40 protein-coding genes (1 of these 40 cut by a window edge) are annotated in these 43775 nt (G+C 66.8%); 30 read left to right on the top strand and 10 right to left on the bottom strand.

Going from position 1 to position 43775, the window contains the following annotated elements; genetic code table 11:
- The 4 genes from FFS25_RS08710 to FFS25_RS08695 form a co-directional block, all read right to left on the bottom strand.
- Positions 1 to 1014: AMP-binding protein (locus tag FFS25_RS08710; RefSeq protein WP_137802605.1), on the bottom strand; the 1014-nt coding region annotated here is incomplete at its 3' end.
- Entirely contained in the window at positions 1011 to 1622 is a 612-nt protein-coding gene (locus FFS25_RS08705; RefSeq protein ID WP_137802604.1) for a TetR/AcrR family transcriptional regulator, read from the bottom strand. The genes FFS25_RS08705 and FFS25_RS08710, both read right to left, overlap by 4 nt.
- Positions 1623 to 1875: 253 nt before the next feature.
- Positions 1876 to 3054 (bottom strand): FAD-dependent oxidoreductase, encoded by a 1179-nt coding sequence (locus tag FFS25_RS08700; RefSeq protein WP_137802603.1) that lies wholly within the window; start codon positions 3052 to 3054, stop codon positions 1876 to 1878.
- The gene (locus FFS25_RS08695; RefSeq protein WP_137802602.1) at positions 3051 to 3695 is read right to left on the bottom strand and encodes a TetR/AcrR family transcriptional regulator; all 645 of its coding nucleotides are present in this window, start codon (positions 3693 to 3695) and stop codon (positions 3051 to 3053) included. Before FFS25_RS08695 ends, FFS25_RS08700 begins: the two co-directional genes overlap by 4 nt.
- 163 nt (positions 3696 to 3858) lie before the next feature.
- On the opposite strand from FFS25_RS08695, the gene FFS25_RS08690 reads away from it, so the two are divergent.
- The 29 genes from FFS25_RS08690 to FFS25_RS08550 all read left to right on the top strand — a co-directional run bounded on the left by FFS25_RS08690 (position 3859) and on the right by FFS25_RS08550 (position 36891).
- The gene (locus FFS25_RS08690; protein WP_137802601.1) at positions 3859 to 5430 is read left to right on the top strand and encodes an MFS transporter; all 1572 of its coding nucleotides are present in this window, start codon (positions 3859 to 3861) and stop codon (positions 5428 to 5430) included.
- Between the two features lie 59 nt (positions 5431 to 5489).
- A complete protein-coding gene (locus tag FFS25_RS08685) occupies positions 5490 to 5708 on the top strand; it encodes a heavy-metal-associated domain-containing protein (RefSeq protein ID WP_137802600.1) in 219 nt (72 codons plus the stop codon).
- Between the two features lies 1 nt (position 5709).
- On the top strand, positions 5710 to 6672 hold the full coding sequence (locus tag FFS25_RS08680) for a DUF8832 domain-containing protein (protein WP_137802599.1): 963 nt from the start codon (positions 5710 to 5712) through the stop codon (positions 6670 to 6672).
- Positions 6662 to 8986: a heavy metal translocating P-type ATPase gene (locus FFS25_RS08675; protein ID WP_137802598.1), complete on the top strand. Its 2325-nt coding sequence runs from the start codon at positions 6662 to 6664 to the stop codon at positions 8984 to 8986. The genes FFS25_RS08680 and FFS25_RS08675 overlap by 11 nt, the downstream gene beginning before the upstream one ends.
- Before the next feature lie 42 nt (positions 8987 to 9028).
- On the top strand, positions 9029 to 9301 hold the full coding sequence (locus FFS25_RS08670; protein ID WP_137802597.1) for a YHS domain-containing protein: 273 nt from the start codon (positions 9029 to 9031) through the stop codon (positions 9299 to 9301).
- A 113-nt stretch (positions 9302 to 9414) separates the two neighbouring features.
- Positions 9415 to 9999 (top strand): YdhK family protein, encoded by a 585-nt coding sequence (locus FFS25_RS08665; RefSeq protein ID WP_137802596.1) that lies wholly within the window; start codon positions 9415 to 9417, stop codon positions 9997 to 9999.
- A 35-nt stretch (positions 10000 to 10034) separates the two neighbouring features.
- Positions 10035 to 12182, top strand: coding sequence for a heavy metal translocating P-type ATPase (locus tag FFS25_RS08660; RefSeq protein WP_137802595.1), 2148 nt, complete (start codon positions 10035 to 10037; stop codon positions 12180 to 12182).
- A gap of 37 nt (positions 12183 to 12219) precedes the next feature.
- The gene (locus FFS25_RS08655; protein ID WP_137802594.1) at positions 12220 to 12537 is read left to right on the top strand and encodes a metal-sensitive transcriptional regulator; all 318 of its coding nucleotides are present in this window, start codon (positions 12220 to 12222) and stop codon (positions 12535 to 12537) included.
- 349 nt (positions 12538 to 12886) lie between these two features.
- A complete protein-coding gene (locus FFS25_RS08650) occupies positions 12887 to 13708 on the top strand; it encodes a helix-turn-helix transcriptional regulator (RefSeq protein WP_249933833.1) in 822 nt (273 codons plus the stop codon).
- A gap of 349 nt (positions 13709 to 14057) precedes the next feature.
- On the top strand, positions 14058 to 14990 hold the full coding sequence (locus FFS25_RS08645; protein ID WP_137802612.1) for a bifunctional DNA primase/polymerase: 933 nt from the start codon (positions 14058 to 14060) through the stop codon (positions 14988 to 14990).
- A 2-nt stretch (positions 14991 to 14992) separates the two neighbouring features.
- On the top strand, positions 14993 to 15847 hold the full coding sequence (locus tag FFS25_RS08640; protein ID WP_137802592.1) for a DUF2637 domain-containing protein: 855 nt from the start codon (positions 14993 to 14995) through the stop codon (positions 15845 to 15847).
- Positions 15844 to 16350: a hypothetical protein gene (locus FFS25_RS08635; protein ID WP_137802591.1), complete on the top strand. Its 507-nt coding sequence runs from the start codon at positions 15844 to 15846 to the stop codon at positions 16348 to 16350. Before FFS25_RS08640 ends, FFS25_RS08635 begins: the two co-directional genes overlap by 4 nt.
- 88 nt (positions 16351 to 16438) lie before the next feature.
- A complete protein-coding gene (locus FFS25_RS08630) occupies positions 16439 to 17299 on the top strand; it encodes a hypothetical protein (RefSeq protein WP_212742737.1) in 861 nt (286 codons plus the stop codon).
- The gene (locus tag FFS25_RS08625; RefSeq protein ID WP_137802589.1) at positions 17299 to 18306 is read left to right on the top strand and encodes a ParB N-terminal domain-containing protein; all 1008 of its coding nucleotides are present in this window, start codon (positions 17299 to 17301) and stop codon (positions 18304 to 18306) included. Before FFS25_RS08630 ends, FFS25_RS08625 begins: the two co-directional genes overlap by 1 nt.
- Before the next feature lie 39 nt (positions 18307 to 18345).
- Entirely contained in the window at positions 18346 to 19080 is a 735-nt protein-coding gene (locus FFS25_RS08620) for a hypothetical protein (RefSeq protein WP_137802588.1), read from the top strand.
- Between the two features lie 16 nt (positions 19081 to 19096).
- Entirely contained in the window at positions 19097 to 20758 is a 1662-nt protein-coding gene (locus tag FFS25_RS08615; protein WP_137802587.1) for a M23 family metallopeptidase, read from the top strand.
- Between the two features lie 183 nt (positions 20759 to 20941).
- Positions 20942 to 21208 carry a DUF6112 family protein gene (locus FFS25_RS08610; protein ID WP_137802586.1) on the top strand — a complete coding sequence of 89 codons (267 nt, stop codon included), beginning with the start codon at positions 20942 to 20944 and terminating at the stop codon, positions 21206 to 21208.
- A gap of 132 nt (positions 21209 to 21340) precedes the next feature.
- Positions 21341 to 21610, top strand: a complete 270-nt coding sequence (locus FFS25_RS08605; protein ID WP_137802585.1) for a DUF6112 family protein — start codon at positions 21341 to 21343, stop codon at positions 21608 to 21610.
- 1 nt (position 21611) lies between these two features.
- On the top strand, positions 21612 to 23096 hold the full coding sequence (locus FFS25_RS08600) for a conjugal transfer protein TrbL (protein ID WP_137802584.1): 1485 nt from the start codon (positions 21612 to 21614) through the stop codon (positions 23094 to 23096).
- 6 nt (positions 23097 to 23102) lie between these two features.
- Entirely contained in the window at positions 23103 to 24572 is a 1470-nt protein-coding gene (locus FFS25_RS08595; RefSeq protein ID WP_137802583.1) for an SCO6880 family protein, read from the top strand.
- Positions 24573 to 24653: 81 nt separating this feature from the next.
- Complete coding sequence (locus FFS25_RS08590) at positions 24654 to 25505, top strand: hypothetical protein (protein WP_137802582.1); 852 nt, start codon at positions 24654 to 24656, stop codon at positions 25503 to 25505.
- Positions 25502 to 27019: a putative type IV secretion/conjugal transfer ATPase gene (locus tag FFS25_RS08585; protein WP_137802581.1), complete on the top strand. Its 1518-nt coding sequence runs from the start codon at positions 25502 to 25504 to the stop codon at positions 27017 to 27019. The genes FFS25_RS08590 and FFS25_RS08585 overlap by 4 nt, the downstream gene beginning before the upstream one ends.
- Positions 27016 to 27474 (top strand): hypothetical protein, encoded by a 459-nt coding sequence (locus FFS25_RS08580; protein ID WP_137802580.1) that lies wholly within the window; start codon positions 27016 to 27018, stop codon positions 27472 to 27474. Before FFS25_RS08585 ends, FFS25_RS08580 begins: the two co-directional genes overlap by 4 nt.
- A gap of 126 nt (positions 27475 to 27600) precedes the next feature.
- A complete protein-coding gene (locus FFS25_RS08575; protein ID WP_137802579.1) occupies positions 27601 to 28134 on the top strand; it encodes a hypothetical protein in 534 nt (177 codons plus the stop codon).
- Positions 28131 to 29915 (top strand): type IV secretory system conjugative DNA transfer family protein, encoded by a 1785-nt coding sequence (locus FFS25_RS08570; RefSeq protein WP_137802578.1) that lies wholly within the window; start codon positions 28131 to 28133, stop codon positions 29913 to 29915. Before FFS25_RS08575 ends, FFS25_RS08570 begins: the two co-directional genes overlap by 4 nt.
- Before the next feature lie 240 nt (positions 29916 to 30155).
- Positions 30156 to 30710 carry a hypothetical protein gene (locus tag FFS25_RS08565; protein WP_137802577.1) on the top strand — a complete coding sequence of 185 codons (555 nt, stop codon included), beginning with the start codon at positions 30156 to 30158 and terminating at the stop codon, positions 30708 to 30710.
- A 47-nt stretch (positions 30711 to 30757) separates the two neighbouring features.
- Complete coding sequence (locus tag FFS25_RS08560) at positions 30758 to 35740, top strand: helicase-like domain-containing protein (RefSeq protein WP_137802576.1); 4983 nt, start codon at positions 30758 to 30760, stop codon at positions 35738 to 35740.
- 83 nt (positions 35741 to 35823) lie between these two features.
- Positions 35824 to 36288: a single-stranded DNA-binding protein gene (locus FFS25_RS08555; RefSeq protein WP_137802575.1), complete on the top strand. Its 465-nt coding sequence runs from the start codon at positions 35824 to 35826 to the stop codon at positions 36286 to 36288.
- Positions 36289 to 36297: 9 nt separating this feature from the next.
- Positions 36298 to 36891 (top strand): hypothetical protein, encoded by a 594-nt coding sequence (locus FFS25_RS08550; protein WP_171004150.1) that lies wholly within the window; start codon positions 36298 to 36300, stop codon positions 36889 to 36891.
- A gap of 65 nt (positions 36892 to 36956) precedes the next feature.
- On the opposite strand, the gene FFS25_RS08545 is transcribed toward FFS25_RS08550, so the two are convergent.
- Positions 36957 to 37694 carry a DUF6349 family protein gene (locus FFS25_RS08545; protein WP_137802574.1) on the bottom strand — a complete coding sequence of 246 codons (738 nt, stop codon included), beginning with the start codon at positions 37692 to 37694 and terminating at the stop codon, positions 36957 to 36959.
- A gap of 238 nt (positions 37695 to 37932) precedes the next feature.
- Between FFS25_RS08545 and FFS25_RS08540 the strand changes: the two genes are divergently transcribed.
- Positions 37933 to 38334, top strand: a complete 402-nt coding sequence (locus tag FFS25_RS08540) for a sulfate permease (protein WP_249933832.1) — start codon at positions 37933 to 37935, stop codon at positions 38332 to 38334.
- Between the two features lie 101 nt (positions 38335 to 38435).
- On the opposite strand, the gene FFS25_RS08535 is transcribed toward FFS25_RS08540, so the two are convergent.
- From FFS25_RS08535 to nrdE, 5 genes are all read right to left on the bottom strand, one after another.
- The gene (locus FFS25_RS08535; RefSeq protein ID WP_283957209.1) at positions 38436 to 38765 is read right to left on the bottom strand and encodes a histone-like nucleoid-structuring protein Lsr2; all 330 of its coding nucleotides are present in this window, start codon (positions 38763 to 38765) and stop codon (positions 38436 to 38438) included.
- Between the two features lie 190 nt (positions 38766 to 38955).
- Positions 38956 to 39162 (bottom strand): helix-turn-helix domain-containing protein, encoded by a 207-nt coding sequence (locus tag FFS25_RS08530; RefSeq protein WP_169797999.1) that lies wholly within the window; start codon positions 39160 to 39162, stop codon positions 38956 to 38958.
- An 82-nt stretch (positions 39163 to 39244) separates the two neighbouring features.
- Positions 39245 to 40513 carry a tyrosine-type recombinase/integrase gene (locus tag FFS25_RS08525; RefSeq protein WP_137802572.1) on the bottom strand — a complete coding sequence of 423 codons (1269 nt, stop codon included), beginning with the start codon at positions 40511 to 40513 and terminating at the stop codon, positions 39245 to 39247.
- Between the two features lie 365 nt (positions 40514 to 40878).
- On the bottom strand, positions 40879 to 41856 hold the full coding sequence (nrdF, locus tag FFS25_RS08520; RefSeq protein WP_040560293.1) for a class 1b ribonucleoside-diphosphate reductase subunit beta: 978 nt from the start codon (positions 41854 to 41856) through the stop codon (positions 40879 to 40881).
- A 783-nt stretch (positions 41857 to 42639) separates the two neighbouring features.
- Positions 42640 to 43775, bottom strand: partial view of a class 1b ribonucleoside-diphosphate reductase subunit alpha gene (nrdE, locus tag FFS25_RS08510; protein WP_137802610.1) — the 3' portion only. The gene runs 970 nt beyond the window's last position; 1136 of the gene's 2106 nt are visible here — the last part of the coding sequence; its start codon lies off the right edge, out of view; the stop codon is at positions 42640 to 42642.

Below are 43775 nucleotides of genomic sequence, written 5' to 3'. Positions count from 1 at the left end.
AGATCGGGCACGTGCCTCCTGTCGAGTTCGAAGTAGTCCACGCGCAGCTGCCTGCTCGGGCGTTGGCATCAATTTCCAGATAGAAATCCCTCTACAAAACTCGGGGCTTGACAAGGTGATGCCGGTCTCGGTCAGGCCGTAGGCGTTGAGCACGCGGGCGTGCGGGTAGAGGGCCCGCGCGTCCTTGAGATCGCGGTTGGACACGGCCGCACCGCCGAGAATGAGCAGCCGGATCGATTGGTCGGCGACGTCGGCATCCGTGGAGTGTCCGACGACTTCGCGCCAGTAGCTGGGCGTGAGGTCCATGACCGTCACACCGGCCTGGCTGATCTTGTCGTGGAACTCTGAGGGCGCCCAAAGGGTCTCGGGCAGGACCAGTGTCGCGCCGGCGGCCAGGCTCACCCCGATCTGCTCGATCGAGGTGTCGAAAGTCGACGCCGCGAACTGCAACACGCGATCGGTGGCCGTGATCTCGTAGCGGGCCACGAGCTGGTCAAGCAGAGAAGCCAGGGCATCGTGGGAGGCGGCAATGCCCTTGGGGTGGCCGGTGGAGCCAGAGGTGAAGATCACATAGGCGATCTCCGACGCGTCGACGGTCGGTGACCCGGCTGAGGGCGCGTTTGTCACGGGGATGTGGGGCGTGATCGTGACAGTCTGCGTGTGAGTGGAGGCGGAGGGTTGCAGGGTGAGGGTGGCGACTGCGCCGGTGGCGTGACGGATCTCGTTGTGGCGTCGGGGTGGGTCGCGGTGATCGACGGGCAGGTAGACGAGGCCGGCTCGCCAGATCGCCAGCATGGCCACGATCTGCTCAGGCCCGCGTGGCAGGGCCACCATGACCGGCCTGTTGGTCGGCAGTGCGTATGCCGCGAGATCGTGTGCCAGCTCGGCAGACTGTGCAGCGAGCTGGGCATAGGTGAGTTCGGTATCGCCGCTGATCAGGGCGATGCCCCCAGGGCGAGTCTGCGCCATATGGTCAACACGGTCGCAGAGGTACGGGTGAGGGTTCGTCGTCATGACGCGTTCTCCTTCCGAGAGGTCGCGGGATCGCGAAGTAGCGCGAGGACAGTGCCGGTGATCAACGTCAGCACCTGCCCGTGGTGCAGTCGGTTGCGAGTCATCTCGGTTGCGGCACCGTGGAAGACGCGGTGGATGGCGGTGACCAGCCACCAGGCTGGGAGGTCGGTGCGGAACATGCCGGCTGTCTGACCGCGCTCGATCAGAGCGGTGATGCGCACTTCGAGGGTGTCGTGGAGTTCACGCAGACGTGCCGGGGTGAGCTCGTCGGAGGCAGCCAGCACGATGGAGCGCGACTGATCCATCAGATGCCAACTGAGACCGATCACGCATTCCAGGGCGCGGACCGGATCGGGATCATCAGCAACGGCGTCGAGGGGCTCTTGACCGTCAGCGATAACGCGGCCGACGGCAGCGTCGACGAGCGCTGTGCGTGATGGAAAGTGGCCGTAGATAGTGACTCTGCTGAGACCGGCTTCGCGGGCGATGCTGGTGATCGTCGCATCGGGTCTGATCCGCAGCTGCGAGATGGCCGCGTCGATGATGCGCTCAGCGTTTCTCGCCGCGTCCGAGCGGCGGTGTTCAGGTCTGGGTGTGGTGCGGGGCATCGTCTCCAACTTCGGTAGTCAAACACGTCTGTTTGACTTACGGTATCAGAAACACAAGCACCAGTGTATGAGTTCCGTTGCAACGGAGATCGTCAGTCAGGTTCTATGACGCCGCGAGAAGCCGCATTTCGCGGGCGCCGGCGGCGTGAGGCGAGGTACCTGTACTACCCCGCCCCTGCCCCGATCGATCCGGGAAAGGGCGGGGCTGAGGTTCGCCGACCTCACATGTCAACCCACTGCCCGAGGAGTGCGGTCAGTGTGGAAACGCCGCGGGTTGGTGTAGGCCCGGAAGGTGCTGACGCAGCGGGCCGTCGGCGTCGAGGCCCGTCAGGGCCACCGGAGTGTCGCCGAGGTCGTGCGCGATCAGGAATGGGTCGGTCGAGAGGGCGCGGGTGCTGGTACCCAAGGCCGGGTGTCCTGCTCCGGTCAGGGTTCGGCCGTGGATGCGCACCGAGAAGGTGGACGTGGGCAGATAGGGGCCGGGATCGTCGCCGAAGCCGAGATCGTGAAGCAACGCCTGGGCGGCATGCGCGCCTTGGGCGGTCGCGTCATCCCAGTGGTCGATGCGGTAGGAGCTGTGTCCGGGATAGTGGTGGATCGCCACTCCTCCGGCGGCGTAGATCCGTTGGTCTGGAGCGTGCAGGGAGCGGAGGCGGGCGTCGACCGGCATGCCCTCGGGCCCGGTCCATGGGGCCGGTGCGTTGGCGAGGGTGCCGTGGGCGATGATCGCGAGATCACCGTCGACCTGCGTACCGTCGTCGAGCGTGAGGCTGATGTGGTCAGCGTGAGTGCGGATCATGCGTACGTCACGCCCGAGGTATGCCGCATGCTGAGGCTGATGCAGTTCAAGGAGCTGTCTGGCGGCGGGCTCACCGATGGAACTGGCGCCCGGCATCCGTGAGCGGGCGATAAGGACGGAGTCGTGGCCGGCGTCGGTGAGCAGGGAGGCGGTCTCAGAGGCGATCAGTCCGCCGCCGAGGATGAGCACCCTCGCCGAGGTCGTCTGGGCGAGGCGATCGCGTACATGTGCTCCGTCGGCCATCGAGTGCAGTGTGGTCAGGCGGCCAGAGCGCAGGGCCTCGTCGCGGCCGATGATCTCCTCGCTCAGCAGACGAGGACGGCTGCCGGTGGCGATGATGAACGCGTCGAAGCTCCGGCGGTGTCCGGAGTCGAGCTGGAGTTGGCGCGTGCGGGGATCGAGGGCGCGCACCGTATCGGCCGTGAGGCGCGCACCGGTTTCCGGGAGAACGGCCTGGTGGGGCTCGAGCAGGCCGGCCACTACGCCTTTGTTGACCAGGGTCCGGTTGGTGGGTTGTTCATGCGTGCGGGTGAACAGTTCGAGATCGAGGTCGGCGTCTGCGGTGTGCAGGGCTCTCGCCGCGGCGTTGCCGGCTGCGCCGCCCCCAATGACTGCGACTCGTGCGCCCCTCATGCATCCCCCTCGTCATTTGCCGTGTGGGTGAAGGCTGGCAGCAGGATGGCGTCGATGAACCAGGGGGCGTCATCGGCGTCGAGGCGACCGGTTCGGACCTCCTCGGCGGCTCCGTTCATCACCACGTGGGTGGTGGTCAGTAGCCAGGACACGGGCAGATCGGCGCGGAACGCGCCTTCGCGCTGTCCGCGCAGGAGCAGGTCGCGCATGCGGGCCTCGGCGTCCTCGTGCATCTCGCGGATGCGCACGGCCGGCAGCTCCTTCTGCGCGGCGGCTAGCAGAGCCCGGGACTGATCGACCAGGACCCAGCTGGAGGCGACCAGACGCTGGAACGCCTCTGTCGGGTCGCCGTCGAGCGGAACCCCGGAGAGGACCTCCTCGCCGCGCTCGAGGCTGTCGACGAGGGCGGCTTCGATGAGTTCTGCCCGGTTCTGGAAGTGGCCGTAGAGGGTCATGCGGCCCACTCCAGCCTCGGCGGCGATATCGGCGACCGAGGCGTCAGGGTTCTTGCGGATCGCGGTGACGGTGGCCGCGAGGATCTTTGTCCGGTTGCGCTGGGCGTCGGCGCGCTGATTGGCCGCGCGGGTCGTCGTCGGGGCACGTCGGGTGCCTCGTGTTGCCTGTGTCTTCTGGGTCGGCATCGTCCACCTCACAACTCGTATGGGAATGTATGAGATAGTGTAGCTGTTACAACCCGTACACCGATGATTGAGTTACGGTGCCGTCGTCCCGACCGGGCGACTCAGACAGAGGAAGGAGCGGCACGGCCATGAGACCGACACACGCACGTACAGGGGGTGCGTCATGACTGACACGAGCACCCCGGCCCCCAAGGCGGGGGCGAAGCAGTGGTGGGGGCTCGCCGTCCTGGTGATTCCCTCGACGCTGCTGTTCATGATGCTCACGATTTTGTTCCTGGCCGCGCCGAACATGGCCGCGGACCTGAACCCGTCGAGCACGCAGCTGCTGTGGATTCTCGACATCTACGGCTTCGTGATGGCCGGGTTCCTCGTCGCGATGGGTGTGCTCGGCGACCGGGTGGGCAAGCGTCTGCTCATGGTCATCGGTGCGATCCTCTTCGCCGCCGTCTCCATCGCAGCATCGTTGACGACGATCCCGGAGCTGATGATCGTCTGGCGTGCCGTGCTCGGCCTGGCCGCGGCGATGATGGTGCCGGCGACCCTGGGGCTGATCTTCGTGCTCTTCGCTGACCCGAAGCAGCGCGGCGTGGCCATCGGCGTGTGGGCCGGTGGCATCTCGGCCGGCGTGGCGCTGGGACCGCTGCTGTCCGGCCTGTTGCTGGAGGGCTTCGGCTGGCAGGCGACGTTCCTTGTCGCCGTGCCGATCATGGCGCTCGTCGCGATCGGCGCCCCGATCCTGGTGCCCGAGCACAAGGACTCGACCGCGAGGATCGACCTGCTCAGTGCCCTGCTGCTGGTCGGCGGGCTGCTGGCGATCATCTACGGCATCAAGCGCTTCGCCGCCCAAGAGCCCATCGGACCCTCCATCGGGTTGCTCGTTGCGGGCGTGCTCATCGGCCTGTGGTTCGTCGTGCGGCAGCTGCGCGCCAAGACCCCGTTGCTGGATGTGCGGCTGTTCGCCAACCGCACCGTCTCCGGCGCATTGGCGGTGTTCCTGCTCTCGGCGGCGGCGCTGGGCGGGGTGTACTCGCTGTTCACGCAGTACCTTCAGCAGGTCCAGGGGCTCTCCCCTCTGCAGGCAGGCCTGTCGATCCTGCCGGCGGCCGCGGTGCTGATCGTCGTCTCGACGCTCTCCCCGGTGTTCGCCCGGAAGTTCCGGCCCGGCAACGTGATCGCGATCGGCCTGCTCACCCAGGTGATCGGCTACATCCTGTTCACCCAGCTCGACGCCGGCACCGGCCTGGCGCTGGTGATCGCGTCCTTCGTGATCACCTACCCCGGCGTCGCCCCCTCGATGGCGCTGACGACCGACCTCGTCGTGAGCTCCGTGCCGCCGGAGAAGGCCGGCGGCGCCTCCGGGCTCGCGACGACCGCGAACGACCTGGGCATCTCGCTCGGTGTCGCGGTGATCGGCAGCGTCGGCGTGGCCGCCTACCGCGGCAACATCGACGGAACCCTGCCCGAGGGCCTGCCGCCGGAGGCCGCCGCGGCCGCCTCGGACAGCATCGACGGCGCCCTCGTCTCCGCCGGCGAGCTCCCCGGAGCATTGGGCGGGCAACTCGTCGAAGCCGCGCAAGCGGCATTCACTGGCGGCCTGAACACCGCAGCGATCGTCTCCGCTGTCATCGCCGCCGTGGCCGCGATCATCGCCGCGACCCGGCTGCGCCACGTCCGCCCGACGGGAGAGGCCGCTCAGGAGGCAACCGCACCCGCTACGGACGAAGCCACCCATTGACCCATACCCCGATGGGGTATACGCTAAATAACTCGTACACCAGTGAAGGAGTTTCGATCATGAGCACGACGACCACGACCGAGTACCAGGTGACCGGGATGAGCTGCGGGCACTGCGAGACCGCGATCCGGTCCGAGGTCTCCGAGATCGCCGGAGTGACCGGCATCGACGTCAGCGCCCAGACCGGGCGTCTGGCCGTGACCAGCGAGCAGCCTCTCGACGATGCCGCGGTGATCGCCGCGGTCGACGAGGCCGGCTACGCCGCCGTCAGGAGCTGAGATGAAGGCTCCTGCACGGCTGGGCCTGTACGGGATGGGGCTGGTGGCCGTGTTCGCCGCATCTGGATTCACGGCGAACGCGGTCATCCCCGATCAGACCGTGCAGGCCTGGACACAAGAAACCGCAGAGAACACGCACCACGAGGAAGGAGACGCCATGAGCGACGACGGACACGCAGGCCACGACGCCGGTACCGCGTCGCTGGGCCTGGGCATCGCGCAGGACGGCTACGAACTCGATGCCGTCACCGCTCCCACCGAGATCGGCACCGACGGCGAGCTCTCGCTCACCGTCACCGGCCCCGATGGGGAGCCGGTCACGGACTTCGAGCTTGAGCACGAGAAAGAGCTGCACCTGATCGTCGTTCGCGCCGACGGGCAGCACTTCGCACACGTCCACCCCGAGATGAATGAGGACGGCACGTGGTCGATCCCGTGGCAGTGGGAGGAGGCCGGCTCGTATCGGGTCTTCGCCGACTTCGTGCCGGCCGAGACCGGAGAGGGCATCACCCTCTCGACCACGGTGCAGGTGCCCGGCGACTACCAGGCCGTCGCGGCAGAGCCCGTCGCTGAGACGACGGTCGACGGTTTCGATGTCGCGGTGGAAGGCGACCTCGTCGCCGGCTCGGGGTCCGAGCTGACGATGACCGTGACCCGTGACGGGGAACCGGTCACCGCGTTGGAGCCGTACCTGGGCGCGTTCGGCCATCTCGTCGCCCTGCGCGACGGGGACCTGGCCTACCTGCACGTCCACCCGCACGGCGACGCACCCGAAGCGGGCGAGACGTCGGGTCCGGAGATCGTGTTCGAGGCGACCGCACCGACCGAGAGCCGGTACCTGCTGTTCCTCGACTTCCAGGTCGACGGGCAGGTCCACACGGCCCCGCTGGTCATCGACACCACCGGCACCGGTTCGAGCACCGGTGACGGGCATGATGAGGAAGGAGCGGACCATGAGCACTGACCAGGCCCCCGGCATGAATGCTGCCGGGATCGATCTGCAGATCGGCGGCATGACCTGCGCCTCCTGTGCGAACCGGATCGAGAAGAAGCTCAACAAACTCGACGGCGTCACCGCGTCGGTGAACTACGCGACCGAGAAGGCCAGCGTCACCACCCCCGAAGGCTACGACCCGCAGCTGCTCATCGCGGAGGTCGAGAAGACCGGCTACACCGCCGAGCTACCGACCCCCAAGGGTGAGAAGCCCGCTGAAGGGGATGAGGGTGAGTCACGGGAGGACGCCGAGCTGCGCACGCTGCGCCAGCGGCTCATCGGCTCCGCGGTCCTCGCGGTCCCGGTCATCGCGATGGCGATGATCCCCGCCTTGCAGTTCGACTACTGGGGCTTCGCCTCCCTCGTCCTGGCCGCCCCCGTGGTGGTGTGGGCCGGGTGGCCCTTCCACAAGGCGGCGTGGATGAACCTCAAGCACGGCGCGGCGACGATGGACACGCTCATCTCCGTGGGCACCTCCGCGGCGATGATCTGGTCGATCATCGCGCTGTTCTTCGGCACCGCCGGCGACCGCGGGGTCGTCCACCCGTTCGAGTTCACGATCTCGCGCTCCGACGGGCTCGGGCACGTGTACCTGGAGGTCGCGGCCGGGGTGATCACCTTCATCCTGCTCGGCCGGTACTTTGAGAAGCGCTCCAAGCGCCGCGCCGGTGCCGCCCTGCGTGCCCTGCTGGAGCTCGGCGCGAAGGAGGTCTCCGTCCTGCGGGACGGGCAGGAGCAGCGCATCTCCATCGACGACCTGTCCGTGGGCGATGAGTTCGTTGTCCGGCCTGGCGAGAAGATCGCCACCGACGGCACCATCACCTCCGGCAACTCGGCGATCGACGCCTCGATGCTCACGGGTGAGTCCGTGCCCGTCGAGGTCTCCGAGGGCGATAGCGTCACCGGTGCGACCGTGAACGCTGGGGGTCGGCTCGTGGTCAAGGCCACGCGTGTGGGCTCGGATACCCAGCTGGCGCAGATGGCCAAGCTCGTCGAGGATGCGCAGTCGGGCAAGGCCGAGATCCAGCGCCTGGCCGACCGCGTCTCGGGGGTGTTCGTGCCCATCGCGATTGCGGTCGCGGTCGCCGCGCTCGGCGCCTGGATCGGGGCCGGGTTCCCGCTCAGCGCTGGGTTCACTGCCGCGGTCGCAGTGCTGATCATCGCCTGCCCGTGCGCCCTCGGTCTCGCCACTCCCACGGCCCTGCTTGTGGGCACGGGTCGCGGTGCGCAGATGGGCGTGCTCATCAAGGGCCCCGAAGTGCTGGAGTCCACGAAGAAGGTCGACACGATCGTGCTGGACAAGACCGGCACCGTCACCAGCGGCAAGATGACGCTGACCGACGTCATCACCGCAGACGGCACCTCCCGCGAGGAGCTGCTGCGTCTGGCCGGTGGACTGGAGGACTACTCCGAGCACCCGATCGCCCAGGCCATCGCCACCGGAGCGACCTCGGAGGTCGGCGAGCTGCACGCGCCGGAGTCGTTCGAGAACATCGAGGGCAAGGGTGTCCAGGGCGTCATCGACGGCCACGCGATCGTCGCCGGACGTGAGTCCCTGCTGGCGGACTGGTCGATCCACCTCGACGACGCTCTCCGCGCCGCGAAGCAGGAGGCCGAATCGCAGGGCAAGACCGCCATCGCCATCGGCTGGGATGGGCAGGCGCGTGGCGTGTTGGTCGTCTCCGATCAGATCAAGCCCACCAGTGCCGAGGCGATCAGCCAGTTCAAGGAACTGGGGCTCACCCCGGTGCTGCTGACCGGTGACAACCAGGCGGTGGCCGAGCAGGTCGCGGCCGAGGTCGGCATCGACCGGGTCATCGCTGAGGTCATGCCCAAGGACAAGGTCGACGTCGTCACCCGTCTCCAGGGTGAGGGCAAGGTCGTGGCGATGGTCGGTGACGGCGTCAACGACGCCCCCGCCCTCGCCCAGGCCGACCTCGGCCTGGCGATGGGCACGGGCACCGACGTCGCCATCGAGGCCGCCGACATCACCCTGGTCCGTGGGGACCTGCGGGCCGCGGCGGACGCGATCCGGCTCTCCCGGAAGACCTTGGGCACGATCAAGACGAACCTGTTCTGGGCCTTCGCCTACAACACCGCCGCGATCCCGCTGGCCGCCTTCGGGCTGCTCAACCCCATGCTCGCCGGCGCCGCCATGGCCCTGTCGTCCGTATTCGTCGTCTCGAACAGTCTGCGGCTGCGGACCTTCAAGGCCCGCGCGGACGACGCCTCCGATCCGGCTCCCGCCGGTCCGGCCCCGGCCCGCGAGCCGGTGGCTGCCTGAACCATCCATCCGTCATCACCCACCAGAAAGGAACTATTCACGATGACTGCACACGAGAACCTCAACCTCACCGACACCTCCGCCTCCGGGGGCAGCTGCTGCGGGGGCCACGCGCCCAGCGCGGAAGCGGTCGCGCAGACCCCGGCCTCGGAGATGACCGAGTGCCCGGTGATGGCCGGCACCCCGGTCGTCAAGGCCGATGCCGAGGCCGTGGGCCTCTACCGAGACCACAACGGTGAGCGGTACTGGTTCTGCTGCGCGGCCTGCGGACCGCTGTTCGATGCCGACCCCGACCGGTACGCGAACGCCGCGTAGCACCGGGCCCGTGGGGCATGGTTCCGCGCGTGCCGACCAGAATGGCGGCACGCGCGGAACCGCCGGCTTTCCCTGGGACCGACTGCGGTCCGCTCTCGTGAAAGGAGCCTGAGATGAACAGGCGTATGACCACGCTCGTCGCCGCCGGAATTGTCGGCGGCAGCCTCGCCTTGGCCGGTTGCGCCACTGGTGCCGAGGACGACACAGCCCCATCGGCGACGCAGACCGAAGACGCCCATGGCGGCCACGGCAGCCACGAAGACATGGAACATCCCGCCGACGGCGGACCCGTGCCCGCGGGCATGACCGAGGCGACCGACCCTGAGTACCCCGTCGGCACCGAGGTGACACTCACCGCCGATCACATGCACGGCATGGACGGTGCGACCGCGACAATCGTCGGTGCCTACGACACTTACACCTACTCGGTCGACTACACCCCCACTGATGGCGGAGAGCCGGTCACCGATCACAAGTGGGTCGTGCAGGAGGAGCTCGAGAATCCCGGCGATGAGCGCCTGCCCGACGGTGCCGAGGTGACTCTGCTGGCCGATCACATGGAAGGCATGGAGGGCGTCACCGCGACGATCGCGGGCTCGACCGACGAGACCGTCTACGTCGTCGACTACGAAGCCGACGGCATGACCATGACGAACCACAAGTGGGTCGTCGAAAGCGAGATGCAGCCCGCCTCCTGACGGAGCGAAACCGGGCGAGGAGGAACGGATCGCGCATGAACGACCAGCACACCCATCACGACACGACCGACGCGCACGCACCCACGGGTCACGAGGAGCACGGTGGGCACGACCATGCCGCACACGACGCGCATGCGAACCATGCGGGCCATGACGCCCACGCCGACCATGGGGGGCACGGTGGGCATGCGGGGCATGGTGACCACGTGGGCCAGTTCCGGCGGCTGTTCTGGATCATGCTCGTCCTCGCGGTCCCCGTTGTCGCGTTCAACGACATGTTCGCCCACCTCATCGGCTATCCGCTGCCCGATGCCGGGTGGGTGCGGTGGGTGTCGCCGATCCTGGGCACGATCATGTTCTTCTGGGGCGGGTGGCCGTTCCTGACCGGCGGTGTCGGCGAGATCCGCTCCCGCAAGCCGGGCATGATGCTGCTGATCGCCCTGGCGATCACCGTGGCGTTCCTCGCCTCGTGGGGCGCGAGCCTCGGTCTGCTCAGTCACGAGCTGAACTTCTGGTGGGAGCTGGCGCTGCTGGTAGTCATCATGCTGCTGGGCCACTGGATCGAGATGCGTTCCCTGGCCCAGACCACCTCCGCTTTGGACTCCCTGGCCGCGCTCCTGCCCGACGAGGCGGAGAAGGTCGACGGCGATGAGATCGTGAAGGTCTCACCCGCAGACCTCGCGGTCGGCGACGTCGTGGTCGTGCGGCCCGGCGCGTCCGTGCCTGCGGACGGGAAGATCGTGGACGGCTCGGCCTCGATGGATGAGTCGATGGTCACCGGCGAGTCCAAGACCGTTCGCCGCGAGACCGGCGATCACGTGGTCGCTGGCACCATCGCCACCGACTCAGGGCTGCGCGTCGAGGTCACCGCGACCGGCGAGGACACCGCACTGGCCGGCATCCAGAAGCTCGTCACCGACGCCCAGGCCTCCTCCTCCCGCGCCCAGCGCATCGCCGACACCGCCGCGGCCTGGCTGTTCTGGTTCGCCCTCGGCGCGGCCGTGATCACCGCGATCGTCTGGTCCCTCGTCGGTCTTCCCGACGACGCGGTCGTGCGGACCATCACCGTGCTCGTCATCGCCTGTCCTCACGCCCTGGGCCTCGCGATCCCGCTGGTGGTCTCCATCGCCACCGAGCGCGCCGCCCGCGGCGGCGTGCTCATCAAGGACCGCCTCGCACTGGAATCCATGCGCACCGTCGACGCCGTGCTGTTCGACAAGACCGGCACCCTGACCAAGGGCGAGCCCACCGTCACCGGCATCGAGCCCGCCGGCACTCCGAACGAAGACGAGGTCCTCGCCCTGGCTGCCGCGGCAGAGGCCGATAGCGAGCACCCGCTGGCCCGAGCGATCACTCGGGCCGCCCACGACCGCGGCTTGGATCTACCGCGAGCACGTGACTTCTCCTCCTCCCCGGCCGTAGGGGTCAAGGCGAGCGTTGAAGGCACGGTCATCGAAGTCGGCGGACCCCATCTCCTCGACCAGCACAACGTCAGTGAACTGCCCATCACCGAGCAGTGGCGGGAGGAAGGGGCGATCATTCTGCACGTCCTCGCCGACACCGAAGTCATCGGCGCGCTACGACTGGCAGATGAGATCCGCACTGAGTCTCGCGACGCCGTGGATGCGCTCCACGCCGCCGGTGCCCAGGTGGTTATGATCACCGGCGATGCGCACGCCGTCGCCGACACGGTCGCCAAAGAGCTCGGCATCGACCGCGTCTTCGCAGGGGTGCGCCCCGAGGACAAGGCAGCCAAGGTCGCGGAGCTCCAGGACGAGGGGCGGAAGGTCGCGATGGTCGGCGACGGCGTCAACGATGCCCCGGCCCTAGCGCAGGCCGACGTCGGGATCGCGATCGGCGCCGGCACAGACGTCGCGATCGGCTCGGCCGGGGTCATCCTGGCTTCCTCCGATCCGCGTTCGGTGCTGTCGGTGATCGAGCTGTCGCGGGCGACGTTCCGGAAGATGAAGCAGAACCTGTGGTGGGCCGCCGGCTACAACTTGCTCTCCGTGCCGCTCGCGGCGGGCATCCTCGCACCGGTCGGCTTCGTGCTGCCGATGAGCATCGGCGCGATTCTCATGTCCGCCTCGACCGTCGTCGTCGCGCTCAACGCGCAGCTGCTGCGCCGCCTCGACCTGGATCCGGAACAGACCACTGCTCGCATACTTGACCGCTCCACCTGATTTGATCCGTCTCTATCACCACGGAAGGACAGCAACGATGACCACGCTCATCCCGCCGACTCGCCCCCCGGGAGCCGGCCACGGCTACATCAGCGACAAAGACCGCTATTTGGCTCGCCTTAAGCGCATTGAGGGCCAGGCCCGCGGTATCCACCGTATGATCCATGAGGACACCTACTGCATCGACATCCTCACCCAGATCAGCGCCGTAAACGCAGCCCTTGAGAACGTGGCATTGGGCCTGCTTGACGATCACTTGAAGCACTGCGTCGTCGGTGCGATCAACGACGGACAGGAAGCCGACGCCAAGCTCAAAGAGGCTTCCGCCGCTATCGCGAGACTGGTGAAATCCTAAGGAGATGCCATGCGTATCGCAACACGTGCCATTCACACTCTTATCCGTCACGGAAAGATGGAAATGACCCTGCAGCGCTGTTGCTCAGTAGTCCGCTGGACGTTCAAGATCAGCACACACTGACCGGTCATCACCGGTTCACGCTCATCCGAGCTGTACCCCTACGATGCAAGGCGCCCACCAAATCTGTCTGGAGGACGACAGTGCCCCGTACCTCGCCTCCGGTAGCTTCGATCCCGGAGGCGATGGCGGGCAATGGGCTGAGGGTCAGAACACGGGATGGTTCCGGCCAATCGTCGCACGCACGCGGACCATTCGACAGCCGGTTGGGCCGTTCGCCTATGACTGCGTGAAAATCATCGTTGTGCGGACCGGTTCGGCTGTGCTCTATTGTCGTCATTTCGGCGAGAGATTCATCGGTGCTGGAGACGCGGTGATTATCGGGCCTGGAGTACTCGTTGGTAGCGAGCCGGAAGAATCTCACACTGTCACCACGCTCTACCTCGACACCGACTACGTCATCGATCATCTCTACTGGCAATACGTTGGGGTGCTCCACGACCGCATCAGTGCGCAATGGCTAGCCGAATCGCTCTACGACGACCCCGCTCAGATTCTCCACCTTGGCGAGGAGCTTATCGATAAGCTGGCACCGTGGCTTGATGAGCTCGTATGCCTCAGCGTCAGAGGTGCGCCACGCCCACGCTTCCACCGGATGCAGTCTCTGTGGTTGGCTATCGCCGATGAGGTCACACCATTCGTGCGTATGGCCTCCACCCAATCATCGAACGCACACAACTCCGCGACGAAACTGTCGACGCCACGCTATCGGAAATTCGCTCCCGTGCGACGGGAAGCACTCGCTGTTCAGATCCTGCTCAATAGCGAGCTGTCACATCCGTGGACCCTCGGGGAGCTAGCGCGAAAAGTTCACCTTTCTGAACGACAAGTATCGCGCCTCTATTTGAAGGCATTCGGAAAAACACCACTCGCGCATCTGCGATTGCTTCGCGTCCAAGAGATGGCGCGCCTGCTGAGTGAAACAGACATCTCGATTACCCAGGCTGCTCATACGGTGGGCTGGCGTTCGCGTAACCATGCTGCCGAAATATTCCGTAAAGAAACAGGGATTACTCCTGATCGGTACCGGAAAATGAACTGTCCTACCTGAGATCCCGGGATCGAGACATGAAACCCCGCTGGACAGACGTGTCTGAGCACTGACGCTCTCACCAACGTCTATGCCCTGGTATGCCGGTCTACACGTCAGGTGCGAGACGCGCCTTGGCGGCCACCCTACTCACTGATCGTGAGTGCTGACCGTCTCGACACGCCGGGGACTCTCCCGCGCACCTGCCGGAGGTAGAGCCTGCTTCTCACCCCGCAGCAGGTTCTCGGTAAGGAGACCTGGTGATGAGACGCGAACGGCAGAGCCGACACGAACCACGACCTGACCACGCAGAACACGGCGACCACAGAACCGCACCTGCGTCAGGAAGCGCCCGAGGGGCGTGGTCGTGATGGTCGAGCACGGTGCCGTCTCCTCGGTCCTCCTACGCCTCGATGACTCCTGGCACTTGGGAGCGGCCGCGCGCGAATTCGCCCGGGCGGGGGTGCCCATCTTCCCCTGCGCGGCGAACGGCAAACGCCCTCTGACTCACGGCGGGTTCCACGACGCCACGACCGATCCGGCCCAGATCCGGGCATGGTGGGATCAGATCCCCAATGCCAACATCGGCATGCCCACCGGCCAGGCCAGCGGTGTGGTCGCCGTCGATGTCGACTTGCACGAGCGGGTCAACGGTTACGACGCGATCAACCGCGCCCACCACGCCGGGAAACTCGGGCACTGGGAAGTCGTCACCCGCACCCCCTCCGGTGGCGCCCACCTGATCTACCCCGCCACGCCCGCGAACCAGCAGCGGTCCTGGCAGGCGGCACGGGCCGGTGTGGATTTCCGCGGCGACGGCGGCTACATCGTCGTCCCGCCCTCGCACCGTCGCATCGACGGGCAGCAGCACCACTACCGGCTGGACCAGGTCAACAATGGCCCGGCGACCGCACTGGATGCCCAGGGTCTGCGCGACTTCCTCGATCCCCGCCCTGCAGTGCCTGCACCGGAGTCACGTGGGACTCGGCGGACGCCGAGTATCGCTGCGCTCGCTGACCGGGTGGCCAGACTGCGCGAAGGCGAACGGAACCTGGGCCTGTTCAAGGCCGCCTGCCGTCTGGCGGAGAACGGGACGCCTCCCGGTGAAGCTCTCGACGTCCTCGGCGCCGCGGCAAGTCAGGCGGGGCTGGGCCAACCGGAAATCTCCCGGACGGTGCAGTCGGCCTACCACAACGTCCACGGCGGCGGAGCACGGCAACGCACCACTGTCGGTGACCAGCAGCGCTCGTTCTCCCCGGCGAGCACGGGTCCCTCGCGTCCGCCGGTGTATCGGGTGATGTGATCATGGGCGGCTCGGAACGGTGGGGCTGGTCGGTGATCACGGCCGCGTGCGGGACGATCGGCATCGCTCTGGGGGCGTTCTGGCTCTCGTTCACCGCTCTGGCGGATCTGGCGCGACGCTCAGGGATCGCGAGCTCGCAGGCGTGGGTGTGGCCGTTGCTCGTCGATGGGCTCATCGTCGTCGCGACGATCGCTGTCGTGGCTCTCGATGGGCGTGCTGGGGCCTGGTACCCGTGGGGCCTGCTCATCGCTGGGGCTCTGGTGTCGGTGGCTGCGAATGCGATGCACGCTGTGGTGGCCGCGGAGGCGGCTGTGCCGGGTCTGCTGGCGTCGGTGATCGCCTCGGTACCGCCGCTGGTGCTGCTGGCCTCCACGCACTTGACCGTGGTCCTCATCCGCTCCGCCCACCACCGTCGCTCACCCGCAGTAGACGGGCTGAAGAAGACCGAGCACAGCGGAGCCCTCGAGCCGGAGCTCGCAGCGGAGCCGAGCCGGGCGGGAGGAGAGGCAGCCGTCGGTGAGCTGCCGCTGACGTCCTCGACCGTGGCGGACCTGCCTCAGCTGGCCTCGTCGTCACCGAGCGCACCGGAGCCGCCCGCCGGGCCTTCGTCTGCACCGACCCAGGCCTCACCCGAGGACGGTCCCACGCAGCTTCCTGCCCCGCCCCGTGCGGGTGAGCCGGCGGGGCCGGGGCGGAAGGCGGAGGCGGCTCGATTGTGGGCGGCCGGGTGGTCGAACAAGGCCATCGCCGCGCACCTGCATGTTCATCCCTCGACCATCGGTCGCTGGCGCACCCGCCAGAGCACCACCGCCTCGCCCGATTCCGGGGAGGCCGAAGAGAAGGAGAGCACATCATGAGTTCCGAGACCGCCCAGGCCGCGCAGAACTGGGACACCAGTTTCACTCCGCCAGATCCCGAACCGTGGGATGCGCTGAACACCGCGCCTGCCCCGGACCAGGCCGGAGAACAGAGCCCGTGGTGGGAGGCACCTGAGCCCGAGGTCGAGCCCGACCATGACACCGCCCGGGTCGCCGGGCGAGAGGACACCGGGGCTCCGGATGCGATCGAGCACGAGAAGACCGCGCAGCGTCGCGCGAGCCTGCGCCAGCGCCTGCAGGTTCCGCAGGGCCGCGGCGTCGACTGGGTCAGGCCCACCGATCTGGTCGCTCGGTCCTCCGCTGCGGTGGCCGGACGCGGGATCGCTCTGCAGGAGCACCTTGCCCGCAAGGTCGACCGTGGCCTGCTCACCGCAGGGAAGAGCGTCGGCGCGTTTGCCGCGAAGAAGCTGCCACCGCTGAAGGCCTTCGGTCGCGGCCATGCCCGCGAACCGGCCACAAGGTCGGCCATCGCACGGAACTAGGCGGTGACCTTCCATGACCCGATACCACGACCCGATTCGACGCCGACGAGTGCGAAGTGCACCTGACGTACAGGAGGAAATACTGATGATGACGACCTTGTCCGAACCCGAAGACTTCACGACCGGCGAGGGGCTGCGTGCCCTGCTCGTGAGGCTGCATGAGGCGGGGCCCGCCGCCTGGCGCTCCGACCCCGTAGCCGCGGAGCTGATGGAGCACGCTGCAGCGAAGTACGCTCCGTTGGCACGCAAGCACGGCCTCGACCCCTGGGAGGCGGCATCGGCTGCGTTCGATGTCATGCGCACCCGCTCGGCGCGCACCGCGAAGGACCCGTGGGGTGTGATCACCCATGCGGTGCGGATCACCTGCATCGCCGAAGAACGCGCCCAAGGACTGCTGTGCTCGGTCCACCAGGCTCGCCGCCCGCACGTCTCCGCCTTCCACGATCCAGAGAGGATCTCCGACCGCGAGAACCCGTTGACGGACTACCACGAGGCCTTCCACATCACCGACCCCGACCCAACCGAGGACCCCGCCGATCACGACGAGGACGACCAGCGGCGTGAGTACGACACCTTCACCACCGCGACCAGCTTGATCGAAGACGCGATCGCCTTCGTGACCGCGATGAAATGGCCGCCGGCACTGGCTCGGGCTGCGGTCGAGCACGTCTGCCAGGAACTGGCTCGCGCCGGGACCCGCCGTACCGCCTACGAGGCGCTGCGCCGGGACAAGCACGCCCAGGCACTGCTGGATATCGAATCCGACTCCTGGTCGATTCTGCTCAAGGCACTGCTGGGGCACCCGCACCCGGCCTATGCCGCGACCAGCACTGGCCGCGGGATCCTGCACAGGCTGCTCATCGGCGAGACCCTGCGGGCGCTGCTGCGCGATGAGGACCTCGTGCTCACGCTCTCCCTGGCCGCCCCGCCCCGTGGAGGGTATCGCTGATGGGACAGGCCCAGGGACACATCCAGCTCCAGCGGGCCGTTGCCTCGATCATGATCGGGCACCGGCACCGCACCGACCTCGGCGACATCGACGCCCTGGCCGCATCCATCGCCAAGCTCGGACTGCTGCAGCCGCCGACGATCACCACCGACGGGACCCTGGTCTGTGGTGCTCGTCGGTTGGCGGCCGTGAAGCAGCTGGGATGGCGGACGGTGGATGTGTGGGTGCGCTCGAGCATCTCGGACCGGCTCGGGCACCTGCTGGCCGAACAGGATGAGAACACCCAGCACAAGGACCTCACCCCCGTCGAGGCCGCCGCACTGTACCGGGAGCTCAAGGCGCTGATGGCCGAAGACGCCCAGCGACGCAAGCAGGCCACCCAGTTCGGTGTGAACCAAAACCCCAGGTCAGACGGTCCTGCAAATTTTGCAGGACCGTCAACGACTCCCGGTATTGCCCGCGAGCAGGCCGCGGCGATGATCCCCGGCGGGGCTTCCCACACCACGCTGGACAAGATCACCTACCTGCATCAGCTCGCCACCGACCCCGAGACCCCATCGGCGATGCGAGAGCAGATCGCGGCGGAGCTGGAGGCGATCAACGATGGCGCCCCCGTGCATCCGGCCTATGAGCGCATCCGTGCCCTGCAGCAGAGCGAGGCGATGCCGGATCGCGGCACGGATCTGCAGAGTCTGGCCGAAGAAGCGATCGCGCGCGCTCACCGGAGCAAGGACGTCCCGGATCAGCCCGCCGGAGACAAGCCCGAGGCCAGCGATGCGGAGCCGGTGGCGAAGATCATCCGCTGGCCCCTGCGCGCGTTCATCGCCACCTGGTCCGAGCTGGAGAACTGGTGGGTCCACTACAACGCCGAGGCGCTCGCCGCTGAGCTAACCGAGGAACAGATCGAGAGCTTCCTCGCCACCGCGGACGGGACCAGCCAGTTCGCTCAGGAGCTGCGTGCTGCCCGCGACGGGGACTCCCGGCGAGGGCATCTGCGTGCCCTCTGACCCACTCCTGCCGTCGATGGGCGGAGTGCACCTGAGGGTATGACGAGAACTGAAGGCTCCCCGCGGCTGCGCCGCCGCCACTTCGCCCTGGCCATCGCCACGATCATCCTGCTCATCCTCACCGGGGTCGGGGTCTACGGCATCATCATCGGCCCCGCCAACCCGGAGCACACCGCACCGCAGGTCGATCCTCCGGGCACCGAGACCCCAACACCGTCCCCGGCCCCGACAGAGGTCGAGATCCCTGGCATCGTCCCCTCGACCGACCCGGAAACCTTCGCCCGCAGTGCTGCCGAAGCTCTATTCGCCTGGGACACCACCAGCGGGCTGATGCCCCTGGACTACACCGCCACCTTGCTGGAGGTCGCCGACCCCAGCGGCGTCGAGCAAGCCGGACTGGCCTCGGATATCGCCGGCTACCTCCCGACACGGGAGGCCTGGATCGAGCTGCGCAAGTACTCGACCCGGCAGCATCTGAGCATTGACCGGGCCTTCGTACCCGAGCAGTGGGACGAGGCCCTGGCTCAGGCCCAGCCGGGGCAACTGCCCGAGGGCGCGACCGCGATCACCATCGAAGGCACCCGGCATCGCGAAGGCACCTGGAACGACGCCCCGGTGACCTTCGAGCATCCGGTGGCCTTCACCCTCTTCCTCACCTGCCCGAAGGCCACCAGCGCCCCGGAGAGCACGGCCAGCGCGACGCCCTCCGAGGAGGGGCAGGAGGAGTCGTGTTTCCTCATGCGGCTCTCTGCGCTGGATACACCCCTGCGCTGAGACGAAAGGCCGTGCGATGAAGAAAGCCGTGGCCGCTCTGGCCGTCCTGGTACTGCTGGGCCCGATGTTCACCCTGGTCGGCGTCGGCCTGGTCATGAACCCCGCCGCCTCCGCCCAATGCGTAGCCCCCGGGGAGAACGGTGATATTGGCGATGTTGGTGATGTCCCCGATGAGCTCACCGCTGAGACCGCCAACGGCGAGACGATCACGCTGGGCAAGAAGCAGCTCGAGCATGCGGCCACGATCATCCAGACCGGCTCCGAGACCGAGGGCATTACCCGCGACGGGGTCCAGATCGCCCTGATGGCCGCATTGACGGAGTCCGTGCTCAAGCAGCTGTCGAACACCAGCGCCTACCCCGAATCCGGTGATATGCCCAACGACGGCGACGGCGGCGACAACGATTCGCTGGGTCTGTTCCAGATGCGCCCGCAATCCGGGTGGGGTTCGGTCGAAGAGCTGATGAATCCCGCCTACCAGGCTGAAGCGTTCTACGGCGGGCCGGACGGTCCCAACGGTGGTTCCCCGCGGGGTCTGCTGGATATCGACGGGTGGGAGGAGATGAGCAAGGGTGAAGCCGCCCAAGCCGTCGAAGTCAGTGCCTACCCCGACCGCTACGCCAACTACGAGCCGGTCGCCGAGGCCATCCTCACCGAGCTGTCGACCTCGGAGGGCGGCGACGGTGCCGGGGACGGGGAAGAAGATGATCAGCCGGCCGCGGAGACCTCCCGCGTGGTCTTCCCCCTCCCGGAGGACACCTGGGTCGCGACCTCCCCGTTCGGGCCGCGCACCCACCCGATCACCGGCGAAGAGACCTTACATACTGGCAGTGATTTCGCCGCCCCCGACGGCACCGAGATCCTCGCCGCCGCCGATGGCACCGTCACCGAGGCCCAGTACACCGACTCCGGAGGCGGGGTCGTCGTCGTCATCGACCACCAGGTCGACGGGCAGCGACTGGCCACGGCCTATATCCACATGTGGGAAGACGGCATCCACGTCCAGACCGGCGATGAGGTCACGGCCGGTCAGCACATCGCCGACGTCGGAAACTCCGGCCAATCCACCGGGGCCCACCTGCACTTCGAAGTCCGCGAAGGCGGACCAGACGGCGACTACACCGATCCCGCGGCCTGGCTCAACGACCACGACGCGGCAGACCTCCCCGAGGCCGAAGGCGGTAACCCCGACCCCGGCGAGGACGGCTGCGAGACCGACGACGGTGGCGGAACGGGTGAAGACCCGAGCGACTTCGACGGCGAGGATCCGAGCCAGATGGTCGATGATCCCACCAGCGACGGGCAGATCACCGCGCGCATGCTCCACGTCCACGATCAGGCGCTGAAGGCCTACCTCGACACCTCCTGGGCGTGTTATTCCCCCAGACCGGGACAGAAGTCCGAGCACCCCTTAGGCCGTGCCTGCGATGTCACGTTCGGCAACCCGATCGGGCAGATGCCGACCCCGGACCAGCTCGAGGCCGGCTGGGACCTCACGCACTGGATGCAAGACCACGCCGAAGATCTCGGCGTGGAGTACCTGATCTGGCAGGGCAAGATCTGGTCAGTCGGCAGCGACAAGGACGGGTGGCGCGACTACGACGGCGGAGGCATGCACAGTCCCGAGGACATCACAGGCGGACACTACGACCACCTCCACATCACCGTGAAGGAATAAGGTCCGAAGTTGCATCAGATGCATTCGTTTCTCGATCGCATCGTGGACGCCTCGACCCGCCAGGTTCGTCTCGTTCGAAGGCCAGTCTCTCACGCTCGGATCCCAACGGCGTGATGCCCCATGTCCGAGGCTGACCCGAGCCAGCTGCAGGCGCCCCGGTCTGGTGCCCGTGCACCTGGGGGCATGGACGTTTTTCCTGATTTCGAGGGCATGAGCGGCATCGGTGATCTCATGGAGGTCGCTGGTGCCTTGCTCATGGCCGCGCTGATCATCGCCGTGCTCATGGTCCTCGTCTCCGCGATCATCTGGGCGATCGCTGCGAGCACCGGCAACTACAGCCTCGCCGCCAAGGGCCGTGTCGGCGTGCTCGTCTCCCTCGGCGGCGCGATCCTTGCCGGAGCGGCGACAGGATGGCTGAACTGGCTGGTCAACCTCGGCGAGCAACTCTGAACCCAGCACCACCCCACGAACGGCCCGAGCGCCCATCCGGATACCGGATGGGCGCTTCTTCATGCCATGACCACGCCCGTGCACCTTCCCGCAGACAAGCACCCAACGACTCTGCATGAAGGAGCGTGTGTCGTGATCGACATCGACCCCAATGACTCCGGTCTCCCGGGCATCGAGCAGCTGCGCGAGATCGTCGGCGCCGTGATGACCGTGGCTCTGATCCTGTCCGTGCTCGCCTTGATTATCTCCGCGATTGTCTGGGCTTACGGCTCCAACTCGAGCAACCCGAACCTCGCCGGGAGAGGAAAAATCGGCGTCCTCATCAGCTGCGCGGCGGCTGTGTTGTCCGGGGCCGCGGTGACCTTGGTGAACTTCTTCTGGGACGTCGGACAGGGTATCTGAGATGGGCTTCTGCGATGTTCCCGTCCTCTCCTCGGTCTGCGATACCGCAGGGGAAGCCGCGGCAAGCCTCGTCTCGGCACCATTCGAGTGGCTGGCCGCGGGCATGGGCGCGGCCGCGGAATGGATGTTCGAGTCCGTCTGGAAGATCTTCGACACCACCACCCTGGTCGATGTCACCAGCGGCGAATACGTTGAGGTCTTCAACTTGATCTTCGGTATCGCGATCTTCGTGATGCTGATCTTCTTCTGCCTGCAACTGATCACCGGGATGATCCGCCGAGAACCCGGGGCGCTCTCCCGCGCAGCTTTCGGGCTGGCCAAGAGCGTGCTCGGGTCCTTCGTCGTCCTCACCTTGACCGCCTTGTTGCTCGAGATCGTCGATCAACTGTGCGTCGGCATCATCCAAGCCGCTGGCGAGACCACCGAGTCCATGGGCGCGAAGATCACCGGGCTGGTCGCCGCGCTGGCCACGCTGAACATCACCGCGCCGGGAGTCGGCGCGATCATCTCGATTTTTCTCGGGGGCCTGGCGATCTCCGCGGCCGCGATCGTGTGGCTGAGCTTGCTCATCCGCAAAGCGTTGCTGCTGGTCGCCGTGGTCCTGGCCCCGTTCGCGTTCGCTGGGGCCTCCTGGGATGCCAGTCGCGGCTGGATCGGCAAGTGGGCGATGTTCGTCCTCGCGTTGATCTTCAGCAAGCTCGTCCTGGTCATCATCCTGCTCGTGGCCGTCACCCAGGTCTCGGCACCGATCGAGGCTGATCTGGCCTCAGTCGCTGATCCTCTGGCCGGGATCGTGCTCATGGCTTTGGCCGGGTTTGCGCCATATCTCACGTATCGGTTCCTCTCGTTCATCGGCTTTGACCTCTACAACTCGATGGGCTCCGAACAGGAAGCGAAATCGGCACTGAACCGACCAGTGCCGACACCGGGCAAGCAGCAGGGCAACAGTCCAAGCAAGGTCCTCGACGGAAAGTCCGACAAAGGCGGCGACGGCGGAGGCGGAGGCAGGAAGCCCGGCAACAGCTCGAGCCAGGCTGCCGCACCCGGCCCCGGCGGCAACCCCGGGGGCTCCGGTGCCTCCAGCGCGAGTGCCGGGTCGGCAGGTGCTGGTTCGGCTGGAAGCGCCGGAGCTGGCGGCGCAGGAGCGGGCGCGGGTGCTGGGGCCGGTGCTGCTGCGGCCGGGCCGGCCGCTGCGGTCGTGGCTGGTGCCGCGGTCGCGAAGAAGGCCGCCACTGCCGGACCCGAAGCCGGTCAGGCCCTGGCCGGTCAGGCAGAGACGGCGACGGAGGGTGCCGAGAAGCCCTCCCAGGACACCAAGTCCTCAACGTCAGCCCCGGCCGATACCCCGGCTCCGAACGCCGCCCCGGCGTCGTCGCCGTTGCCGAAGTCGCCGCCGGATACGTCCTCACCGAAACCATCCGCACCTCGGCAGGGCTCGCATCGGCAGGGTCCGAAGCCCTCTGGCCCGACTGGTGGGAAGGAGTAAGCCCTCATGTCCACGGAAACCTCCACCGAAACCACTGGGACCGAGCTGGTGCCAGCGAAGTTCAGCCGGCTGACCCGCCGGGGTGTCTTGCTCGGACTCTCGGCCTCCCAGCTGGTGACCCTCGGCATCGCCGGGGCAAGTCTGGTCGCTTCCTTCTATGGCGGTGGCGGGGTCCTGTTCCTGCTCACCGCTCCGATCTGGGTCCTGGGTGCGGCGCTGACATGGATTCCCGTTGCCGGCCGCCCGGCTGTGGAATGGGTGCCGATCGCCGGCTGGTGGGTGTGGCGGGTCAGCATGGGCCAGCTGATCTACCGCCGACGGATCGTCATGCCCCGCCCGACAGGCACCCTGGCCCTGCCCGGTGATGCCGCCCGGCTGCGCGAGTACTCCGATCCTGAGACCGGGGCGGGCATGATCCACGATCCGACGGCGGCGACGCTGACGGTGATGATCGAGCTGTCTCATCCGGCGTTCGTGTTGCTGGATCCGGTCGAGCAGAACCGTCGCGTCGAATCCTGGGGTCGCGTGCTGGCCACGATCTGCCGCTCAGGCCGGATCAGTCAGCTCCAAGTCTTGGAGCGCACCCTGCCCGACTCCGGGCAGGGTCTGGCCGAATGGTGGGCCGCGCACGGCAGCGATGACGGGTCGTGGGCGGCGACGACCTACGCCGAGCTCATCGACCGGGCAGGCCCGGCCGGGGAGCGGCATGCGACCACGCTGAGTCTGAGCCTGGACATGAAGCACGCCGCCCGGCAGATCCGCACCGCCGGCGGTGGGCTACGCGGGGCGGCGAACATTCTCCGCCAGGACATGTCTACCCTCGCTTCAGCGTTACGGGCGGCGGACCTGTCCTTCGCCGACTGGTTGAGCACCGGACAGATCGCGGTGATCCTGCGCTCGGCCTACGACCCGGCGATCGCTGCGACCTTGGAACGCCATGGTGAGATCGGTCAGGACCTGGCCACCGCTGGCCCGGTCGCGGTGACGGAACGCTGGGGGCACCTGCGCACCGACTCTGCCTTCCACGCGGTGCTGTGGATCAGCGAGTGGCCCCGGGCGATGGTCCACCCCGGTTTTCTCTCACCGGTGTTGCTCTCGACGGGTATCCAGCGGGCGTTCTCGTTGATCTGCACCCCGTTGCGCACCGATCAGGCCGCCCGCGATATCCGCAAGAAGAAGGTCGAGTACATCTCCGACCGGGCCCAGCGGGCCCGGATCGGGCAGATCGAAGATGCCGGGCACAGCGCCGAATTCCAGGACGTGCTCCAGCAAGAAGCCGATCTGACCGCCGGTCACGGGGTCGTGCGCTACACGGGTCTGATCTCTGTCTCGGCCGAAACCCTCGATGACCTCGACCGAGACCTGGCTGCCCTCGAACAAGCAGCGATCCAGGCCTCGTGTGAGACCCGACGCCTGGTCGGGCAACAGGCTCGCGCTTTTACCGCTGCGGCCCTGCCGCTGTGCCGTCGGGTCTGAGCCCGCGCCCGCGCACTTCCTTGCCATCCCCGCCCCAGCCCCGCGGCCGGGGCGTCCACCCTCGACTCAGGAGAGCTGATCATGCCGACCTATTCTGATCCCACCCGGGATGCCGCTGAGACTGCCGAGGCCACCCGCGGCCTGGCCCACGCCATCCACGCCATCCACCGTCCCGAGACCATGCCCGGCATCGTCGGTGACCTGCTGGCCACCACCCGACGCCTGCGCGAAACTCTCGAGGCTCTGGCCCAGACGCACGTGTACTACATCGACCGGGCCAGCACCGACGCCGGGGACTTCAAGACCGGTGAGGCCCATGCCTTCGCCACCGCCGATGCGATCGATGAGGCCGTCACCCTCCTCGATGACGTCGAAGCATGCATGGATCGGGCCAGTACCCACGCCCATCTCATCGCCTGGCAGCCAGCCCCGGAACCGGAGCCGCAGTGGCTCAGTGTCGTCTTCCTCCAAGGCCAGGACGCCGATGAGGTTATCGAGCTCATCGACGCCGAGGGTGAGGACGCCGCGATCGGCCACCTGCAGGGCTTCGACGCCGGTGCCGAAACCACTGACGCCGCTCTGACCAACGGCTACGTCTACACCACCCCGCCGACACGAGCCTTGGACCGCACGGCGACCGGCGAGGGCTACACGATGGTCTACAACCGCGACCTCGGCCACGTTGGCCTCTACCGGACCTTCACCCCCGAGCCCGAGGATGCCCTCGACGCACCCCCTGCTTCCGCTCCCACTGCTGCGGATCATGTGCCGGGCTTCCCGCGCCCAGTGATCAAGCCGGCCCCGCGCCAGGCACCTGCCGGGCGGAGCCCTGCTGCGCCGTCCGGGTCGACATCGTCGTCGCGGCGGGACAGCTCCTGGTTCGAACACCCCGGCGTCGCCGCGGTCAAGCACGCACGAGGGCTGGGCCGATGAGCCGGGAGGATGATGAGCGGCTGCACACCTCCGTGCTCGTCGCCCCTGCCGCCGAACGGCGCCGCTCCCGTAAGGCCCGCCGGGCGGCAGCCACCGCGATCCAGGCCAAGCAGAACCGCCAGCACATGGCCGAAGCGAAAGCCCGTGCTGAGGCCGAACGCGCCGAACGCCGGGCCCGGGCGTACCTGCCGGCCTCCGGGGCACCGGGACCGGCAGCGCTGCGCACCCCGGGCCGGTTCCGACTACCGCGGCACCAAGACACCACCGCCAGCCTGGCCGCGGCTTATCCCTTCTTGGCCGAGGGGGGTCTGGGTAGTCAAGGGGTGTTCATCGGTCAGGACCTCTACTCCGGTGCCTCGTTCGTCTATGACCCGTGGGTGCTCTACGCCCGCGGCGTGATCACCGCCCCCAACGTCGTCGTTGCCGGCATCGTCGGCTCGGGCAAGTCAGCCCTGGCAAAAAGCCTCTACACTAGAAGTCTGCCGTTCGGGCGGCGGGTGTACGTCCCCGGTGACCCCAAGGGAGAACATACCCTGGTCGCGCAGGCGGTCGGTGGACGCGCTATCGCTCTGGGCCATGGCCTGCCGAGTCGGCTGAATCCTCTGGATGAGGGCTACCGGCCCAGCGGCATGACCGATTCCGAGTGGTCCTCCACCGTCGCCTCCCGCCGCCGAGACCTGATCGGGGCGCTGACCGAGACGGTGCTCACCCGGCCGCTGACCCCGCTGGAGCACACCGCGATCGACACCGCCCTGGCAGCGACCGTGCGGGAGAACACGACGCCGATCCTGCCCATGGTCGTCGACCACATCCTCAACCCCGCCGATGACACCGACGGACGTCTGGCCGAAGACGGCCGCATCGCAGGCCACGCACTGCGCCGGTTGGTCGTCGGAGACCTCGCAGGGCTCTTCGACGGGCCCTCGACGGAGGTCTTCGACCCGACGCTGCCGATGATCAGCCTGGACCTGTCGCGGGTGACGGAGAACAACACGCTGATGAGCGTGCTCATGACATGTTCCTCAGCGTGGATGGAAGCCGCCCTGCTCGATCCCCGGGGCGGGCAACGCTGGTGCGTCTACGACGAAGCGTGGCGGATGATGAGCCATCCACCCCTGTTGCGGCGGATGGACTCGCACTGGCGGCTGGCCCGCCACTACGGGATCGCCAACCTCATGCTCTTCCACCGGATCTCCGACCTGGAAGCCGTCGGCGATCAGGGCTCGGCGATGCGCTCGATCGCGAACTCCCTGCTGGCCAACGCCGAGACTCGGGTGATCTACCGACAGGAGGCCGACCAGCTCGGCTCCACCGCGAAGGCCCTGGGCCTGTCCGGCACCGAACAGGCCCTGCTGCCGACCCTCGGGGTCGGGCAGGGGTTATGGAAGATCGCCTCGAGATCCTTCGTCACGCAACACCAGCTCCACCCCGCCGAGATGGAATTGTGGGACACCAGTGCCCGCGCGGCCGGGATCAATCCCGGCCCGGACTCTCTCGATGAGGACCAACAGTGAGCTCCGAAACTGACCCGGAGCGCGAGCGCCTGAGCGGCTTCATGGACCGACTCAGTGCCGGGCTCGAAAGCATCCATGGGGACTATGGCCGGTTCGTTCATCTGGTCGATGAAGATCCTGAGACGTTCGGTGGCGGGCATTTCGTGTTCTACCGGCCCGACAACGAGGCCCGCTTCGCCATCGAAGAGCAGTACACCGATACAGACTGGTCGGATCCTGACCGGCTCCCGACCTCATGGTCATGGAGGGCCGAGGAACTCGGCAGCCGTCCCGATGGGAGCGGGGTGTGGGAGGTCCGCGATCAGGGCCGCGTCCAGGCCGCCGAGGTCGACACACTCATCAGCAAGGCACGGGCCTGGGCGAGCTCGGTGCGCGCCCAGACGCTGCGCGCTCAGTCGTTTGCAGCGACCGGCCGAGCTGGCCCCGATCCGCACCCGCCAGGTCATCGCCTGTGACCGTTGAGGCCCGCCAGGACTGTCCCTGGCGGGCCTCACGTCGGTCTGCACGTGGTGGGGTGTGAGGTCGCGGGTGCACCTGCCGGCATGAGCAAAAATTCCAGCCCGACCAGCCCGCCGGTATCCATGCCCTCCGTCGTCCTCGATGTCCATGACGACGGGACGATCACCGTCACCGTCGACGAGACGATCCTGCCGCCCCCACCTGACTTCGGGGTATGGCGGCGTGGTGCGTTCGTCCAGATCATCGACGCGGCCTCCCAGGACCGGGCGTTGCCGGTGCGGGTCGAGGTCCACGAGAACGACGGGTCCACCTTCACCGATATCGTCCCGGCGATCATCCGCCGCACTCCGGCTCCGGACCCCCTGGACCCTGACGCGGACCTCGCACCGGACACCACTACCGACGAGAAGGAAAAGTCACCGGTGGCGGCCACGCATGCCGGGGTGGCAGACCGGGTGGAGATCACGGCGGCCAGGGCCGGGTTCAAGGCCGGTGAGAGCGTCGCGGTGGCGGTGATCACCGGGCAGACCGAGTCCAGTGAACACGGAGAGGTCCGCGCCGAGCTCGACCGCGATCTCATTGACGGGTTGGACATCAGCGAGGTGATCCTGCTCGGGCGAGCCTCGGGCACCCTCGCGGTACGGGCACTCTCGTGAGTTCCCCGGCCGGACGCCAGACCGGGTCCCTGGGTGATGAGCTGACAACATTCGCGATCATCGGGCTCATCGGCCTCTTCGCCGTGGCTCTGATCCTCCGCCTGGCAGGCACCATCACCGCCGTGGTGACCGGCACCGCCCAGCCGCAGGCAGGTCCGGCCTCCGGCGCGCTTGTCCTCGTCCACCCCCTGGACCCTGGCGCACCGCTGGAGGCCGAGGGATTGAACGCGGTCGTGTATTGGCTGATCGCGGCGTTGCTGCTGTCCCTGGTCGCCGCGGGCATCACCTGGGTGTGGACGCTGATCCGGCGGCGCAGCCTCCGGGTGGAGAAGGACCCCCGGCGTCTGGCCGGGGTCGCCACCCGCCAGGATCTCGCCCACGCCACCTCGCCCAAAGCCCTGCTGGGCCGTGCTGGGAACCTGCGCCCCTCGGTCGAAGATCCGAAACCAGAGGATGTCGGCTACCTGCTGGGCACCTCGCACGGCAAGCAGGTCTGGGCCTCGGTCGAAGACTCCCTCCTACTCATCGGCCCACCCCGCTCCGGTAAGGGCCTCCATGTAGTCATCAACGCCATCCTCGACGCCCCCGGCGCGGTCGTGACCACCAGCACCCGCCCGGACAACCTCACCGCGACCCTGCGGGCTCGCAAGCGCATCGGCCCGGTCGCGGTGTTCGACCCTCAGCACCTGGCGGAGGGTTTGCCGGCCGGGCTGCGCTGGTCACCGATTCGCGGCTGCGCCGACCCGCTGACAGCGATGATCCGCGCCAACGGTCTGGCCGCGGCGACCGGGCTGAGCTCCGGCGGCGTCGAAGGTGGTGGCTTCTGGGAGGGCAAGACCCGCTCGGCCCTGCAGGCCCTCCTGCACGCGGCTGCCATCGACTCCCGCCCGCCGGAGGAGCTCTTCCGCTGGACGCTGGACCCGAGTGCTGCCAGCGATGCAGTAGCGATCCTCACCAACTCTCCCCAGGCAGCCGGTGGGTGGGCGGACTCCCTGCAGTCGATGATCGATGCTGACCCGCGCACCCGCGACTCCATCTGGCAGGGCGTGAGCCTGTCGCTGAGTGCCCTGGCCGACCCGCGCGTGCTCGATGCCGTCTCACCACGGCCTGGGGAGGATTTCGACCCGGAGTCGTTCCTGCGCGAGGCGGGCACTTTGTACCTGCTGGCCACCGGCTCCGGGGCCGGTGCCAGTGCTGCGCTGGTGGCCGCACTGGTGGAGGACTTGATCGAGACCGCCCGGCGTATGGCGGCCCGCGCACCGGGAGCACGCCTGGACCCACCGATGCTGCTGGCCCTGGACGAGATCGCGAACCTTGCGCCCTTGCCCTCTCTGCCCACGCTCATGGCTGAAGGTGGTGGTACCGGTATCACGACGATGCCGGTCCTGCAGTCCCTGGCTCAGGCCCGCGACCGTTGGAACGAGCACCAGGCCAACGCCATCTGGGATGCCGCGATCGTCAAGATCATCCTCGGCGGAGCCTCCAACAGCAAGGACCTCCAAGACCTCAGCAGTCTCATCGGCGAGCGTGACGAGTTCACCGACAGCGTCTCCCTCGGTGACCACGGGTCGCGATCGAACCAGCGCTCGATCCGCAGGGTCTCGGTGCTACCGCCAGAGCGCATTCGTCTGTTGCCGTTCGGGACTGCGGTGACGCTACTGCGCTCGGCCCCGCCGATCATCACGGACCTGCGCCGCTGGCCCGACCGGACGGACGGGAAGCAGCTGGCAAGTGATCGGGGCGAGATCGAGTCCCTGTTGCAGACCACCGATGACACCTGACCTATCCACCCCACCCCAGTTCCACCACCGCACCAGGTGGTGGCTGGGGTGCGGTGTGCTGAGAGGAGGCCCCTATGGCACGGCGTAGCCGCAAGCCCGATCCCGGACAGCTGGAATTCGACCTGTGGGGTACCGCCGAGACTGAGGCACAGACCCAGATCGACAACGACCGCACGCCACTCGACGCCGAAGCCGATGAGGCCGCGGTCGAGCCGGCGATGCCGGAGGGAGAAGACGCAGATGAACCACTACGGTCGGAAAGCCCAGGATCGCTGGGCCCAGCACGCCCCGCAGAGGCTGGCTCAGATCGAGGACCAGCAGACGTTCTTCACGGACTTGGGCGAGCAGATCGCGACTCAGGTCAGCCTGCTGGCCAGTCAGCTGGAGAGCAGTCGCTTCGGGCCCCTGGCGATGGCGGGCTCTTCGCGAGAGAATCGGAGGTACTTGCAGGAGGTGTCGCGTCGGATGACGGCGCGCAGGATCGCCGAGGAGGTCGTGATGGACGAACTGGTCTGGATGCACGACCCGAGCCTGTCGATCGACGAGGCCCGCGAGGAGTGGGAGCAGACCCGGCCGGCGGATTCGAATCTGATCAGCTGGGCCGAGAGGATCCAGGACGCCCCGGACCTGGCACCGACGACGGTGGAGCTGGAGCAGAAGGCCAAGGACTGGGCTCTACCGGTCTGGTTCCTCGAGGGCCTGATGACGGCGGAGATCCCGGGTCAGTACGCGAAGGAGCACCAGAGCGTGCTGAAGGAAGCCGCGAGCGTGCGGTTCCTGCGCGAAGTCCACTAACTCCCGCCCCCGAGACCCTCCGGTTCGATCCGCGGACCCATACCGGGGTGCCCAGCGGCGCACGGGCACGATTTCGCGCGAACGTTGATGCTCTGACCCTGGCTCGCGCGCTCGACGAGCAGCAGCGCACAGCCACCGCTGAGGAACAGGCGGTGCTGGCCGGGTGGTCCAGCTGGGGTGCCCTGCCTGAGACCTTCGATCCCCGCAACGAGCAGTGGGCGGAGCAACGCGAGGAACTGCGCGCCCTCCTCTCACCCCAGGAATGGCATGACGCGGCCCGGACGACGATCAACGCCCACTACACCGACCCGCACGTCGCCGAGGAAATCTGGACCGCGCTGGGCTCACTGGGTTTCACCGGCGGTCGGGTTCTGGAACCCGGCTCCGGGTCTGGCACATTCATCGGTCTGGCCCCACCGGCCGCGCAGATGACCGGGGTCGAACTAGACCCGGTCACCGCGGCCATCAGCAGCCGCCTCTACCCGCACGCTGAGATCCGGGCGGAGTCCTTCGCCGACACCCGCCTGGCCCGCGGTGGCTTCGACGCCACCGTCGGCAACGTCCCCTTCGGCAAAGTCACCCTCCACGATCCGATCGACAACCCCACCCGGCAGTCGATCCACAACCACTTCATCCTCAAATCCCTGCGTCTGACCCGTCCCGGTGGCCTGGTCGCGGTGCTCTCCTCCCACTACACCCTCGATGCTCAGAACCCCGGAGCTCGGCGAGAGATGAACCAGCTAGCCGACCTCGTGGGCGCAGTGCGCCTGCCGACGGGCACCCACCGGCGCACAGCCGGCACCGACGCCATCACCGACCTGCTGATCCTCCGCCGCCGAGAAGAGGACCAGCCAGCGGCTGATGACCTGTGGGAGACCGTCACCCCGATCACCCTCGACGGCCATCAGTTGAAGATCAACCGGTACTTCGATGAACACCCTGAGCACGTGCTGGGCACCCTGGGCACCAGCCATGGCATGTACGGCGCCGAGACGCTGAGCGTGACCGGGGACCTCGACCACGTCGCCGCGGACCTGCACACCGCCCTCGAGCAGATCACCTTCACCGCCCGCCGAGCTGGCCTGACGATGACCGAGCGCACCACCCCGGTCGGCGACGCCCCGCCGGTCGCGACAACCGGCACGGCACCGGAACGGTGGGATGGGACCATCGTCGCCACCGACGACGGCGGCTTCGGCACTGTCAACGGAGCCGCCATCGAGCCGCTGAAAGTTCCCAAGAACGCCACCGGTGAGATGCGTGCCCTGCTCGGGCTGCGCGAGAGCGCGACCCGACTACTGGAGCTGGAAGCCGCGAGTGCTGATGACACCGAGGAGATCACCTCCACTCGGGAGAACCTGCACCGGGACTACCGGAAATACCTCGGCACGTATGGGCCGCTGAACCGCTACACCGTGCGCAGAACCGGGCGCACCAATGACAGCGGGGAGGAGACCTACGCCCGGGTCATGCCCACCCCGCTGCGCCTGCTACGCACCGACCCATTCGGGGCGCTGGTCACCGCTTTGGAAGAGTTCGACGATTCCACTCAGACCGCGACTCCGGCGACGATCCTCACCCGCCGCGTCGTCGCCCCGCGTGCCGAAGTCCAGGGTGCCGACACCCCGGCCGACGCGGTCGCGCTGAGCCTGGACCGCACCGGTGGCATCGACCTGACCCTGATCGCGGACATGCTCGGCATGGCCGAGGACGAGACCCGCACCGCATTGGACGGTCTGGTCTTCACCGATCCGGCCACCGACACCCTCGTCCACGCCCCGGAATACCTCAGCGGTGACGTGCGCCAGAAGCTGGCCCAGGCCAAGGACCGCGTCAGCGAGGCTCCTGAGTTCCAGACCAACGTCGACGCGCTCACGGCTGTGCAACCGGAGGACCTGGGGGTGGAGGACATCACGGCCCGGTTCGGGGCAGTGTGGATCAGCCCGGCCATCCACCAGCAGTTTCTCAACGAGGTCCTGCGCACCGAGCAGGTGAAGGTGGAGAACCCCTTGCCGGGAATGTGGGAAGTCCGCGGCGGACGCGGCGGCCTACAGTCCACCAGCGAATGGGGCACTGAACGCCGGCCGGCCCCGGACCTGGCCAAATCGCTGATGGAGCAGAAAGCGATCATCGTCAAAGACGAGATCGAGGGCCCCGACGGCAAACCCCAACAGGTCATCAACGCCACCGAAACCACCGCCGCCCAGGAGAAGGCCGAGCAGCTGCAAGCCCGATTCTCCGAATGGGTATGGGAAGACCCCGAACGCGCCCAGACCCTGGTCGATGAGTACAACAGCCGGTTCAACAACATCGTCCTACGCGATTACTCCGCCGCCGGGGAGTACCTGAGCCTGCCGGGAGTGGCCGAGACCTTCACCCCGCGCCCGCACCAGCGGGCAGCGGTCGCCCGGATGATCGCCGAACCCTCCACCGGGCTCTTCCACGAAGTCGGCGCCGGGAAAACGGCCGAGGCGATCATGGGCGCGATGGAGATGCGCCGGATGGGCCTGATCAACAAGCCCCTGATCGTCATCCCGAACCACATGCTCGCCCAGTTCAGCTCCGAATGGCTCCAGATCTACCCCCAAGCGAGGATCCTGGCGGCCTCGAGCAAGGATGTCACCGCCGATAAGCGCCGCGCGTTCGTGGCCCGTGCTGCGGCCAATGACTGGGATGGGATCTTGCTGACCCAGTCGGCGTTTTCGAAGATCGCCCTGCGCCAGAGCACTCAGCAGGACTACATCCGGGGCCAGGTGTTCGCCCTGCGGCGCGTCTTGGAGAATGCGGAGGCCGATGATGCGATGAGCGTCAAACGCCTCCAGCGCAAACTGGTCAACCTGGAGAACAAGCTCAAGGAACGCCTGGACACCAGCCGCGATGTCGGCGTGTGCTTCGAAGACACCGGCATCGACTACCTCGTCATCGACGAACTGCACATGTACAAGAACCTGGCCACAGAATCGAATATCTCCGATGCCGCGATCGAGGGCTCCGTGCGCGCCAGCGACCTGGACATGAAGCTGAACTACCTGCGGTCACAGGGCAACGAGCGGGTGGTGACCGGAATGACGGCCACCCCGATCTCAAACAGCATCAGCGAAGCCTTCGTCATGCAGAAGTACCTGCGCCCGGACCTGCTCGACCGCGCCGGTGTGGATGCCTTCGATGCGTGGGCGGCGACCTTCGGGGAGACGAGCACAGACATGGAGATGTCCCCAACGGGCAGCTTCCGGCTCAAGACCCGCTTCTCCCGGTTCACCAACGTCCCGGAGATGCTGCGGATGTGGTCCACGTTCGCCGATGTGAAAACCGCCGACGACCTGCAACTGCCGGTCCCGGAGATCATCGAGCGCGAGGACGGCTCCCGCGCCCCGAGCACAGAGGTCGTGCAGCCGACCGTGGAGCTGGAGGACTTCGTGGCCAGCCTCGGGGATCGGGCCGAGAAGGTCGCCGCGCGTCTGGTCTCCCCGCGTGAGGACAACATGCTCACGATCTCCACCGACGGCCGGAAGGCAGCCCTGGATATCCGCCTGGTCCTCGACGATGCACCGTCGGGGCCGACGAAAGTCGACGTGGCCGCCGATACGATCGCTCGTGTCTGGGAGCAGACCCGCGAGAACGAATACCTCGATCCCGTCACCGGGGAACCCGCTGCGGCGCGTGGGGCGCTGCAGCTGGTCTTCGCTGACATCGGCACCCCGAATCCGGATCGGTGGAACGCCTACGACGAGCTGGCCGCGCAGCTGGTGCTGCGTGGGATGCCCGGAGAGTCGATCCGGTTCATCCACGAGGCGAAAACGGATGTCGACAAGGCCCGGCTCTTCGCCGCCGCCCGCGCCGGGCATGTCGCCGTGCTCGTCGGCTCGACCCAGAAGATGGGAGTGGGCACGAACATTCAGGCTCGCGCCGTGGCGCTCTATCACATGGACTGCCCGTGGCGGCCTTCGGATATCGCCCAGCGGGAAGGGCGGATTCTGCGTCAGGGCAACCAGAACGAGGAAGTCGGCATCGTTCGCCTGGTCACCGAGAAGTCCTTCGATGCGTACATGTGGCAGGCCGTGGAACGTAAAGCGCGGTTCATCTCCCAGATCATGCATGGCTCCCTCGACGCCCGTGAGATCGAAGAGATCGACTCCGCCGAGCTCTCCGCAGCCGAGGCCAAGGCCATCAGTTCCGGCAACCCACTGCTGCTGGAACACTCCACCATCCAAGCCGAGGTCGCCAAACTCCACCGCCTCGAACGCGCCCACTCCCGCAACGAGTCCATGCTCGAACACACTCGTGCCCGCGCCCGCGAGGACATCACCGCCCACCAGGACGAGATCACCGGGCTGGAGAACGCCACCGGGCAGGTCCGGGACACCTCTGGTGAAAACTTCCGCATGACGGTAGCCGGACAGAACCTGGATTCTCGCACCGATGCCGGGCAGGCGGTGGCCCAATGGGCCCACCGTGAGGGCCTGACGTGGGCGCCGAAGCACGTCAGCCGCGACTACGGCACGCTCGGGCAGATCAGTGGCTTCGACATCACGGTCTCGACCGTGCCTTCCCTGGGTGCGGATGCCTCGGTTGAACTCGCCCTGGCCGGTGTCCCGCGCAGCGGCACGATCCTCGGACGGGAGACCTTCCTGGCCGGTGGGGCCGGGGTGATCCAGCGGATCGAGAACCGTGTCTCGGGCATCCCGACGCTGCTCGAACGGGCTCGCAACGACCTGGATGAGGCCGAACAGGCCCTCGCCGACGCCCAGGAGCGAATCGGTCGCCCTTTCCGCCACGCCGCGGCCCTGACCGAGGCCGAGCAGAAGCTCGGCCAGGTGGAGAAGAAACTGGCCGCCTCCCGGAAGAAGGACAACCCGGACCGCACACCACCGACCGACCAACCTGCCGGAGGGCAGCGGGAGCTGACGGTCGAAACCGTGCGAGCTCACCGCCCAGCCCTGGGTGTGCGTGCTGATGCGTCCCGGACCCCGCCGCCTGCTCCAGAACCTCGACGTGCGAGCACTCCTGCCGGGTTCGACCGCCGCCTGTGACTTCTCGGGTGCTGGGTGTGCACCTGTCTGCCAGCAGCGAGCAGAAGTCCTGGTCGCCACGCACACCGGAAGGAGGTCGCGTCATGGCCATGAAGACCGGCTCATCGGTCTCGGGGTTCATCGCCACGGACCCACAGTTGACCTATGGGCAGCAAGGAGTCGCCCGGTTCTACGCCCGGATGGGCATCGAACACTACAGGCGCGAAGACGACGGCACGTTCACCCGGCTCGAGCCGAGCTTTCATAATCTCGTTGTCTACCGCAAGACCGCCGAACACGCCGCCGAAGCCTTCGAGAAGGGGGATCGCTTCGTCGCCGACGGGTACGTGCGTGAGTACACCTACGACCGTGATGGCCACCAGCACGGTGGCGAGGAATTCGTCGCCCGCAAGATCGGCCACGACGCCGCCCGCTCGACGTACACCGTCGACCGGGCCTCGCAGAACGAGGGCCTGACGCAGGAGCAGGTCGCCGCCCAGCGTGCCCAGGCGTTCGAGGCACCCGAGCGGCCGGCACAGCAGCCCGAGACCGTCGCGATGGGTCAGTAGGAGGATCCCATGGATGAAGACGACATCACTCCCGGCCCAGAAGCTGTACCCGAGCCAGATGAGCCCGAACCCGACTCGCCAACCCCACCCACCAGTGGGCCCGCGGCGCTGGACGAGCCGCCGGGTCCGGTCAACTGGAACCTTCTCGGTGCGGAGGAGGCCGAAGAAGCCTGGCTGGAGCTCAACCGGTGGGTGGACTGGTTGCGTCACGAGTTCGGGCTGCCGGCGGCTGTGATTCCTCCGTACTGGCACCGCCATCCGGAGTTGGTCTGGGAGCTCAGCGCCCTGCACATCCACTGGCTGTGCGCCTATGACCCCCAGCAGAACGGGTCCGCACCCATCGGGTGGCTTCGGGACTTCGCCGAATCCCGGCAGCGACTGCGCGATTGGGTCGCTGCGTCGGGGACCAGGCTGGATCGGGACCGCCCGACCCGGCAGACCGTCTGGCCAGGTGAGGAGCAGGCAGAACCGATCGAGGACGCCGCTATCACTGACCGTGATGCCGACTTCGTGAACTTCGTCGTCTCCGACGTCGCTCGCCGAGAACAAGCCGAGGAGGAATATTACGCCCGGCTGGACCCCGAGACCGGCGAACTGACCTGACCCACCCGCCGCACAGTCTGAGGGCCGGAACCGATAGTGGTTCCGGCCCTCCTTGCATGCTCGCCTCACCGGGACAGCTCAGGACCGACCTGCCTGGACTGCCCGGGCGGCGAGGCCGGTACGAACGGCGGCAGCTCACGCCGAGGTGCCCGCGAGGACATCTCCGGGGCGGCGGGGCGCTCGAGTGCGGTGTGGGAGAGGTCGTAGCCGTCCCACGGCGAGTAGTGGTGCACGTGCCGGGTACCGGAGGAACTTCGCTCGGTGATGATCGGTGCGCCGGGGACCTGCATGTGCTGCGGATAGCGCTCGGTGATCCACTTCATCGCCAGCTTCGACAGCGTCGCTCCACCGTCGCGGACGCGGATCGCTGCCGGGAGGACCGGCAACTCACGCCATCCGGGCACCGCGTGATCGTGCCACGCTTCCACGGCCGTGTTGTCGTCCTCGGCAATCACGTGCCAGTCGCAGGGCTCGCAGATCATCTGCGTGAGCATGCCGCCGGGGCCCTCGTGCCCGTCCTCAGGGTCGAGTTCGGCGCCGAAGATCTCCCCGCGGTGCTCACCGAACTCGGTTCCTCCACCGTTCCATCCCTCGCGATGCCACATGTGACTGCGTTTCCAGGAACCGAGGGACCCGTTGAGGAACTTCCAATGCTCGAAGGCCTCATCGAACCGGGCTGGGGTGAAGTAGTCCCGGGTGAACCCCAGCGGCGCGCCTTCCCATTCGTCCAGGCGTGCGCGGGCATCCTCACGGGCCATCGCGTCGAAGTCGAAGGCGAGTTGCCCGTCGGTGTGTTCTGGCATGATGATGACCTCCCTCGCGGGGCAGGTACACCATTCGTCGCGCAACGGAGCACACTCGGCGAGGGCCGCACGGACTTGTCGCTCTTCCACCGTCGTGATCGAGTCGGTAGACTGTGACGTAGGCGATACAAGTTAGCTACGCTGTCGCATCCTCTGGGTGCGGTGGTTGACAGGTCAGGGAACACCGCCCCTGGCACGTCCCTCCCGAAGATGCGTCGCCTCTTTGGAGGACTGTGCCATGCTCCGCACCATACTCGTCACCAGCATCCGTACCCGCGGGATCCTGCGGGCCTGGCTCCCCAGCAACATCCTGCTCGACTTCATCCGCACGCGCGCCGGCCTAAAGTGGGGCGTGCCCGCCATGCTCATCTCCAGCGTCTACTTCGCGATCGCCTACTGGTGCACCGTCGCGATCGACAACGGCGGGCCCGGGTGGTTGCACCTGGTCTTCCTCGTGTGCGTCTGGTCGGCGTTCAAGTTCCTGATTATGGGTCCGGTGAGCCTCGTCCTGCTGGCCAATGCACGCGGCGTCGAACGCGTGCAACGTCAACGTGCAGCACAAGCCACTACTGAGGTCTCAGACGGAGACGAGTCAAACCCCGCCGCGACGAGTCCACAGAAGGATCCCGCGGCGTCGTGACCTGCTCGGCCAATTGAGCTGCGCCATCTGGTTGGGACGGCATCGCGATAGGCGTGCCGACGCTGGATCGTGCTCGTACCCTCTCGGCGAGGTCGTCCGGCTCAGTGTGCGGCGTTGTAGGCGTCGATGGCGGCGTTGGGGACCCTTCCGCGGGCAGGAACGTCGTGCCCGTTCTCTTGAGCCCACCGGCGAATTTCGCTGAGCTTGTAACCGCTGCGCTGTCGCGTGTCCGCGCTACGTGCACGCGAGGACGCTTGACCCTTCACAGATCGCGCCACGCGCAAGTAAGGGGGCAGTGCGTCGTGTAGCTCCTGAGCGTGACTGCTGGAGAGGTCAATCTCATAGATCCGCTTGTCGAGCCCGAATGTGACTGTCGTCCCCTCGCCGGGTTCGAGCACCGTGCCGTCGAGATCGTCCACGAGTAGTTCGATGGTCTTCCTACTCAGGGGAGGAGTCTATGCTCCCGGCGATCCCGGCCATCGCGGCGCCTCCTCATTGAGACTGGCTCTCTGGTCTGAACTGGATGGGATGGAACTCGTGTGGTTCCGAATCCGAGACTTTGCGACCCGCCGCACGAGTGAGGGGGCGGGCCCAGACGCCCCGCCCCCTCACTTGCCTTTCTCATCTCACCGACGGGATCTCGACGAGTAGGCGGTCATGCAGCTCGTCCAGGTCAACACGGATCAGGCGTCCGACCCGATAACCATGGATGGTTCCGTCTGCGATTCTGCGCCGCAGCGTCTTGACCGAGACGCCAAACTGGTCTGCCGCTTCCGTCAACGACACCAAGTCGGGTCTCGACGATTCTGATCGACTGCGAATGTCCATCACTTGTCCTTTCAGCTAGCGAGTTCCCCTCCCTTCACAGGTGTCCATCGGTGTCCGGGGAGGACTCTGCTGACTCGCTCTTCTAGGCGGCAAGCTGAGCATCGACGCGGTCACTCATCCGATTGGCCAGCTCCCGGTCACGAGTCATCGTGGAATGCTGGTAGCGGAGCACGACCCGCATGTCAGCATGGCCGCCTCGGCGCATCAACTCAGCCAGCGTCGCACCCTCTTGTGCAAAGAGGGTCAGGCCGGTGTGCCGAAGGTCATGGAACCGGAATCCCGGCGGCACGCTCTTGGCCGTATCGCGGGCGTCACCCCAGAGATGCCCCCACTTGGTGTGTGACAGCGGCACGCTGCCGCGGACGTTGGTAGGAACGACTGGAGCCTTCGCTTCGGGCGCGACGTTGTCTCGCAGATGTTCCTTGAGACGCTCCACCATGTTCCGCGGAACGCTCAAGGCTCGCTTGCCAGCCTCGCTCTTCGGATCCGACATAGCGCCCGTGTTCGCGTTGAACTGCCGGCGCACATGCAGAGTGGCGGTTCCGTCGTCATGCCACTGGATGTCCCGGCGCTGCAGTCCGAGGCACTCGCCACGGCGCAGCTGGCACCAAGCGGCAAGCAGGACCATGATCGAGTACAGATCCGGCGTCGCCTCGTAGAGGGCTTCGACCTGTTCCGGACTTGCAACGTCATCCTCTGGATCATGATCGTGATCATGCCGTACCGATTCCTGCTTGGGGATCGAAATGGGAGGTGCCGCCGGAATAATCCCGTCTCGAGCTGCCTGTCGCAGGATCATCATGAGCACGATCAGCACCGGACGGGTGATGCCGTTGAACTTCGACTTCGGATTCAGCGGCGCCGGAATCTGATCCAGACGATGGGTCATGACCCGAATGCGAGCCAGGTCAATGTGTCGGATCTCCGTGTCGCCGAACTCGGGAATCAGGTATCCGGTGACCTTGCTCTTGTAGGAACGCACCGTGGCGATCGCCCGCTTCTTTCCCCCGCGTGTCGGTTCGAGGCGAATGAATTCGATCCAGCGCTCGGCGTACTCGGTGAAACCGATCGACCTCGCTTCCTCGGCTTCCGCTTCCGCTCGACGCCGAGCCGCGACGACCGAGGGTGGCTCCCATTCTCCCTGCGCGATCTTCGTGTGCACGCTGGCGAGCCACGTGCGAGCGTCGGTCTTGGTGAGGAACGTCAACGGCTTGTCGTCCTCCGTGCGGGCCGAGTGCATCTGCCCGTCTGGGGCCGGGTAGCGCGCCTGCCACCGTCCTGACGGGAGCTTCCGAAGGCTCCCCCAGGTCTCGCGCTTCGGCGCCGTCTCACGCTTCTTCGTGGTGCTCATCGTGCCCTCCAGGTGCCGCGAATGGACTCACGCGGACCGTCATGCCACTCCGTGCCACTAGGTCGCGCAGTCCCTTCAAACCGGCCTCTCACCTGGCCTTTTACGGACCTCGACGCGAGCCCAATGGCACGCTGTGGCACGCAGCTGGTGGCACGCAGCCCCCAAATTTCGGGCTTCGAGCCACCCCGCGCTTGGCTGGAAGGTGCGCTCGTGCCACCCCCGTGCCATACCGAACGGATACTGATGTTCATCTGTGCTCTCCTCTGTCCTTCGGATGGAGGCACGAAAAGAGGCCCGGACCTGCAGAAACCTGCAGGTCCGGGCCTCCCATCAGCCCTTTCGGGCCTCGAGCAAGCTCTGGGGTCTTAGAAGTCCCAGTCCTCGTCCTCCGTGTTCACGGCCTTGCCGATCACGTAGGAGGAACCGGAGCCGGAGAAAAAGTCGTGGTTCTCATCGGCGTTCGGGGACAGCGCGGAGAGGATCGCCGGCGAGACGTCGGTCATCTCCTTGGGGAACAGGGCCTCGTAGCCGAGGTTGTTCAGCGCCTTGTTGGCGTTGTAGTGCAGGAACTTCTTGACCTCCTCGGTCCACCCCACCGCGTCGTAGAGCGACTCCGTGTAGGCGATCTCGTTCTCGTAGAGCTCGTCGAGCAGGTCGTACGTGAAGTCCTTGAGCTCGGCCTGGCGCTCAGGGCTCTCCTGCTCCATGGCGCGCTGGTACTTGTAGCCGATGTAGTAGCCGTGCACGGCCTCGTCGCGGATGATCAGGCGGATCAGATCAGCCGTGTTCGTCAGCTTGGCGTGCGAGGAGAAGTGCATGGGAAGGTAGAAGCCCGAGTAGAACAGGAAGGACTCCAGCAGCGTGGAGGCCACCTTCTTCTTCTGCGGGTCATCGCCCACATAGCGGTCCAGGACGATGTCGGCCTTGCGCTGCAGGAACTCGTTCTCCTCGGACCACCGGAAGGCGTCGTCGATCATCTTGGTCGAGGCCAGCGTGGAGAAGATCGACGAGTACGACTTGGCGTGCACCGACTCCATGAACGCGATGTTCGTGTAGACGGCCTCCTCGTGCAGCGTCACCGCATCCGGCAGCAGTGACACGGCGCCCACGGTGCCCTGGATGGTGTCCAGCAGGGTCAGCCCGGTGAAGACCTTCATGGTGAGGTCCTGCTCCTGAGGCGTGAGCGTGTTCCACGACTGGACGTCGTTGGACAGCGGCACCTTCTCGGGCAGCCAGAAGTTGGCGGTGAGCCGGTCCCAGACCTCATCGTCCTTGGGGTCCTGGACCCGGTTCCAGTTGATGGCCTTGGCGTGGTGGCGGGTGAGCTCCACCTTCTCGCTCATCATGATGAACTGACTCCTCGCACGTGACGTCTGCTTCAAAGTAATGGGGGGCGTCTCCCGACGCCCCGAACCACTGTAGCCCGGGTAGCTACAAAAGCGGCGGCCAGATAACGGTGGCGGCGCTCACCAGGAGCATCGGCGCCGCGGCCGACTGGGGACTGCAGCTGGTCGTGTCTCCTTGGCACGACGACAGATGGGGCTTGAACCAACTGGTGGCCCAAACCCCATCCGTAGAACGCAGGGGACGTCGGTCCCCTACTTCTTGTTCACCCGTCTCTGCGCCTCACGTGCCGACCTGCGGATCCCAGCGGAGTCGGGCTTGACGCCTGCTCGTCGAAGACCACGCCGCAACGAGCTCTCGAGCTGACGACGCTCAGCGTCGCTCATCTGGACAGAGACGTCGTCGCGCTTCATCGTCCGCTCCGGCCGCTGCCGTTGTTAGTTCCGTCCACGAGGACGTAGCTCTGCCCCGGCTTGGGTGAGGGGGGGCAGGGGCCGTCCCTGGATGGAAGTGATCTCCACCCCCTGTGATCCCCCGCGGGGACCAACGAGCTCATACTGCCCGCTGTAGGGAGCGGGCGTACCAGGTGTGTAGTTCGAGGGAGCCATCAGAGCTCTCCTTTCAGGTACCCAGACCTGAGGATGCCTCCTGTTGAGACACGCGATACTCGCGTATGGTGTCGGGTGCCTACGCGGCGCCCGGGCCATACGGCCTGGGAGGTTGAGGCGGTCCTGCAGCAACAGGGCCGCCTCAAGTCTTTGGGGACGTCTTCGTCCAAGTCATCACAGCATGCAGGAGACGCAGCCCTCGATCTCGGTGCCCCCAAGCGCGAGCTGACGGATGCGCGAGTAGTACATCGTCTTGATGCCCTTGCGCCACGCGTAGATCTGCGCCTTGTTGACGTCGCGGGTGGTGGCGGTGTCCTTGAAGAACAGCGTCAGCGACAGGCCCTGATCCACGTGCTGGGAGGCAGCGGCGTAGGTGTCGATGATCTTCTCGTAGCCGATCTCGTACGCGTCCTGGAAGTACTCCAGGTTGTCCTGATCCATGTGGGGCGCCGGGTAGTAGACACGGCCCAGCTTGCCCTCCTTGCGGATCTCGATCGGCGCGGCGATCGGGTGGATCGACGCCGTCGAGTGGTTGATGTAGGAGATCGAGCCCGTGGGCGGGACGGCCTGCAGGTTCTGGTTGAACATGCCGTGCTCGGCCACCTGGGCCTTCAGCTCGCGCCAGTCTTCCTGCGTGGGGATGTGGATCTCCGACTGGGCGAACAGCTCGCGCACGCGCTGCGTGGCCGGGGCCCACTCCTGCTCCGTGTACTTGTCGAAGTACGAGCCGTTCGCGTAGTCCGAGTTCTCGAAGTTCACGAACGTGGAGCCGCGCTCCTTGGCCAGCAGCATCGAGGCCCGCACGGCGTGGTAGGTCACCGTGTAGAAGTAGATGTTCGTGAAATCGACACCCTCCTCCGAGCCGTAGTGGATGCGCTCGCGCCCCAGGTAGCCGTGGAGGTTCATCTGCCCCAGCCCGACGGCGTGGGACATCTCATTGCCGCGACGGATGGAAGGCACCGAGTCGATCTGCGAGAGCTCGGAGACGCTGGTGAGTCCGCGGATGGCGGTCTCGATGGTCTGCCCGAAGTCCGGGGAGTCCATGGTCAGCGCGATGTTCAGCGATCCCAGGTTGCAGGAGATGTCCTTGCCCACCGTCTCGTAGGTGAGGTCGTCGTGGTACGTGGAGGGCTCTGAGACCTGCAGGATCTCGGAGCACAGGTTGGACATGATGATCTTGCCCTCGATGGGGTTGGCCTTGTTGACCGTGTCCTCGAACATCACGTAGGGGTAGCCCGACTCGAACTGGACCTCCGCCAGGGTCTGGAAGAAGTCGCGCGCCTTGATCTTGGTCTTGGTGATCCGGGCGT

Origin of the sequence: Kocuria sp. 2SI, assembly GCF_005502825.1 — a bacterium.
GTDB classification, from domain to species: Bacteria; Actinomycetota; Actinomycetes; order Actinomycetales; family Micrococcaceae; genus Kocuria; species Kocuria palustris.
The sequence above is the reverse complement of the archived record's forward strand: the minus strand, read 5'-3'. Positions and strand labels throughout refer to the sequence as shown.

What these genes read in the sequence shown, in the direction of transcription:
- FFS25_RS08530 (WP_169797999.1), bottom strand. Translation starts at nt 39,162, where the DNA reads ATGGACATTCGCAGTCGATCAGAATCGTCGAGACCCGACTTGGTGTCG.
- FFS25_RS08690 (WP_137802601.1), top strand. Translation starts at nt 3,859, where the DNA reads ATGACTGACACGAGCACCCCGGCCCCCAAGGCGGGGGCGAAGCAGTGG.
- FFS25_RS08645 (WP_137802612.1), top strand. Translation starts at nt 14,058, where the DNA reads ATGGTCGAGCACGGTGCCGTCTCCTCGGTCCTCCTACGCCTCGATGAC.
- FFS25_RS08610 (WP_137802586.1), top strand. Translation starts at nt 20,942, where the DNA reads ATGGACGTTTTTCCTGATTTCGAGGGCATGAGCGGCATCGGTGATCTC.
- FFS25_RS08660 (WP_137802595.1), top strand. Translation starts at nt 10,035, where the DNA reads ATGAACGACCAGCACACCCATCACGACACGACCGACGCGCACGCACCC.
- FFS25_RS08665 (WP_137802596.1), top strand. Translation starts at nt 9,415, where the DNA reads ATGAACAGGCGTATGACCACGCTCGTCGCCGCCGGAATTGTCGGCGGC.
- FFS25_RS08705 (WP_137802604.1), bottom strand. Translation starts at nt 1,622, where the DNA reads ATGCCCCGCACCACACCCAGACCTGAACACCGCCGCTCGGACGCGGCG.
- FFS25_RS08655 (WP_137802594.1), top strand. Translation starts at nt 12,220, where the DNA reads ATGACCACGCTCATCCCGCCGACTCGCCCCCCGGGAGCCGGCCACGGC.
- FFS25_RS08695 (WP_137802602.1), bottom strand. Translation starts at nt 3,695, where the DNA reads ATGCCGACCCAGAAGACACAGGCAACACGAGGCACCCGACGTGCCCCG.
- FFS25_RS08545 (WP_137802574.1), bottom strand. Translation starts at nt 37,694, where the DNA reads ATGCCAGAACACACCGACGGGCAACTCGCCTTCGACTTCGACGCGATG.
- FFS25_RS08640 (WP_137802592.1), top strand. Translation starts at nt 14,993, where the DNA reads ATGGGCGGCTCGGAACGGTGGGGCTGGTCGGTGATCACGGCCGCGTGC.
- nrdF (WP_040560293.1), bottom strand. Translation starts at nt 41,856, where the DNA reads ATGAGCGAGAAGGTGGAGCTCACCCGCCACCACGCCAAGGCCATCAAC.
- FFS25_RS08550 (WP_171004150.1), top strand. Translation starts at nt 36,298, where the DNA reads ATGGATGAAGACGACATCACTCCCGGCCCAGAAGCTGTACCCGAGCCA.
- FFS25_RS08540 (WP_249933832.1), top strand. Translation starts at nt 37,933, where the DNA reads ATGCTCCGCACCATACTCGTCACCAGCATCCGTACCCGCGGGATCCTG.
- FFS25_RS08625 (WP_137802589.1), top strand. Translation starts at nt 17,299, where the DNA reads ATGGGACAGGCCCAGGGACACATCCAGCTCCAGCGGGCCGTTGCCTCG.
- FFS25_RS08555 (WP_137802575.1), top strand. Translation starts at nt 35,824, where the DNA reads ATGGCCATGAAGACCGGCTCATCGGTCTCGGGGTTCATCGCCACGGAC.
- FFS25_RS08685 (WP_137802600.1), top strand. Translation starts at nt 5,490, where the DNA reads ATGAGCACGACGACCACGACCGAGTACCAGGTGACCGGGATGAGCTGC.
- FFS25_RS08670 (WP_137802597.1), top strand. Translation starts at nt 9,029, where the DNA reads ATGACTGCACACGAGAACCTCAACCTCACCGACACCTCCGCCTCCGGG.
- FFS25_RS08595 (WP_137802583.1), top strand. Translation starts at nt 23,103, where the DNA reads ATGTCCACGGAAACCTCCACCGAAACCACTGGGACCGAGCTGGTGCCA.
- FFS25_RS08615 (WP_137802587.1), top strand. Translation starts at nt 19,097, where the DNA reads ATGAAGAAAGCCGTGGCCGCTCTGGCCGTCCTGGTACTGCTGGGCCCG.
- FFS25_RS08525 (WP_137802572.1), bottom strand. Translation starts at nt 40,513, where the DNA reads ATGAGCACCACGAAGAAGCGTGAGACGGCGCCGAAGCGCGAGACCTGG.
- FFS25_RS08620 (WP_137802588.1), top strand. Translation starts at nt 18,346, where the DNA reads ATGACGAGAACTGAAGGCTCCCCGCGGCTGCGCCGCCGCCACTTCGCC.
- FFS25_RS08590 (WP_137802582.1), top strand. Translation starts at nt 24,654, where the DNA reads ATGCCGACCTATTCTGATCCCACCCGGGATGCCGCTGAGACTGCCGAG.
- FFS25_RS08575 (WP_137802579.1), top strand. Translation starts at nt 27,601, where the DNA reads ATGCCCTCCGTCGTCCTCGATGTCCATGACGACGGGACGATCACCGTC.
- FFS25_RS08600 (WP_137802584.1), top strand. Translation starts at nt 21,612, where the DNA reads ATGGGCTTCTGCGATGTTCCCGTCCTCTCCTCGGTCTGCGATACCGCA.
- FFS25_RS08635 (WP_137802591.1), top strand. Translation starts at nt 15,844, where the DNA reads ATGAGTTCCGAGACCGCCCAGGCCGCGCAGAACTGGGACACCAGTTTC.
- FFS25_RS08630 (WP_212742737.1), top strand. Translation starts at nt 16,439, where the DNA reads ATGACGACCTTGTCCGAACCCGAAGACTTCACGACCGGCGAGGGGCTG.
- FFS25_RS08700 (WP_137802603.1), bottom strand. Translation starts at nt 3,054, where the DNA reads ATGAGGGGCGCACGAGTCGCAGTCATTGGGGGCGGCGCAGCCGGCAAC.
- FFS25_RS08675 (WP_137802598.1), top strand. Translation starts at nt 6,662, where the DNA reads ATGAGCACTGACCAGGCCCCCGGCATGAATGCTGCCGGGATCGATCTG.
- FFS25_RS08565 (WP_137802577.1), top strand. Translation starts at nt 30,156, where the DNA reads ATGAACCACTACGGTCGGAAAGCCCAGGATCGCTGGGCCCAGCACGCC.
- FFS25_RS08585 (WP_137802581.1), top strand. Translation starts at nt 25,502, where the DNA reads ATGAGCCGGGAGGATGATGAGCGGCTGCACACCTCCGTGCTCGTCGCC.
- FFS25_RS08680 (WP_137802599.1), top strand. Translation starts at nt 5,710, where the DNA reads ATGAAGGCTCCTGCACGGCTGGGCCTGTACGGGATGGGGCTGGTGGCC.